The sequence below is a fragment of the Thalassospira profundimaris genome, assembly GCF_003326795.1.
Lineage (GTDB): Bacteria > Pseudomonadota > Alphaproteobacteria > Rhodospirillales > Thalassospiraceae > Thalassospira > Thalassospira profundimaris_C.
Map to the genome: position 1 here is coordinate 115,344 of NZ_JPWI01000010.1, position 56,813 is coordinate 172,156.

The window sequence follows — 56,813 nt, forward strand, 5'->3', positions numbered from 1 at the left end:
CCCGTACCCAGCTTGGTGCCCCCGAAATAGCGTGTCACAATTACGGCCACATTGATCAGATCCCGCCCCTGAAGAACCTTAAGACACGGGATGCCAGATGTGCCGGATGGTTCGCCGTCATCCTTGCCATGTTCGATCAGTTGACCTTCGTCATTGAGATAGCGATAGGCATTGACGTGATGATTAGCCTTGGGGTGAAGGGCGCGCAATTCATTAATCCGCTTTGCCAGATCATCATAAAAGACGAGTTCTGCAAGAAAACGGGATTTCTTTTCTTCGGTTTCGGCAAAGGCGGGACGGGCGATGGTTTTCATGGACGGGTTGATATCAAACTCCGCCCCTGATCACCAGTCTTCAGCATGAAGGGATCAGGGCGAAGATTAGTTGTCGGCACTTAACGGGTGGCCGGGATCAGCAGGACACCCTCGGCAAACTGGGTTTTGATCATTGCGCGCCATACCGTATTCAGGTCAATGCCGAGTTCCTTGCTGGCTATGCTGAAATCCGGCTCCTGTGGTGATGGCGTGTTCCAGTCCATTGCCTGTGTATCAACGAAATCGAAAACCACATTCATCCGTGATCCGGATTCTTGCAGTATTGAGGCAACTGGCACGTAAAAGGCGTGTTCGTTCGGTTGCCCGATGAACTGTTTGATCTTGCGATGTCCAACCACCATGAAGAACAGCTTACCATCAAGGTTGAAACCCTTCATCATCGCCAGCATGTTTGAGGTCGATTCTGTCCGCTCTTGCGCGCGATGGACGAATTTCCAGTTGCTGTTGCCGATATAACGACCGTCAAGGGCGCTCGCACATGCCATCTCGAAAACGTCGTTTTCCCTTGTTGCACCGGCCAATGCCTTGGCCGACATGATGTTGCGATTTTCATCGCAGAACGTCAGCGTACTAAGGTGCATGATCCGCAAATTGGACGTGAAATTCTCAAAGGATTGCTTGTTCTGAGCATCTGCCGGATGCGGGGCAACAAGGAACAGGCAAAAACAAAGGGCGGCAAATGCCTTGGTCAGCGGGCGGATCATCGTTCCGGTTTCCATAAGGTCGTGATTTATAATAACTATCTCACGCATTTATAGGCGACGGAGTTTCGTCTGAATACAACTTTTCGGTGTTTTTCCTTGGGCCGCTTAGGTCGTGACAAACTTCCCGATCAGGATAACCCCGAAGATAATCAGCATGATCAGGACAACCTTGCGGAAGGTTTCTGCATCCAGGCGGTTGCGCACCGCTGCGCCAAGCTTGGTGCCGATATAGACCGGGACCAGTCCGGCAAGGGAAATCCAGACCGTTTCAAGTGTCATCATCCCCATGCGCCACAGACCAAACGCCATGACGATGCTTGAAAGACTGAACGAGATATTGATGGCCTGGATAAAGCGTTTGGGATCAAGCCGCATCGAAAGCAGAAAGGGCAGAACCGGCATCACCTGTGATCCGGTAATGCCATTGACCAGTCCGGTCGAAAAACCCGAAATCGGTGCCAGACGACGGGCAACCTTGTCCGAGATCGGTTTGCCATGGCGAAACAGCGTGATTGCCCCGTAATTCATCAAAACCAGCCCCAGAACCGCACCTGCAAGAATGCTGTCGACCATTTCAAGAACGGCAAGTCCAATCAGAAGGCCCGGAATGGTGGCCAGAAACATCGGCCAGAACCGGTTGACGGTTTCGCGAAAATGCCCCGCTTGCGCCATGACGATCGAGTTACTGACAAGGGACGGAATGATCACAAGCGGCATGCCGGCCTTAAGCCCCAAACCAAGGGCAAGGATCGGCAGGGCCGATGTTGAAAACCCGAGACCCGTAGCGCCCTTTACAAAGGCCGCAACAAAATAGGCGCAGGCAATAACGACAATTGTTTCAATGGTCATGGGGATCCGCAGACAGGTGGTGACGCGCGCGCAGTTTGCCCGCATTTGGCGAATTGCGCAAATGGTCTGACAATTGCGAAGAACCGGATTCGCCCCCACTTGTCTGGTATGATGATTTGGTAATCACCTGACTGCCTTTCATAATTAAGTGGTTATGAGTGGAATTTTGCGTGATTTTTGGGTGGCTTGGCAAAAAATTGCGGGTTTTTATCGTCCTTAAGTCTAGAAGGGGTGGAAATGCGTGTGCAAAACCCGTATCAAGTTTGACCCGGTTCAAGGACCGGGGCACAGGGCGGAAATCTGCCGGAAAACTGGATTTGTGTTATAATGGCGGCATGATGATGAACATGCCGGATTGAGAGGAAGCAAATGAGCAAGAGCTGGAGCATTGATAGCTGGCGCAACCTGCCGATCAAGCAGGTGCCGACTTATCCTGATGCACAGGCCCTCGAGGCCGTAGAGCAAGAGCTCGGCAGCTATCCTCCTTTGGTATTTGCTGGCGAGGCGCGCGCGCTTAAAGAGAAGCTTGGTGAAGTCGCAGAAGGCAATGCCTTCCTGCTGCAGGGCGGTGACTGTGCCGAAAGCTTCAAGGAATTTCACCCGAACAACATTCGCGACACCTTCAAGGTGATGCTGCAGATGGCAGTTGTCCTGACCTTTGGGGCATCCTGCCCGGTGGTCAAGGTCGGTCGCATGGCGGGCCAGTTTGCCAAGCCGCGTTCGGCTGATACCGAAACCATCAATGGTGTTGAACTGCCAAGCTATCGCGGTGACGTGGTCAATGGCATCGAATTCACCGAAGAAGCCCGTATTCCGGACCCGCAGCGTCAGATCCGCGCCTATAACCAGTCGGCGGCGACGCTCAACCTGCTGCGTGCCTTTGCCCAGGGCGGTTTTGCCGATCTGACCAAAATCCATCGCTGGAACCTGTCATTTGTTGATGGCAGCCCGGCAGGCGAGCGCTACAGCAAGCTGACCACGCAGATCGACGAGGCTGTTGCCTTCATGCAGGCCTGCGGCATCACGGCTGACAGTGCTCCGCAGCTGCGTGAAACCGATTTCTACACCTCGCACGAAGCCCTTCTTCTGGGCTATGAACAGGCCCTGACCCGTCAGGACAGCCTGACGGGCGAATATTATGATTGCTCGGCGCATATGCTGTGGATCGGGGATCGTACCCGTAACCTTGACGGTGCCCATGTTGAATTCATGCGCGGGGTCAAAAACCCGATCGGCATGAAATGTGGCCCGACCATGGATGAAGATGATCTGATCCGTCTGATCGACCGTCTGAACCCGCAGAACGAAGCCGGTCGTCTGACCCTGATTGCGCGTATGGGCGCTGACAAGGTCTTTGATAACCTGCCGCGTCTGGTCAAACGCGTTAAGGCCGAAGGCCGCAAGGTCGTCTGGTCCTGCGATCCGATGCATGGCAACACGGTCAAGGCAACCAACGGCTATAAAACCCGTCCGTTTGACTCGATCCTGTCCGAGGTTAAAAACTTCTTTGACGTTCACAAGGCCGAAGGCACCCATGCCGGTGGCGTTCATTTCGAAATGACCGGAACCGACGTAACCGAATGCATCGGTGGTGCACGCGAAGTGACCGAAGATGCGCTTTCGGATCGTTACCACACCCATTGTGACCCGCGCCTGAATGGCGGACAGGCTCTTGAGCTTGCCTTCCTGATCGCCGAGATGATCAAGAAAGAACGTGACACTGTTCGCGCAGAACAGCTGGCGGCTTCTGCCTGATTATCCTCTCGGGATTGGAAGGCTGCATTCTTGCAAACAAGGCGTCCGGGAAACCGGGCGCCTTGTTTTATTTCGGCGGAAAGCAGATCGACTGTTGAGAGGTAAAAACGTTACGGAGTGCGCGGAATATCAGAATTTCCTTACCTTGAAGGCTGCTTTGGGATGTTTTGTCTCGCAATCAAGGCGCACTGATGTAAAAAAAACCTCTACCAAAGGGGATGAAATATTCTTAAGTATAAACAATTACAGGGCATTCCTGCACAGGAATAGAATTCAAGAGGTCGCAACGCGTATGGTGGATGAAGCTGATTTCACCGAATGGCAGAAGAAAGTAGAGGGAACCAACATTTCCTCGACCACGCTATTGGCGACTGACTATCTCAACCATTTCAACGAGATCGTGATGCTTCTCGAAATGGTGCCCGACATGCCCGACATGATCGAGGACTGTAAGGAATGGGCCCCGAAAAGCTATCAGGACCATTTTCGTGACAGCGCATTTTCCGATCGTGAACTGGCGATTGAGGCCTATGACCATGTGCCGGCCCGATTCCGTCAACCGTTTGAAGAAACGATCAATCACCTTAATACGATTGTCCGCCACGCCATCACCCAGCTTGAAATGATCATTGCCGAGGGTAATGAGGAGCTCTTGCGTGAAACAGCCCATGCGATCACGGTATCGCTGCAAAAGTTCATGGATGTGGCCAGCGGGATCATCCATGGATCGGCCAAAACCATGAGTCAGGATGAAATCGACGCGGCACTTGCTCTGTAACGGGCGAAGCGGTCGGATTTTTACGTGAAAAATACTTGTGGAATGCAGCATTGCCCATTCCGCAATTGACAGCGCGTAAGGCGGCTCCTATTCCAACATCATGACAAAGAATCTTGCCATTGCGATTGCCCAACTGAACCCGATTGTCGGTGACGTCGCCGGAAACCGGGACAAGGTTGTGGCTGCCTGGGAAACTGCGGCCGACAGGGGCGCGGACATTGTCCTTTATTCCGAACTGGTCCTGTCGGGCTATCCGCCAGAAGATCTGGTGATGAAGCCCGCCTTCATGCGCCATCTGCATGAAGCAGTGACCAGCATTTGCGAAGAGACGGCCAAACGTGCTGATGGTCCGGCATTATTGCTGACCACGCCGTGGGAAATTGATGGCCTGCGCCATAACGCGGTGCTTCTGATTGATCAGGGCAAGATCGTTGATGTGCGCGCCAAGCAGGATTTGCCCAACTATGGCGTGTTTGATGAAAAGCGCGTCTTTAGTGCCGGACCGATGCCGGAACCGATTTCATTCCGCGGAGTGAAACTTGGTGTGCCGATCTGTGAAGATGTCTGGACGCCAAATGTTGTTACCCATCTTTCCCGCGCTGGCGCCGAGATTTTCCTTGTTCCCAACGGTTCACCGTTTGAGGCCGACAAGGGCGGGCTGCGTCGCAATCTGATCGAAGATCGCGTGTCTGAATCCAGGACCCCGATGATTTATTGCAACGAGGTTGGCGGTCAGGACGAGTTGGTCTTTGATGGCGGGTCGTTTGGGCTCAATGGTGACGGATCGCTTGCGGTGGCACTTCCGGCCTTTGCTGAAGATGTGGTTGTCACGAACTGGACCAAGGGTGACAACGGCAAGTGGCGCTGTGCCGATGACGCGCCCAAGGCCGAATACCCGACGGGTCTTGATGCGATTTATCAGGCCCTTGTTCTGGGCCTGCGCGACTATGTGAACAAGAACCATTTCCCCGGTGTCGTGATCGGCATGTCTGGCGGGATTGATAGTGCGCTTTCGGCTGCTGTGGCGGTGGATGCATTGGGGGCGGATCGTGTGCGTCTGGTGATGATGCCATCGCCCTATACGTCACGCGAAAGTCTTGAAGATGCCGAGATTTGCGCAGGCATGCTCAAAACCGGGATCGAAAGCATCAATATCGGTCCGGCAATGGCCGCGTTTGAACAGATGCTGGCGCCTACCTTTGAAGGTCGTGATGCCGATATTACCGAAGAAAACATTCAGGCCCGTTCACGCGGGATCATCCTGATGGGGATTTCAAACAAGTTTGGCCACATGGTGCTGACCACCGGCAACAAGTCGGAAATGTCGGTCGGCTATGCAACGCTTTATGGCGACATGTGTGGTGGCTATTCGGTTCTGAAAGACCTTTACAAGACGACCGTGTTTGCATTGTGCCACTGGCGCAATGAACACAAACCTTCTGGCGCGATGGGCCCCAATGGCATGGTGATCCCGGAACGGATCATTACCAAACCGCCATCGGCCGAGCTCCGCCCGGATCAAAAAGACGAAGATAGTCTGCCGCCTTATGACGTCCTTGATGATATTCTTCATCAGATGATTGAAGGTGAGCGGTCTGTTCGCGATATCGTGGATAGTGGTCACGACGAGGCAACAGTGCGCCGGGTTTGGCGTTTGCTGGATCGGGCCGAATACAAACGCCGTCAGGCGCCCCCGGGGGTCAAGATCACCCCGCGTGCCTTTGGCCGTGACCGTCGCTATCCGATTACCAATGGTTTCACGAACCTTGTTACGTGATTGAAAAGTTTGAAATGACAAAACCTGTACTGCGATTTGCCCCCAGCCCGACCGGGCTTCTTCACGTCGGTAACGCCCGTGTGGCACTGATGAACTGGCTCTATGCCCGGAAATCAGGTGGGAAATTCATCCTGCGCTTTGACGATACCGACCCGGAACGCTCGAAAGACGAATATGTCGATGCCATCCGCGAAGATCTTGAATGGCTTGGCCTTGACTGGGACCGTGAAGAGCGCCAGTCGCTCCGTCAGGACAAATATGACGCCGCCATTGCGGACCTTAAAAAGCGTGAATTGCTGTATCCGTGCTACGAGACCGAAGGTGAACTGAACTGGAAACGCAAGGCGGCCCGCCAGCGTCACCAGCCCTTCATCTATGACCGCAAGGCATTGACCCTTTCAGATGACGAAATCGCCGCACTTGAGGCCGAAGGCCGCAAACCGCACTGGCGCTTCCTTTTGACCGATGGTCTGGTCGAGTGGGATGATCTGACACGCGGCCTATGCTCGTTTGATACGGAACATGTATCGGACCCGGTTCTGATCCGTGAAGACGGCTCGCTGCTTTATATGTTGGGCTCGGTGGTTGATGACCTTGAAATGGGGGTGACCCATATCATCCGCGGCGAGGACCATGTGACCAACACCGTGTCACAGATTTTGCTGTATCTGGCGATGGGCGGTAAGCCCGGTGCGCTTGAATTTGCCCATATGCCGCTTTTGGCGGGACCGGGTGGCTCGCAGCTTTCCAAACGTCTGGGCAGCCTTTCGCTGCGCGAGTTGCGCAATGACGGGTTCGAGGTCGAAGCACTGGTTGGTCTGCTGACCGGTCTTGGTGCGTCGGATAAAATCGAACCGGCAAGCCTGGCCCAGGTTCTTGAGAAATTCGACCTGGATCATTATGGCCGTTCAACGCCGAAATTCGATCCGGCCGAGCTGGCAAGCCTGAATGAAAAAGTCATTCATGACATGTCATTTGAAACCGCCCGACCGAAACTGGTTGCTGCGGGTATGGCTGATGCCAATGAAATGTTCTGGAATGCGGTGCGTGGTAATTGCTGGCGCGTCGCCGAGGCGCTGGAATGGTGGGATGTCATCCATCAGACCGTGATCCCGGAAATCGATGCCGAGGATGTCGATTTCGTCAAACAGGCTGCAGAAATGCTGCCCGAAGGTGAACTTGATGCCACCAGCTGGAAATCCTGGACCACCGCATTGAAAGATGCGACCGGTCGCAAGGGCAAACAGCTTTTCATGCCGCTTCGCAAGGCGCTGACAGCCCGCGAACATGGCCCGGAAATGTCGGCAATGCTGGTTCTGATCGGGTCTGAAAAGGCGCGTGCGCGGTTGTGTGGGAAGGCGGTCTAAGCATCTGCTTTGATCGCCGGAAACTTGCCTGCACTTAACCGCAAACACAGCCAAACGGACAAAATGATAATGAACAAGACCCTTCGCATTTATGACACGCTCACCCGCGAAAAGCAGGTGTTTGAGCCGATCGATCCGGAACATGTCCGCCTTTATGTCTGCGGACCGACCGTTTATGACTATGCCCATGTCGGCAATGCGCGGCCTGTTGTGGTGTTTGATACGCTGGTGCGTGTTCTTCGCCACATCTATCCCAAAGTCACCTATGTCCGGAACGTCACCGACGTTGACGACAAGATCAATGCGCGAGCCAAGGAAAGCGGCGAGCCGATTTCCGAAATCACCAAGCGCACGCACAAGGCATATCTGGATGACATGGGTGCGCTCAATGCCGCCAAACCCGATATCGAGCCGCGCGCGACCGAACATATCGCCGAGATGATTGCGATGTGCGAAAGCCTGATCGCGCAGGGCTTTGCCTATGCCGCCGAAGGCCACGTTCTGTTTTCGGTCAGCAAGTTCGACGAATATGGCAAGCTGTCGCGTCGTGACCGCAAGGAAATGATCGCCGGTGCGCGCGTTGAAGTCGCCCCTTATAAACAGGACCCGGCGGACTTTGTTCTTTGGAAACCGTCAGATGACGATATCCCCGGCTGGGACAGCCCGTGGGGCCGTGGTCGTCCGGGCTGGCATATTGAATGCTCGGCCATGTCGACCCGTTATCTTGGCGAGAATTTCGACATTCATGGCGGTGGTTCGGATCTGGTGTTCCCGCATCATGAAAACGAACTGGCGCAAAGCTGCTGCGCGAACAAGGGGTCGAGCTACGCCAAATACTGGATGCATAACGGCCATCTGATGGTCGAAGGTGAAAAGATGTCCAAGTCGCTTGGCAACTTTGTCACCGTGCATGAGCTTTTGGAAAAATGGCCGGGCGAAGCGATCCGTTTGGCGATGATGGGAACGCATTACCATCAGCCGATCAACTGGACGGAAGAAAACCTGCGTCAGGCCAAAGAGGCGCTTGACCGGTTCTATACAGCCCTTCGTCAGAGTTCCGACGTGACCCCGGAAAATATGCCGGTGCCGCGCGCGGTACTTGAAGCACTGTGTGATGACCTGAACACGCCGCTTGCGATTTCTGAGTTCCATAACCTTGTGACCAAATTCAACAAGGCGGAAAAGAAATTCGAGCGTGCCGAGGCCAAAGGTGAAATCCTTGCTGCGGCCAAGCTTCTGGGCATTCTTGAAGCTGACCCCGAAGCCTGGTTTACCGGATCAGCCGATGAAGATGAGGCTGCCGAGATTGATGGCCTGATTGCCCAGCGCGCAGAAGCCAAGAAGAACAAGGATTTCGCAACCGCCGATAAGATCCGTGACGATCTTCTGGCGCGCGGCATCATCCTTGAAGACTTCAAGGAAGGTACTAGCTGGAAACGCGTTTAAGGCTTAATCCGCCTGTGAAATGATAAAAGGCCGCAGTTTTACTGCGGCCTTTTGCGTTGGCGGGGGGGGCAAAGTCAGGCGGCCGCGTCAAGTTCGGTAAACAGTTCCTTTGCCGCGTTCAGGCCATTGATCGCGGCGGGAAGCCCGCCATAAACCGCCATCTGCCAGATCGCCTCGATGATTTCGGTGCGCGATGCGCCTGCGGAAAGTGTATGGCGAATATTGACCTTAAGCTGTGGGGCGGTTTGCCCGCCCAATACGGTCAGGGCGGCAATCGTGCAGAGCTGCCGGGTTTTCAGATCAAGTCCCGGGCGAGCGTAATGACGGCCATAGGCCCATTCCACCAGTGTTTCGGCAAAATCAGGCACAAGTTCGTCATAGGCCTCGGCCAGTTGTCCTTCGAGCGGCGGGTTGAGCTTGGCCACTATGTCGCGACCGGCATCAAGGGCGGAGGTTTTGTCTGTCATTTCGGGGCTCCGTGAAGGGGGCGAACCATCGTGTCATAACCGGCGATTTTGGCATCGAGAACTTCAAGCGTTTCGGTCAGGCTGGCAACGCGAATGGCCAGTTCATCGCGATAGGTCTGAAGCAGGTTGCGGCGGGCCTCGATTGTGCTGTCTCCCTCGGCCCGGAGGCGGGCATATAAAACCCGGTCACGGATCGGCATGCCGAGATCCTTGAGCCGACCCAGAAATTCAAGCCAGCGCAAGACATCATCATCATAGGAACGTCGCCCACCCGGATCACGATGTGAGAGGGGTAGCAGGCCGATCTTTTCGTAATACCGCAGGGTGTGGACAGAAAAACCGCTTTTCTCTGCCACTTCGCCAATCATCATGACGGTCACCTTTGTGTTGAGGTCATTCAATCCTGAACAAGGCTAGGTGCTGGAGTGCATTCTAGGTCAAGCATTATTCTTTGACCGATTTTCATGAGGGGTGGGAAAACTGTGATCGGGTGCATATACCAAAGGTTGCGCATGGGCAGATTTCTGCCCAATTCATGTTGGATCATCAGTTCAAACGGGTTGGATGCAACAGCAAGGCAGTGTCTTCCATGTCTGAAATCGACCGTCGGAATTTTATCAAGGGTGCGGGTGCGCTTGGACTTGCAGGCATGTCTGCATCAATCGGGCAGACTGTCCCGAGGCTGGCGCGTGCGGCGTCGTCGGCAACGGTGCCCGACGTCATCCGTAAAACCGTTGCATCGACGGGTGAAAAAATACCTGCCGTCGGTCTGGGAAGCTGGATCACGTTCAATGTCGGCAATGACATGGTGTTGCGGGATCAGTGTGCGAGCGTGGTTTCGGCGTTTTTCAATGCAGGTGGCCGGATGATTGACAGTTCGCCGATGTATGGATCGGCTCAGGAAGTCATAGGGTATTGCCTTGATAAACTTGGGGCGCATGACCGGGTTTTTTCGACCGACAAGGTTTGGACGTCGGGGGATGGTGCCGGGCAGATCGCCGAGACGGCAGAACGCTGGCATACAAGGAATTTTGATCTTTTGCAGGTGCATAATCTGGTCGGGATCAATGAAAATCTGCCGCTTTTGTTCCGGATGAAGGATGAAGGCCGGTTGCGATATGTCGGTATTACGACCTCGCACGGGCGTCGTACCGATGACATGATTGCTTTGATGAAAAACGAGCGGCTTGATTTTGTTCAGGTGACCTATAATCCGGTAGACCGCAAGGTCGAGGAATATTTGCTGCCACTGGCCTATGATCGCGGGATTGCCGTGATTGTAAACCGGCCGTTCCGTGGTGGCAGCCTGACCCAGCAGCTGGAAGGCGAACCCTTGCCGGAATTTGCCGCCGACCTCAAAGCGGAAAGCTGGGCGCAGCTGATCTTGAAATATCTGATTGCTCATCCGTCGGTGACCTGTCCGATCCCGGCGACAACCAATCCGGCCCATGCTGCCGAAAACATGCGTGCAGCGACCGGCGTACTTCCCGATGACAAGATGCGCGAACAGATTGCCGCTGTCATTGGCGTTCTGGTTTAGGAAACGGATGTGGGGGTGGTGTCATGAGTGAATGGTGGGATTACGGACTGGCGGATTTTCTGCTGTTTTCTCCGCGGGTCTATTACCGGCTGTTTGAAACCATGAATAGTGTGTGGTGGATTGCCGTTCTTGCGGCCTTTGTTGCGGGCCTTGTTGCCGCCGGATTGGCCATGCGTCACGGGCATCGCGGCAACCGGGTGATCCTTGTGTTGCTGTCGCTGATCTGGGGTTGGGCCGGTTATGGCTTTCTTTGGCAATATTACCAGCCGATCAATTGGGCGGTGGCCTATATCCTGCCAGGCTTTGTGATCGAGGCGGTGCTACTTGCGGTTTTTGCCGCCCGTCCCCTGCCTTTGCGGTTTGGCTGGCGCGGTGATCTGACGTCCTGTGTCGGGGCCGGGTTGCTGGTGGTGGCCTTTGTGATCTATCCCTTCGTCGGTCTGATCGAGGGACGTGATTTGATACAGGCAGAGCTGTTTGGCAGTGCAGCCGATCCGACCGCACTTGGCACTTTGGGATTTGTGTTGATGGCGCGGGGCACATGGCGCTGGTTATTGTTGCCCGTGCCACTGATCTGGTGTGTGTTTGCCAGTGCGACCCTTTGGGTGATGGATCAGCAGGTGGCCTATGTGATGTTTGTTGCGGTTTGGCTGACCATCTTTTCAGGATGGCTTGATCTTAAGAACGGGGTGACAACCCGCCGCCTGACCGAGGCGGAGCGTGCCACCCCCGCATCGCTTAGCGATTAACCAGAAGCCGCAATCCGACGACCGCAAAGAACACACCAAGCACCCCGTTGATCCAGTTCGCAGCGCGCCGATAAATCGAGATCGCAGGTGCCGTCGAAAAGGCGGTGGCATAAAGCAGATGTACGCTGGTCGACAGGATGCCGCATCCGATCACGATGGCGGGACCGACCCAAAGCGGCGCCCCTTGATGAAAGCCGATCGAAATGATCGCAATCCAGGTCAGGATCGCTTTGGGATTGGTCAGATGCAGGGCAAGGCCACGAAAATAATAACCGCGTCCTGAAATCTGGCGCGACGGTGCGGTTTCCGCCTGATCTGTGGGGGCAGGTGCCTTGCGAAAGGCCGTCCGAAAGGCCCGATAGGACATCCACAACAGATATAATCCGCCAAAGATACGAATGGCCGTCATGGCATCGGCATAGGCGGCAAGGACGGCGGACAACCCGGTCAGGGTCAGAAGCCCGATGGAAAAGGATCCGGTTCCGATGCCAAGGGCAAAGCGTTGACCGGCATGGCGTCCCTGATCAAGCGACACGCCCATCAATCCCAAAAGAGCAGGGCCGGGGCTGATCAGACCGACAAGAAGTGCGGTATAGGACAATAAGATTCCCGGCAGATATTGCCCGAATTCAGCAAAGGATGGCATGGGGCGATTTCCTTTTTTGGTGGCGCGTAACTGTAAGTCGACAGGTGTCCGATGTCGAGCAACCAAAAAAGAACCCCTGCCAAAGACAGGGGTCGAGGTGGTTTGCAGTCGTTCCAGCCCCAAGTGGGGGAGTTAGAGGCATTGGAACAACAGGGAGTTATTTTTTCTGCAGCTTGGCCTGTTCGAGAGACCAGTATTCCATGTCAAACAGATCGGCCTCATTGATCGGCTGGAATGTGCCGACTTCTTCCGCTGCATTGATGATGCGGGCCGTCTGTTCGCCAAGGTCACCGGCAATGCGTGCGGCCTTGTCATTGGCACCAAGGCCGATCAGACCGGCACCCTTGATGAGAACCATGCGCGGCCAGGCATCCAGCATGACTTTCGGTTCGCTGGCATTCGGGGCATTACGTTCAAAATAGGCCGTATACCGGGTTTTGAAATCCGCCAGTGCTGCTGCGATGTCATCGGTATTTGCGTTGGCCGCAATGATCAGCGGAAACGGCTTGATACGGATGACGTGATCCGGGGTTGCCGTGCCACGCAATGCTATGGTTTCAAGTGCATCGTTTTCGAGATACCGACGGATCGACGGTGTGCTGCGGAAATCAAGGGCAAGTCCGCCAGCAAACGGTGAATTATCCGCGCGAAGGACGGTTTCAAGATTGGCTGCAAGTGCCGGGTCAATTTCCCGGTCCGAGCTTTCCGGGCCGGGAAGTGCAATGCCCTTGGCAGTCAGATAGTTTTCGGCATCGGTGACGAAATCAATCATGCGGTCATAGGACTGTTTGGCCGTATCACCAAAGGTGAAAAGCCCGTGGTTTTTAAGCCACAATCCTTCGCAATCGGGGAACTGGTCAAACAGATCGGCACCGGCAATCGACAGATCATAGCCCGGCATGACATAGGGAAGGAATGCCAGACGATCCCCGTAAATTTCCCGCATGATTTCTTCGGAATGGTCCTGGTTGGCGAGCGCGAGGACGGCCGTGGAATGGGTATGGTCGACGAAATCAAACGGAAGATAGGCATGCAGCAATGCTTCGACCGACGGGTTCGGGGCGGACGAGTCAAGCAGGTTGCTGCGCAACAGCGCAACCATTTCCGGGTCAGACAGCTTTTTGCCTTTGCGTGCGGCATGAAGCGGGGCGAGCTTCACCGCAGGCAGGCCTGGGGCCTCAATGGTTTCAAGATCCCAGCCACTGCCTTTGACATGCATGATGGCTTCGCCGTCCGCACCGGTGACTTTGACCGAGGTATTGCCACCGCCATGCAGGACCAGATCGGCGACCTGACCGATGATGCGCGAGGTGTAAACACGCAGACCAAGTGCTTCGGGCTGACCGGCTGCGCGTGCCTCGTTGGCATAACGGGCCGCGTCATTATCGTTCCAGAGATTCTCCATCGGGCAATATCCGTAATTCTATCAAAAAATTTCTAAACAAATCCGGGTACGGCAAACCCCCAGGATTGCCGTACCCGTGGTACCAAAGATCAGAAATCGAAGTTGTCGATATTGTCTTTGGTGAAGACGGTGCGGTTCGGCAGCAGGATGATGCCGTTACCGTCGGCTTCGTAGTCATAGCCCTGAACACTGTTCGGGGAGACTTCGACGGTACCAACACCCGGAATGTCGAGCTTGTCGCCAACATTCATCGGGCCGTTATCAAGAACATGGTTGGCAACAAAGACCGAAATCTTGCCCTGTTCGGTAACGTCCCAAAGACCGAAACGCTCAACAGTGCCGCGTTTGACATAGGGGCGCATGACATTCGGGGTCGAGAAACCGACAATGGTAACCTTGCCAGCGCGATCAAGGTTTTCAGCAGCCTGTGCAGAAGCCGGAAGAGCATTGGCATCCGGTGCGATGATGGCATCAAGATCCGGATAGGCTTTCAGGATGCTTTCGGCAGTCTGAAGGGATTTCTGGGCATCGTTATAACCGTACTGGGTGGTAACGATTTCCCATTCCGGATGTTCGGCTGCGATCTTTGCCTTGGCGGCGTTGGCCCATGCATTCTGATCGGTCACGGTCGGGCTTGAATAGAAGAAAGCGACTTTTGCCTTTTCCTTTTTGATGCCGTCATTTGCCATATCGACAAGAAGACCGCCAAGCTGTTCCGGGGTACCCTGGTTGATGTAGTAGCTGCGGCATTCCGGTTTCACGTCGCTGTCCCAGGTCATGACCAGAACGTCGCGCTTCATGGCGCGCTGCAAGGCCGGGCACAGGCCATCGGGGGAAACCGACGACAGAATGATCGAATTGTAACCCTGGTTCACGAAGTTGTTCACGAACTGGACCTGACCGGAAACGCTTGGTTCGGTCGGGCCGTCATAGGTGACATCGATGCCCAGTTCCTTACCGGCTGTGGTCGCGCCATTGCCGCCACTGGTAAAGAAGCCAACGCCGACAAGTTTCGGAATGAAGGCGATCTGGTTTTCGGCAAAAGCCGGTGCTGCTGCCAGAAGCGAGCCGGCAAAGGCTGCTGCGGTCATCAGTTTAAGCGTTCTTCCTGACATTTCTTTCCTCCTTATGATGCTGCGCGTTTTCGGTTCGTCGCCGTTATTCGCGCAGCGACAAAATCGGCCAGCACGGCGCTTCCATGGCGCAATGCGACCGCAACCACCAGCAACGCACCGGAGAGCGCGCTGGAAATCTGACTGGGGACACCGCTCATTTGCAGGCCTTGCTGCAAATAACCGATGACAAGGGTGGCAAGCAGGGTGCCGATGATCGACCCCTGGCCACCATAGATTGACGCACCACCAAGGACTGCTGCGGTAATTGCGGGCAACAGCGTTGCGGTGCCAAGGTCCACACGTGCCGATCCGAAATAGGATGACAGAACAAGGCCCGCGACCCCGGCAAAGACGCCGGTCATGACATAGGTGATGGTCTGAATGGTTTTGATCGGAAGGCCGCTATAGCGGGCGGCATGTTCGCTTAGTCCGCACATAAAGACCGAGCGGCCAAAGCGCGAATAATGCAGAACTACAAACAGGATGGCGGCTTCGATCAGCAGAACAAGGAACGGTGCCGGAAGCCCGCCCAGTTCAAAATAGGCAAAGGATGTAAAGGCATCGGGGAAATTGCCAATCCCCTCATAACCGCTGGCACCGACCACGCCCGAAAGCACGGTCGCAGCCCCGCCAAACAGATACAAACTGCCAAGGGTGACGACAAGCGGCTGAATGCGTGAGACATGAATGACCGTGGCATTGAAAAGGCCTGCCATGGCACCGGCGGCCAGGGATGCCAGCATCGATACCGGCAGAGGCATGCCAAAAAAGTTTGCGATGCCAAAGACAATGGCGCAAAGGCCAACCGCAGACGCAAAGGATACATCGATCCCGCCAGCGATAATGACAATGGTCAGTGGCAGGGCGACGATCCCGATCTGGGCAAAGTCACTGGTGCTGTAAAGCAGGTTCGAAAGATTAAGGAAGCGCGGATTGATCATGCCAAAGATCGCAAATTCGGCGACCAGCATGGCCAGAAGGGCCGTTTCCCAACGCAGAAGATAACGTTTCATTATTTGCCAGCCTCCTGAATGCGGGTTTTAGGCAGGACATCCGAACCCGGTGCAGCAGATTGATCGGAGTGATTGTGATGATGGACCGCATAGCGTTTGGCGCGGATGGCGCGATCAACAGCCATGCGAACACGGCCATCAAGCAGCAGCACCAGAAGCAACACGGCACCGGCAATGAAATCGTTCCAGAAGGCCGGGATTTTAAGGAACACCAGCGCACTGTCGATCGAGGTCAGGAAAATGACGCCAACGAAGATGCCCGGAACTGTTCCGCTTCCGCCCAAAAGGCTGACGCCACCCAGAACGTTTGCTGCAATCGCCTTGAGCTCAAGCCCGTTGCCAGCCTGATTGGGGATGAAGCCGATCTGCGCGGCAAAGATCATGCCCGCAACGGATGCCAACACACCGGCGGCAACAAAGGCTGCGATCTGAACAAGCTTGACCGGAATGCCAAGGTGACGGGCCGCTTCGCGGTTATCGCCCACGGCATAGAAATAGCGTCCAAAACGGGTTTGGCGAACAAACAGCCCGACCACGATCAGGGAAGCAATGACAATGACGGTCAGAACCGAGAATCCGACGGAGCCATTATCGGCCAAGGCCTTAAGCGACAGGGGAAGTTCCTCGATCCAGTTGCCGCCGGTCATGATCAGCATGACGCCGCGGAACAGGCCAAGTGTGCCAAGGGTCGCGATGATTGATGGCACATTGAGCATGGTGACAAGCAGGCCATTGATCAGCCCGGCAATGGCACCGGTCAAAAGGCAGGCGGCAATGGCAAGCCCAAGACTGTGCCCGTCATTAAGCATCATGCCAAGGACGACGGCGCTCAGCCCGAGAACAGAACCGCTTGAAACATCGATGTTGCGGGTCAGGATCACCAGCATGGTGCCCAGTGCAACCGACATCAGAACAAGGCTGTTGGACATGACAACCGATGCGGTCGACAGCGACAGATAACCCGGTGCCGCAGCCCCGATCAGAAGAAAGGCAAGAATGGTGACCGCGCACAGGGTCGCCACGCGATTGCGTGCGAAGAAATCAAGCATCGGTGTGGCTCCCGGACTCGAAGGCAAGATGGGCGATGGCATCAACCGTTACGGCGTCGTGTTCAAGTGCGCCGCATTGAAGGCCATGCGCCATGACGACAACCCGGTCGGCAAGTTGTTCGATCTCGTCAAAGTCAGACGAAATCAGAACAACGCCTAATCCCTTGGCAGCCAGTTCACGAATAAGACGGTAAATGTCGTTGCGGGCGGCAACGTCAACACCACGGGTAGGTTCATCAAGGATCAAAACCCGTGGGTCAGCGGCCAGACATTTCGCCAGCAGGACCTTTTGCTGGTTCCCGCCGGAAAGACGACCGGCCTGTTGTCCTTCGCCCTCGCATTTGATGCCAAGGCTTTGACGGAATGCGTCAAAGGCAGATGTCTCGTCCTTGCGTTTCGGGAAGAAACCCAGACGATGCATGGTGTAGCCAGACATGTTCCATGCAAGGGATGCCTCAAGGAACAGTCCGTTTTGCTGACGGTCCTCGGGCAGATAGACCAGACCGGCATCGACACAGTCACGCGGCGAACGTTTGGTCAGCGGGGTGCCCAGAAGATTGAGGTTGCCGCCGCGTGCCGGACGCAAACCAAACAGGGTTTCTGCAAGCTCAGACCGACCGGCACCGACAACACCGGCAAGGCCGACAATCTCGCCCGCCCGAACATTAAACGAAATGTCGCGGAAACCTTCGCCACTGAAGCGGTCAATTTCCAGAACCACATCGCGTGTGCCGAAATCAATATCGTTGGCCGCACGTGCAACCGGTTGGGCCGATTGCACGGTTTTGGTCATGGCTTCGACGATCTGATTGTCGTCATATTCGCTAAGCGGGCCGGATAGAACAATTGCACCATCGCGCAAAACGCTGATCACGCTGCAAATTTCGCGAATCTCGCGGAGCTTGTGCGAGATAAAGAAGATGCCAACACCCTGTGCTCTGAGCTGACGGACGCGGTCAAACAGGGCGTTTGCCTCGTGCGGGGTCAGGGCCGATGTCGGTTCATCAAGAATAAGGACACTGGCCTTGCGAATCAGGCCGCGCATGATTTCGACAATCTGGCGGTCGGCAATTTCAAGTGTTGCGGCCTGCGCATCAAGATCAAGCGAAACCGCAAGATCGCGCAGCAGGGCTTCTGCCTCGGCGCGCAGGGCGCGCGGTTTGGCCTTGAGACCAAGACAGATATTTTCCAGCACGGACTGGTTAGGAAGGATGTGAGCTTCCTGCGGGACAAGATAGAGACCAAGCGCCTGTGCGGCAGATGGAGATGCCTTGCCCAGAAGCTGTTCATTGATTTCGACCGTTCCCTGGTCAGCATCAACCAGACCGGCGATGGTTTTCATCAAGGTGGATTTACCCGCGCCGTTCCCGCCCAGAAGAGCGTGAACCTGCCCGGCTAGCAGTTCGATATTGATCCCCTTGAGAACCGGTGTTCCGCCATAGGATTTCCATATGTCGGCAACACGGACTGCGATCCGGGATGTTGTATTCTGTTCCATCCCTAGGAGCCTGTTCATTTGTTTTTATGAAAAACATTTGATCGCATGATTCCAAATTCGTCAACAAGCATGATTTTTTGATGATTTCGCTGATATCCAAGGATATTGAGCGAAAATGTGCTGCGATGCGGAAAGTTTTTATGCAATTCCATGTCGTGCGCACAGCTGTTGACGTGATCATTTGTTTCATGAATAATCAAATGAACATCAAAACAGAATTTCAGGGACTGGAAATATGGCGTCGGACGGAAGCGACTGGAGTTATGCGGATGCGGAGGAGGAAACTCTAACCCGTATTGCGTGGTACTACTATAACGATGGCATGACCCAGGGCGAAATCGGCGACAAGCTTGGTCTTTCGCGTATCAAGGTTTCCCGTCTGCTCGAAAGCGGTCGACGAACCGGCATCATTCAGGTGCGGATCAATTCCCGGTATCAGGGCTGTCTTGAACATGAACAGCGTCTTTTGGATGCCTGGGGCCTTCGCGAAGTACGTGTTGTGCCGAATCTGGAAAACGGTGATCTGAACGAGCGTCTTGGTCAGGCGGCTGCGCAGTTTCTGATGCAGCGTCTGGGGAACGACGATCTTCTTGCTGTGGGTTGGGGGGCGACGGTCAGTCACACCATTCAGCGCATCGGGCATATGGCCAATGAACGCAATGTATCGCTGGTCAGTTTGACCGGCGGGGTTGCGACCTATGTTGACGGGATGCGCACCGCGAACTGGGGCAGCAGTGTCCATCTGTTACCGGCACCGCTTGTGGTTTCCGAGGATTCGGTCGCCCGGGCCCTGATGGGTGAGCCGGGCATTTCCAACGTTCTCGAGATGGCGATGAATGCTGCCTATCAGCTTGTCGGTATCGGCGAATTGAATAACGAGTCGACCGTGGTCCGCAGTGGCTATGTCACCCCGGCCGAGGTCGAGCCGCTGCGCCGCAAGGGTGCGGTGGGCGACATCCTGTGTCAGTTCTTTGATGATAATGGCGATGTGCTTGATCTGTCGCTGCATCAGCGTGTGATCGGGGCACGTCTTGAATCCCTGAATAAATCAAAGAACGTCATCGCTGCGGCGGGTGGCGATGGCAAGGTGCGCGCGATCCGTGCCGCCCTTAAAGGAAAATATGTCGACATCCTGATAACGGATGAAAAAACGGCAGAAAAATTGTTGGAGGAAGTCTAGGCAATGTCAGCAGGAGATTACCTGCTTGCGGTCGATGCCGGAACAGGCAGCGGTCGGGCAGTTGTGTTTAATCGCGATGGTCATCAGCTTGGCGCATGCCAGCGTGAGTGGTGGCATAAGGAAGACCCGCGTTTCCCCGGTTCAATGGATTTTGATGTTGAGGGCAACTGGAAACTGATTTGCGACTGCATTGCCGGTGCGCTGTCCGAAGCCGGTGTTTCAGGTGACGAAATTGCCGCCGTCAGTGCGACTTCCATGCGCGAGGCGATTGTTGCCTTTGATGCGGATGGCAAGGAAATCTGGGCGTGTGCCAATGTTGACGGTCGTGCCGTTGATCAGGTGCGCGAGCTTAAGGAAAGCTTCCCGGGTGTCGAGGAAGACCTTTACGGCAAGACCGGGCAGACCTTTGCGCTGGGCGCCTTGCCACGGCTTCTCTGGATCCGTCAGCAGATGCCAGACATCTATGAAAAGATTGATCGCATTGCGATGCTCTCGGACTGGGTGGTTGCCCGTCTTTCGGGGGTAATCGCATCTGATCCGTCCAATGCCGGGACTACCGGTATTTTCGGATTGAAGGAACGCAACTGGTTGCCCGAGGCCATGCGTGCGGTTGGTCTGCGTGATGATATCTTCCCGCAAGCATGTGAAACCGGAACGGCTGTTGGTCATGTCACTGCAAAGGCCGCCGCAGAAACCGGCTTGTCGACCAAAACCGCCGTTGTTGTCGGGGGTGGTGATTGCCAGTTGGGTACGGCTGGTCTTGGTGTCACCGGGATCGGGGATTGCGCGGTTCTGGGCGGAACGTTCTGGCAGCAGATCGTCAATGTCGATCAGAACCTGACCGACCCGTCGATGAATTTGCGCATCAATCCGCACGTGATCACCGGCCTTAATCAGGCCGAGGCGATCAGCTTCTTTGTCGGGGCTGTGATGCGCTGGTTCCGTGATGCCTTCGGGCAAGCAGAACTTGCGCAGGTCGATGATCCCGGCAAGGCCTATACCCTGCTGGAAAACCAGTCAAAGAATGTGCCGCTTGGCGCGCACGGGGTTATTCCGATTTTCTCCGATGTGATGCGCTATGGCAGCTGGTATCACGCCGCCCCGTCTTTCCTTAATCTCAGCATTGATCCGGAAAAATCCGGTAAGGCCGTCTTGTTCCGTGCCTTGCAGGAAAATGCCTGCATCGTGGCCGCGCGGAACCTGGAAGCGATCTTTGCGCTTAGTGGTAAACGTCCGGAGCAGATCGTGTTCGCTGCAGGTGCGGCAAAAAGCCCGCACTGGTCGCAAATGCTGGCCGATGTGACCGGTATTCCGGTTGCAACACCGGTGATCAAGGAAGCAACCGCACTTGGTTGTGCCGCAGCCGCGGCTGTTGGTGGCGGTTTGCATCATGATCTTGCCGCTCTTGGGCGTGAATGGGTGCGGTGGGAGAATACGTTCGAGCCCAACGACAAGGTCAAAGCCGATTACGACGCATTGGGTGAACGCTGGGCGCAGGCCTATGCCGCGCAGCGCCAATTGGTCGATCAGGGGGTTACGACCTCCATGTGGAAAGCGCCGGGCATCTGACCTGGCAAGAAAATTGATCGAAGTGAATTAATCAAAAAGGATAAATCATGCTCGTACAAATGGTGCATATTGAAGTCAAACCGGGACATGTCGATGAATTCATCGAGGCATTCCGGATCAACTATGAAGGAACGCGCAAAAACGAAGAGGGCAACCTGCGTTTTGATGTGCTGCGCGACCCGGAAAATGAACATAAGTTCATGATTTACGAAGTTTTCAGTTCCGAAGATGCTTTTCAGGCGCATCGCCAGACCGAACATTACAAGGAATGTGTGCGTCGCATCGACCCGATCATCACCGGCCCGCGCACGAAAACCTATTTCAACGCGGAAATGGCCGATTACCTTTCCTGAGGTAATCAGTCCGTCTTTCGGGCGGTCTGTCAGCGTCCGAAGATATAACAAAGCCCCGGTATAATGCCGGGGCTTTGCTTTATATTATATCTATAGATCCGGTTTGACCGGGTTGATCAGGCTTCGCTTTCGGCCTCGGCCAGAATTTCGTCACCCTGTCGGGCGATCTCGGAGAGGGCCTGTTCAAAGACCTCTGGTGGATGGCCGCCGGAAATGGCGAATTTGCCGTTAATGACATAGGTCGGAACCGAGCTGATGCCTGCTTCGCCGAATTCGTCTTCCTCGGCGCGGACTTCCCTGGCGAATTCATCGCTGGCAAGAATTTCCGCCGCACGTTCCGGCGACAGTCCGACGTCCTCGACCGCACGTGTGAGAACACCGTGATCAGACATATTGTCCCCACCCTGGAAATAGGCCGCAAACAGATTAAGCTTAAGCGCGGTTTGCTGGCCGTATGCGCCTTCCTTGCCAGCCCAATAGAGCAGGCGGTGGGCATCAAAGGTGTTGTAGATGCGGCTGTCCGAGCTGAAATGGATCGGGAAACCGACATTTTCGGCCATCATGGTAATGCGTGCGCGATTGTCCGCACTCTGGTCAGCAGTAAGACCGTATTTTTCCTTGAGGTGCTCGGCGAGGTCCTGACCTTCTGGCGGCATGTCACGGTTCAGTTCGAACGGATGCCAGCGCAGTTTAACATCGATCTCGCCATCAAGACGGCTGATGGCATCTTCAAGGTTCTTATACCCGATAATGCACCAGGGGCAGACAACGTCCGAAACGATGTCGATCTGCATGGGAATGGCGTTCGTCATTGGTAAGCCTTGCGTTATGTAATTCGATACTGCCCATCACATAATAGGTATGGGGCCAAACGCAAGAACAGATCGCAAAGCTTTATGCGAAAGAGGCTGGTGCACATCTTTACGAATGCCGGGCACAAGGCATCGGAAGGTCATATCGGAAATCGGAATGCGGAAAACGGGAGCCGGGTTTCAGCTTGGTCCATCTGTCGGACTGCGCCGGGCATTGTCGACCATATATTCTGCGAATGTTTCAAGGATCGGGCAAGACCAGTCAGCACGCATACGTTCGCCGTCACGTTCCCATTCGCCGTACCAGCGTTCGTCGATGTCGCGGAAAATGGTGTAATGGGCGAACCTGTCTGATGCCGTCCAGCAATTCTTGCCTGTGCGTTGCCAGGTCAGACCGGCAAGCATCATTATATCAACGCTGGAGGTGGCTTCATATGCCATCGTCGATGTCCCTAGACCGCGGAGGGTGTGCTTCAAACTGCGGCGCAGTATCCGCAGGCTTTACAATGTATGGTAGAGTTAAGCATTGAAAGGTGGGGGTTACAACCATTCAAGGGGACAGGTGAGCTATTCTTAAGGTGGGTGCAGGGTGGGATAGGGTGGAAAACGTCCCGAGCAGCCTGATTTGCGTAATGCTGTTGCGCTGAGGGGTGTTTTGCGGCAATTTGCCAGACCCGTTTACCGGAAAGAGCCGATCCGTAAGGGAAAGCAAGGCCACCCGGAAAGAGAATTCGATCAGTTGGAATGAATATGTCAGACAAGCGCGTCTATCTCTATGACAGTACCTTGCGCGACGGGCAGCAGACCCAGGGCGTGGATTTTTCGGCCGCGGACAAGACCGCGATTGCCAAGGCACTGGACGAATTGTCGATTGACTATATTGAAGGTGGTTGGCCGGGGGCAAATCCGACCGATGATGCATTCTTTGCCAATCCGCCCAAGCTTAAGAATTCCAAACTGACCGCTTTTGGCATGACGCGTCGTGCCGGCCGTTCGGCATCAAATGATCCGGGGCTGGCAAGCCTCGCGCAGAATGCGCCGATCGTTTGTATGGTGGGCAAAAGCTGGGACTTTCAGGTCACCGAGGCACTGGGGATCGAGCTTGATGAAAATCTGGCGATGATTTCGGAATCCATTGCCCATCTGAAATCACAAGTTTCCGAAGTCATGTTCGATGCCGAGCATTTCTTTGATGGCTATAAAGCCAACCGGGACTACGCGCTTTCGGCGATCAAGTCGGCCTATGAAGCCGGTGCGCGCTGGGTGGTTTTGTGTGACACCAATGGTGGCACGCTGCCGGACGAGATTTTTGACATCGTGACCGATGTTTGCTCAGTCATTCCGGGCGGCAACGTTGGCATTCATTGCCATAATGATACGGAAAACGCGGTCGCGAACTCGCTTGCGGCGGTGCGTGCGGGGGCGCGACAGGTGCAGGGCACGCTGAATGGTCTGGGCGAGCGTTGCGGCAATGCCAACCTGATTTCGATCATTCCGACCCTGATGCTCAAGATGGGATATGATGTTGGTATCTCGCATGAACAACTGACCCATTTGCGCCGGATTTCGCATGTTCTTGACGAGCGCCTGAACCGCGAACCGTTGCGTCAGGCAGCCTATGTCGGTGACAGTGCCTTTGCGCATAAGGGCGGGCTTCATGTATCTGCTGTGGAAAAGAACCCGGCTTGTTACGAGCATGTCGAACCGGAACTGGTCGGGAACCAGCGCCATATCCTTGTGTCCGATCAGGCGGGGCGTTCGAATATTCTGGCCCGTTTCCGTGAAATCGGTGTCGAGGTCGATCCAAAATCCGAAGCGATTGGCAAGCTGGTTGAAACCGTCAAGCAGCGCGAGTTTGACGGTTATGCCTATGACGGGGCCGAAGCCAGCTTTGAACTTCTGGCCCGCAAGGCGATGGGCGAGCTTGATCGTTATTTCCGTGTGACATCGTTCCGCGTGATTGACGAACGTCGCTGGGTTGATGAGCAGGACGAGCAGGTCATCACCATGTCCGAAGCCACCGTCAAGGTCGTGGTCGGCGAAGACCAGTTCATGTCGGTCGCCGAAGGTAACGGTCCGGTCAACGCCCTTGATGCCGCCTTGCGCAAGGTTCTGGTAACGGTGCCGGAATATCGCGAAGCGGTCGAGCAGATCGAACTGATCGATTATAAGGTCCGCATCATAACCCGTGGCGATGGCACGCGCGCGGTGACCCGCGTCATGATCGAAAGCCGCGACAAGGATGGCAATAGCTGGTCGACGGTTGGTGTTTCGACCAACATTATCGAGGCGTCCTATAACGCGCTTCGCGATTCCATTACCTATAAGCTGTTCAAATCCAGCGTACGCAGCCAGCACGGCTAAACCCGACGCCTTTGAACGCTGCATCATGCGACCGGGCAGTCTCTGCCCGGTCGTTTGTATTTGGGGCGGGGGATGGATGCCGTGGAGCAATGTGATCGCAACTTGCCGTCATCGAGACTGGCGCGAATGGTTGGCTTTTGCTAAGTAAGCGCCAATATTGACGGAAATATCCGTCACCAACCCGCATTTGACGACCGGAGATCTGACCCGATGAGCGACGCCGTAGGGAGTGCCAAACCCGAAACTGGGGGCATTGCCAATCCGCCCGTAATCATTCTGATTGAACCGCAGCTTGGCGACAATATCGGCAAGGCTGCGCGGGCGATGTTGAACTGTGGTCTGGTCGATCTGCGTCTGGTGCGACCGCGCGATGGCTGGCCCAATGAACGGGCGACGGCCAATGCATCGGGTGCCGATATCGTGATTGATAACACCCGGGTGTTCGAGCGCGAGGAAGATGCCCTTGCCGATCTCAACCGCGTTTATGTGACCACGGCCCGCACCCGTGATGCGATCAAACCGGTCTTTACCCCCAAGGGTCTGGCACCGGAAATGCGCACCGTGATCGGGCGTGGTGAAAAGGTTGGTGTGATGTTCGGTCCGGAACGGACCGGTGTGCGCAATGAACATATTGCGATGGGCGATGCGGTTGTGACCGTGCCGCTTAATCCCGGTTTCACGTCGCTTAATCTGGCGCAGGCGGTTCTGCTGATCGGGTATGAATGGTGGCAGGCTGGCGTCGATGTGCCCGATTATCAGATGATGATGAACGATACCTTCCCGGCGACCAAGGATGATATGGAACGCCTGTTTGTTCATCTTGAGACCGAGCTTGATGCATCGGGTTTCTTCCGGGTCGAGGAAAAGCGTCCGAACATGGAACGGAATATCCGCAACATCTTTAACCGTGCGAACCTGACCCATCAGGAAGTCCAGACATTGCGCGGCATGATCGTTGCGATGCGCGGCGGCAAGTTCAAAGCCAAGGATTGATCCTGCAAACCCGATATTGTCCAGTAGGTTGTCGGGGGATCGCCGCCGGGTTTGGCAAAGGGGCGGTTTGCTTTGACCGCTATCGCATCCGATGCGGCAGAAATGCAGGGCTTGCATGCATTGTCAGGCGGGCGATTAATGTTTGACTCTTGGTCAATCATCTCTATATTGCGCCTCACTTCCGAGAAAGCGGGTCGAAACAGGTGTTTTCGTCCCCGTTCCGTATGTCCGAATACCGGCACATGGAAACTATCGGGACAATAAAGTGATCTTTAAAAAAAGAGAGTTACAAAATGTCGAAACGTATTGCTGCAAAGCATAAGATTGACCGCCGCCTTGGTGTTAACCTTTGGGGTCGTGCAAAGTCGCCGCTGAACAAGCGCGAATACGCACCGGGTATGCATGGCGCAACCCGTCGTAAGAAGCCGACCGACTATGGTACCCAGCTGTTCGCTAAACAGCAGCTTAAAGGCTACTACGGTTCCATCTCCGAAAAACAGTTCCTGCGTTACTTCAAAGAAGCATCGCGTCGTCCGGGTGACACCTCGGAAACCCTCGTTGGTATCCTTGAGCAGCGCCTCGACGCGGTTATCTACCGCATGAAATTCGTTCCGACCGTGTTTGCTGCACGTCAGTTCGTTAACCACGGCCACATTCTTGTTAACGGCAAGAAAGTAACCATTCCGTCTTACCTTGTTAAAGAAGGTGACGTTGTCGAAGTGAAATCCGCTTCGCGCGAAATCCCGATGGTTATGGAAGCAGCCAACCTGGCAGAACGTGACGTTCCGGAATATCTCGACGTTGATGCGAAAGCCTTCAAAGGTACCTTCGTTCGCGTTCCGAAATTCGCAGAAATTCCGTACCCGGTTCAGATGCAGCCGAACCTGGTCGTCGAATTCTACTCGCGTTAATCCTTACGGATTTCGCGACGAAACGATACGAAGACGCCCGCTGGAAACAGCGGGCGTTTTTGTTTGGCTGTATCACGGGCGACCATCGGCCAGCTTTGCAATAATCCTGTCAGAAATTGCTCTGGCGGGATTGTTTTTTGCCTAAACGGCTTTGTTGACAGACAGAGATTTCAAACTTTGTCGCCCCCAAAGAGTTTCCTTGATTTTCCATGCTGCGGGCCGCATCTTGATGGTGGGAAAAATATAAAAAATGTCATACGAGCCCTTTGGGTGCGTTATGAAGCCAAGGAAACGTCGATGCATCTTGAAACCTGGCTTGCCTATGTTGCGGCCTATACCATGATCTGCCTGATCCCGGGGCCAAGCGTCCTGATGGTGCTGGGGCAATCTGTGTCCCGTGGGCGAGGTGCGGCGCTTTATTGCGTGATTGGGGATCTTGCCGGGGGTGTGTCGGTGATGACGGCATCCTATCTTGGTCTTGGTGCGGTTCTGGCCGCATCAAGCGAGATGTTCATGGTCGTGAAATGGGCGGGCGTGGCCTATATGGCGATCCTTGGTGTCCTGCAAATTCGTCAGGCCCGCCGTGAAGGCCGATTTGGCGGGCAGGCTGTTTCAGATGGCGGGGAAAATATGGTTTCCCATCCCGCCGAACAGGGGCTTTGGACCGGTTTGCGGGCGGGGTTCCTGACCGGCGTTCTGAACCCCAAGATCATTCTGTTTTACATGGCGTTTCTGTCGCAATTCATTGATCCGACCGGCAATCAGACGGCCCAGTTCCTGATCCTGATGGTGACGTCGCTTGTGATTGTTGCAGCTGTTCTGTGCAGTTATGTCTTTGCCGCGTCACGGGTGCAGACCCTGCTTAAGGGCAAAAAGGCCCGTCAGTATCTTGGTTATGGCGGTGGTGGATTGATGCTTGGTGGCAGTGCAATCATGGCAGCGTCACGCTAGAAACCCGATCACAGCCAAACGATCAAAGAAAACCCCCGATGCGATGTCGCATCGGGGGTTTTGTCTTTCAGGCCTGTCAGGATGCCAGCAACAGCTATGGCTTGTTAAGTTGCTCGGATGCCTGTTGGGCCGCGGCGGCAACGGCTTCCTGTTTTTGTTCCGGTGTGGCGTCGGCAGGGACATCGACCTTGACGTTGCGCGATGCCATCTGGATACCGTTTTCCTTGAACATCGCCAGAACGCTTTGATAGACGGTTTTGCGAATGGTGAATTGTTCACCGGGTTTGGAGGTATATTTCAACCCGATCACCATGTTGAATTCCTCCATCCGGCGCACACCCTGGGATTTCAGCGGTTCGATGAAGCTGTCGCCGATCAGCGGATCATTAAGAAGATCGGCAGAAAGCTTTTTGACCAGCTTTTTGATCTTGTTGACGTCGGTTTCAAACGGCACACGGAATTCCAGTTTGACGATGACCCAGTCGCGGCTGTGGTTGACGATGGATTTGATTTCGCCAAACGGCACGGTCTGAAGCGGACCGCGATGGTGACGCAACTGCATCGACCGGATCGAGATGTTTTCAACCCGCCCCCTGAGGTTGTCGACCTCGATATATTCGCCAAGGCGGAATGCATCATCAAGCAGGAAGAACACACCCGCGACAACGTCACGCACAAGTGCCTGACTGCCAAAGCCAAGCGCCAGACCAACCACGCCTGCACCGGCAATCAGCGGCCCGATATCAACGCCAAGCGATGACAGCGTGACCATGGCCACCATGATCACGATTACCGTCAGGGCAAAGTTCTTGAGCAGCGGCAGCAGGGTTTCAATGCGTGACAGCCCGGCACCACCACCTTCGTCACCGCCATGACCACTGTTTGACGCGCTCATGCGTTCATCAAGGAATGTCTTGATCAGCGACCAGATCAGATCGGCAATCAGAAGGATCATGATGATTTCGGTTGATGCATCAATGATCCGGGCAAAGATCCCGGCATCCTCTGCCATCGCCAGACGATCCAGACCCCAGATGCGCCACATGCCAGCCAGCACAAAGACCAGAGCCAGCAGGCGCACGCCGCGTTTCAAAACGGTGGTGAAGACCGGAAGCATGGGTTTGACCGGCTGGTATTCTTCGTCATGTTCAAGGGCATTTGCCTGTGCCGCAGCATTTCGCTCGGTTGCTTCCTGTTCGGCGGCTTTGACCTTGATGCGATGCTGGCCTTCGATGATGTTGCGGAAGATCACATCAAACAGACAGGCCAGACCGATCACCAGCAAGGCCTTGAGTGCGCGCTCCGCCCCGACAATTGCCGCCCCGCCGACAAGGATCAGCCAGGCCGAAACAATCGCAGGCCATAGACGGGCAATCGAGGTTGGCAGGGCGATCTTTTCGACTTCATTGGTTGCTGTGTGGCTGGCAAAGAACCGGCCAAGCCACCATGTCGCGACACAGAATGAAATGACTGCGATCAATACGGCAAGGTCAAACAGGATCACATCGCCCAGGACCATGGTTGGTGCGGCGCTGAATACACCGGCCAGCCCGAATGCAAACAGGGAAATCCCCGCCGCCCAGGTCAGGCTTTTGGTCAGGGCAGTGGCTGCAAGCGGATCAACATTGATCATGCGAAGACCATCGGCCTTGGGCGCAAACAGGAACTGCAAAATGATCATCAGGATGCGCAGCAGGAAGAACGATGTCAGCAACGACATCACCGCTGCTTTCATGATTGGCGGCCAGTCAAAGATCAGGAATGTGCCCACCGACCCGATGGCAAATACACCAAGTGACAGCAGTGAAAGCACACAAAGGGCGATGATCTGTTTGAGGCGGTCGGAGAATTTTTCGGGTGTCTGGGCCTCAAGATAGGCACACATGGATGCAGAAAACCGGCGATAGATGATCTCGGCAATGATTCCGACACCAACAAAAACAGCCGTGAAAATGGCAACCCACATCAGACCGGTCTTGCCGAAATCCGAAGACATCAGGGCCAGGGTGGCGTCAACTTCGTCGGGGAAGGCGGCAAAACCGCGAAGGGTTTCGTCAATATGGGCCTTGGTGCGGTTGATGCCATCATCAAGGAACGCGTAATAGCTGAAGGCCTCGGCTGCAACATCATCGGGCGCGCTGGCCGGGTTGGATGTGGCAGGGGCAGCATCATTTGATCCGGCCATGGCGGCAACGGCAGCCATTTGTGCAGATGCAGGTGTGTGCTGGGCGACAAAGCATGCAGAAACCAGCCAGATTGCCAGCCATGCCATTGTTTTGATTGCTCGTTTCATCCCTGGTCTTTTCCCCTGTTACGCGATGTTTCGCATCTCACAAAGATGGGGAACTTGGTCCCAAGCATCAAGAAATAGTTTTGCGACGTAGGGGTAATAAACGCCAAGGATGTATTTTGAACAGTCAAAGGCACAAAAAAACGCGCCGGGCATGGCCACAGCGCGTTTTAGCGTCGGGTGTGTTGCGCGCCTTAGGCCGCGACAGCAACGCCCTTGTCTTTAAGATGCTGGGCCAGTTCGCCCGAAGCAAACATTTCGCGTACAATGTCGCAACCACCAAGGAACTCGCCCTTGACGTAAAGCTGCGGAATGGTCGGCCAGTTCGAGAAGTCCTTGATACCCTGACGGATTGCCGGGTCTACCAGAACGTTGATGTCCTTGAACTGAACGCCAAGCTCGGCCATGACCTGAACCACGGCAGCAGAGAAGCCGCACTGCGGGAACATTGCGGTGCCCTTCATGAACAGAACGATGTCGTTATCGTTGATGTCCTTCTGGATGCGATCGAAAACCGGATTGTCGGTCATAATGATTGTCCTTGGCTTGAGCGGCGATCTTGTGTCCGCGGAAACGAGTTAAACTTTTATGGCCGAAGATATGGCTGGAACCTGAGGTTCTGTCAACTGTTGCGGCGGTTTTTACGGGCTGTGCGAAAGTTATCCCATGTAAAAATACCAAGTCCGAACCACACAAGACCATAGGTGACCATATGCGCGCTGGTAAAGGTTTCTCCAAATACCAGAACCGCGACAAAGAACTGCAGGGTCGGATTGAGATATTGCATCAAGCCCAGAACCGAGAATTTCATGTTCCGCGCGGCATAGGCAAACAGGACAAGCGGGACTGTGGTGCAAACACCCAGTCCGACCAAAAGCAGATCATTGGTCGTGCCGGTATGGCCAAATGCCATGCCGCCCTGTCCGCTTAGCCAGATCATATAGCCAAGGGCAATTGGCGTGATCAGCGCACATTCCACAAACAGTCCGGCAATCGGATCGGCTGGTACAAATTTGCGGATCACCCCGTAAAAGCCAAAAAGGGATGACAGGCTAAGCGCAATCCAGGGCAATTGTCCGTAAAAGACCAGAAGGTTTATGACCCCGATGGCACAGATGCCAACCGACAGGATCTGAATCCGGTTAAGTTTTTCGGCAAAGAAAATCCGCGCAAGGATCAGCATGATCAGCGGCATGATGTAGTAGCCAAGGCTTGCTTCAAGCGCGTTGCCGCTATTGACCGCCCAGATATAGATCACCCAGTTTCCCGCCACCAGCAAACTGCTCAGGAACAAAAGCCCCAGCGTCTTGGCCGAGGAAATCAGAACCCAAAGCTGTTTGCGACGGCCAAGTGCAAAGATCATCGCGAATGTCAAAACCGCTGACCAGATGATCCGGTGTGACAGGATTTCAAGCGGCACCGCAAAGGATACCATTTTGAAATACAGGCCAAAAATGCCCCAGATGGTAAAGGCACCAAGTCCGGCAAGTGGTCCGGCACCGATCAGAGCAGGCTTTTCCTGTGATGACATTTGATGAGCCGTGGTCAGTTAATGGGGCTGGTCAAACCGGATCGTGGGTGTGGCGGCGGGCGGTTCCGGTTTTAACGAAATCGGGCGCCGATAGGTGGTCGGCGCCCGAAAAAAAATCTTGCCTTTTGCCAAAATACCGACTGGCGTATGGCGCATGCAACTGGCGGGTTATTCCGGTGCTGACGTCTGAAGGGCAAGGGCATGCAGATCGCCGCCCATTTTGCCCTTGAGCGCGGAATAAACCATCTGGTGCTGAACCACGCGGGTTTTGCCGCGGAAGGATTCAGACACAACAATTGCAGCATAATGATCGCCATCACCGCGCAGATCCTCGATCCGGACATCGGCGTCAGGAAGGGCTTCCTTGATCATGTTTTCGATTTCATAGGCTTCCATGGCCATGGCGTTTATTCCTTATAATTGATCGGCGGCATGTGGCGGGCCCCGATTAAACCTCTTTTATCTGGTATATGTTGTTGTCACGGGGGCTGTCAATTTCTGCGCGCGGGGCAGGAACAAACATTGGTGAAAGATGCTGTGAAGCTTGTCTTGGAAGCGATATTACGCTAATTACCCAGCCTTGGGTTGCGCACACCCGCCGTCCGCAAGGTTATCCTTTGGTAAAGTGGCGCTTATGAATTAAACGGACCCGTTTCCCGATCAGGGTACGGCCCGGCAATGCGGACCCCCGGCCTCCTGTGTGGAGACGAAAATGACTTCAAACAGTCTGAATATCAGCCGTGCCGATATCGACACGGATGCGACTGAACAATTCAAGGCACAGGCAAAACGCCTGCGCAAAGCCTTGGCCGCGCGCGATGTATCAATCTCGCATGCCGGATCGCTGGAACTTTTGGCGCAAAGCCACGGTTTCCGGGACTGGAATACCGCGGTCGCCATGGCGCGACGGAACATCCCGACCAATGTTTCCGATCTTGGCATCGGCAAACGCTTTGCCGGATCGTACCTTGGCCATGCGGTCACCGGATTGATCCGCAGTGTGACGGCCACCCCGACACCGGGCGTTTTCCGGGTTGAGGTGCATCTTGATGAACCGGTGGATGTAGTGGAATCAAAGCGCTTTAGCGGCTATCGCCAGCGCATAGCGTCACGGATCAACGAACATTGCGAACCGGTGCTGGTCAATGGCATGGCCGGGCCGGGGCTTTCGATTGATCTGCTGTTGCGCGATCAAGACGGCCAGTGACACAGTTTATTGAAACGATAAATGACCAAACGCTCCGGCAGCTTCCCAAAGTTGCCGGGGCCTATGTGCTGGTGATCGAACTGGCAAATGATCTTGTCCTTCAGAACAAACGCTTCGCCGGAACCATTTTGCCCAAAGGCACCTACCTTTATTGTGGCTCGGCCAACGGCCCCGGCGGCATTGCTGCGCGCGTCAAACGCCACTGCAAACAGGATAAGAAACCCCATTGGCATGTCGATGAACTGACCTCAAACGGGGCAGGGCGGATTGTGTCTGTGCTGGTGGTGCCGGGCGGGAATGAGTGCGAACTCAGGGCCCGCTTGCAACGATATGCGCCCGATGTCCCGGTAACCGGTTTTGGCAGCAGCGATTGCACAGACTGTTCAGCACACTTGATGTCCGTGCCGGTAAATCAATCACGAAAATTTGGGAAAATCATAGCGGGGGCTGCTTAGCCCCCGGTCATGCTCATATGACGACCGACAGCCGGTTTCTGGCCTTTGCGGTCAATCACGAAGTCATGGCCTTTGGGTTTGAGGTCCATGGCGGCATCAAGCATCTGATCAAGGGCGCGTGGGTCGCCAGTACGCAGGGCGGCGCGCAAATCAACGTGGTCTTCCTGACCAAGGCACATGTAAAGCGTACCGGTGCAGGTCACACGCACGCGGTTGCAACCTTCGCAGAAATTATGGGTCAACGGGGTGATGAAGCCCAGACGCCCACCGGTTTCGGCCACGGTGGTATAGCGGGCCGGGCCGGGGGTGACGTGATCGGACGGGATCAGGGTGAATTCCTGTTCCAGACGTTCGCGGACCACCGTCAGTGGCAAGTACTGATCGGTGCGATCACCATCGATATCGCCAAGCGGCATGGTTTCGATTAGGCAAAGATCGAAACCTTCTTTCCCGCACCATGACACCAGACGCGACATTTCATCTTCGTTGAAGTTCCGAAGGGCAACCGTATTGATCTTGATGCTGATCCCGGCAGCCTTGGCGGCTTCAAGCCCTGCGAGAACCTGTTCAAGGCGGCCACGGCGGGTGATTTCGGTGAATTTCTGGGAATCAAGGCTATCAAGCGAGATGTTCAGGCGCTTGACGCCAAGGCGGGCCAGATCATCGGCATAGGTGGCAAGCTGGCTGCCATTGGTGGTCATGGTCAGTTCATCAAGCGCACCGGTTTTGAGATGACGCGACAGATCGGAAATCAGATCCATGATGCCACGGCGCACCAGCGGTTCGCCACCGGTCAGGCGCAATTTGCGCACACCGCGATTGATAAAGGCAGAGCAAAGCTGATCGAGTTCCTCGAGCGTCAGGACTTCGGATTTTGGCAGGAAGGTCATGTTTTCCGCCATGCAATAGGTGCAGCGGAAATCGCAGCGATCCGTTACAGAAACGCGCAGGTAGGAGACATGCCGGCCGTATTTGTCGATCAGTGGTTTGGTCATGGCGTTGGTTTGCAACATTAGCTCTGGTTTCGCGGGGCCTTGATATCAGACTGTGGCACAGCAGCCCCGGTGTTGACCAGCCCGTTTAGAATGTCTGTGATCACCTTTCCGTCAGGTGCAAACGAAAAAAGCCGCACAGGGTGCAGAATGATATCACCTGTGCGGCCTCTGTTATAGGTCACCGGCGGGTAACCGACGGGTAACTGTGCGTCGCTTTGGACGCGTCTGGCTTACGATGCCGAATGGCGGGCAATGTCGGCGTCAATCGACTTCATGACTTCGCGCAGGGTTGCGACATCTTCGCTGCCCATTTTGGCAACCAGTTCTGCGGAATGTTCGGGGACCCGAAGGATTTCACGAACATCGCCAAACAGGGCATCAAGCAGGCGAACGCAATGGGCCTCGGTGAAGTGCCAGTGGACTTCGCCAGACGGCAGGTTGTCATTGACCAGTTGCAGCAGCCATTTTTTGCGATGATCGTAATCGCGGAAATGAAGCGCCATGCGGGCAAAGACCAGATTGATGCGCAGCTTGACCGCCGGTTCCTTGGCCAGATGGTCCCAATATTCCGACGGATTGCGCAATTCGTCTTCGTCTTCGGCGTGGGCTTCGATGATTTCGTGAATTTCGCGGTCGATTTCCTGAAGCATGTCCATGCCGACCATCATGCGGATGACCTTGAAGAACGGCTGCAGGATGTCGCGTGACAATGCGCCTTCTTCAAGCGTGCCCGCAGCATCGCCTTCAAGCAGATGTTCAAAGCGTGACACCAGCAACCGCCCGAACGGGTCGTGCCGGACAGCAGCATGTTCACGGGCCTTGATCGATTCAAGGTCGCTTTCAAGAACCGCCCATGCCCCGTCAAACAGGTCTTCCTTTTCGCGAAGACCGTCAATTGCCTTGATGATTTGTTCTTCGGTAATCGCGCCGCCATGGTTGCGCGCGTGATGGATCAGCCCCTGGGCGAATTGTTCCAGTACCGTAAAGGCGGCAACATGGTGGCGCTGCTTAAAACTGTCGCGTGGTGGTTTATTGGCTGCAATCATGAAGTGTCCAGACCTTGATTATCACGGTGATACATGATCAGGCAGATCTATCTGTAAGGATAGAATCCAAGAGGCCCTGATCCTGCATACGCCGAATTTATTAATAAATTGGTGTCAGCAATTCGTGTGCCAAGGACAGCGCTTCGGGCCTTTGATCACGGGCCCGTAATTCGAAACCGGCGCGATCGCGCATGAAGGGCACTTTATTCGTAGCCGACAGCGGCCTCGACAATTTCGAGCACGACATGGCGGGGCCGGATGATCTGGCGGCCGGCCTCTTCGAAATTGACGGCGATTCTGTCGCCATCAACGGCCTGAATACGGCCGAGCCCCCAATCGGGCTGGTTCGGGTGGCGAACGATGGTGCCAGGAGTCAGCAAGAAATCCATTGGGTTCCCAGTCTGCAATGTGTCTGGGTTATATATAGTTGGGCCTTTGACATCCCGCAATTATTCAGTGCGGCGGGGACGTCGCGCTGTCATCCTGGCAACAGGCAGGCGGCAATATTTGCCGGGTTGGGCGGCTTAAATTTCGCCTCCGCTAAATAAGCTCTTAACATATCAGGGGGCAATCTGTGCCACCAGAGAGACCGGGCGTCATGTTTGGGGACGTGATGCTTTGAAGAACAAATAGAAATACCTTGGAGAACCCGAAAAATGGTTCAGGACCTCGCCCTTGAAATGACGCTGATCGAACTGATCAGTTCGCGCATTTGCCACGACCTTGTCGGCCCGGTTGGTGCTGTCAATGCCGGGGCGGAACTGATGGGCGAAGATGGCGTTGCCGATGACGAGGCACTTGCCCTGATGCGCAAAAGCGGCCTTGAAGCTGCACGGCGTCTGCAATTGTTCCGGCTGGCCTTTGGTCGGGCGGGCAACAGTGTCGATACCAAATCCATGCGCGATGCGGTGCGTCAGACCTATGATGCCGAGGGCAAGGTCAATCTTGATTGGCCTGATTTGCCGATTGATCCAGCTCATGGACGAGTCGTTCTCAATATGGTGATGCTCGCCCGTGAAGCTCTGCCTTTTGGCGGAAAGATTGCGGTTTCACACGAATCCGGTCGCACAACCGTCCTTGCAGAAGGCAAACGTGCGGCATTTCGTCCGGAAGTCATGGCAGTATTGGAGAAAGACGTCGCCGCAGACGGGCTTGATCCACGTACTGTACATGGATTTTTTGTGTTAAATCTGGCCAATCGGACGGGTGGGGAGCTTTCAGTCTTGCAACAGGAAGCAAATATTGCATTGATCTATGGATAAAAAATTGATCTGCGGGTCTGGTAATAACGTGTGGTAGCTTCTACGTAAGTAACCGATGTAACATACGTTTCTCGCCATGCGCGTTTAGAATGGGAGTTCCGGTTCCGGCAAACGTCCCTTTGCCGGAGATTTGGAGGGGGTATATGGACGATCTATTAAGTGAATTTCTGACCGAGACTTCGGAAAGTCTCTCGACGCTTGACGTTGAGTTGGTGAAGCTTGAGCAGAACCCGAATGATCCGGACATTTTGTCGAACATCTTCCGTTTGGTGCATACCATCAAGGGGACCTGTGGTTTCCTTGGTCTGCCGCGACTTGAAGCCGTCGCACATGCAGGCGAGAACGTTCTGGGCAAGATCCGCGACGGCGAGCTGGTTGTAACCGCCGAAGCCGTAACGCTGGTTCTTGAGTCCATCGATACAATTAAATACCTGCTTGGCGAGCTTGAGCAGAATGAAGCCGAACCGGATGGCGATGATGCCGATCTGATTGCCCGCCTGAACCATTTTGCCGACACCGGAACGATCCTGGGTGGTGCTGCACCGGCAGCCGCACCTGAGCCCGAACCGGTTGAGGACGAACCTCTGATCGTTGGCGAAAGTGCTGTCGCGGTTGATAGTGATGCGCTTCAGGCTGCTTTTGATGCCACCGAAGTTGATCCGGAATTCGCAACCTCGTCGGAACCGGAGGAACAGCCGGCTGCTCCTGCGGCACCGCCTGCGGCAGCGAAGTCACAGCAAGTTGCCCCGGCCAAGAAACCGGCCGCCGAGCAAAAAGCCGAACCGCCGCGCGGCGAGGCCAAGGAAAGCTCGGTCGCGGCTCAGACCATTCGTGTGAATGTCGAGCTGCTTGAAAACCTGATGACGCTGGTTTCCGAGCTTGTCCTGACCCGTAACCAGCTGTTGCAGATGGTTCGCGGCAAGGATGACAGTGAATTTACCGTTCCGTTGCAGCGCCTGTCACATATCACGACCGACCTTCAGGAAGGCGTGATGAAGACCCGTATGCAGCCGATTGGCAACGCTTGGGCAAAACTGCCGCGTATTGTTCGCGACCTTGCCCTTGAGATGAACAAGAAGATCGATCTGCAGATGATCGGTGCCGATACCGAGCTGGATCGTCAGGTTCTTGAACTGATCAAGGACCCGCTGACCCACATGGTGCGTAACTCTGCCGACCATGGTCTGGAAGATATTCCGGGACGTCGTGAAGCAGGCAAGCCTGAAACCGGCACCGTGACGCTGAATGCGTATCACGAAGGTGGACACATCATCATCGAGATTTCCGATGATGGTCGTGGTCTTAACCTTGATCGGATCAAGGCCAAAGCCATTGCCAACGGTCTGGCCACCGAAGGTGAACTTGAAGGCATGGGTGAACAGCAGATTCAGCAGTTCATCTTCAAGCCGGGCTTCTCGACTGCGGAAAAGGTTACTTCGGTTTCCGGTCGTGGTGTGGGTATGGACGTTGTGCGTACCAACATCGAAAAGATCGGTGGTACGGTTGAACTGAAATCGGTTGAAGGCCGTGGTTCGACCTTCATCATCAAAATCCCGCTGACTCTTGCGATTGTTTCGGCACTGATCGTCGAAAGTGGCGGCGAACGCTTTGCCATTCCGCAGATCAGCGTTCTGGAACTTGTTCGTGCATCGAACAATTCCGAACATTCGATCGAGCGTATTCACGACACCCCGGTCCTGCGGTTGCGTAACCGCCTGTTGCCGCTGGTGACGCTGAAGAAAATTCTGGGTCTCGATACCCAGGACCAGACCGACGAAAGTGTTGATGAAGAAGCATTCATCGTTGTCGCACAGGTCGGGACCTATTCGTTCGGTATCATCGTTGACCGCGTGTTTGACACCGAGGAAATCGTGGTCAAACCGGTTGCACCGATCCTGCGCGATCTGTCGCTGTTCTCGGGGAATACGATCCTTGGTGATGGCAGCGTGATCATGATCCTTGACCCGAACGGTATTGCGACCCGTACCGGCGAAATCACCGTTGGTGGTTCGCAAGGTGTTGAAGGCAAAGCCAAAACCGATTCGTCGGATCGCGAAACAACCTCGATGCTGGTCTTCCGGGCTGGTGGTAGCGAAGTGCGTGCGGTTCCGCTGGCACTTGTTGCCCGCCTTGAGGAAATCGATGTCGAGAATATCGAACATTCCAACGGACGTCCGCTGGTTCAGTATCGTGGCAAGCTGATGCCGCTGGTCTTTATTGACGGCAGCTATCAGATGAAGGCCGAAGGTCGCCAGCCGACCCTTGTCTTCCAGGATCGCGAACGGACCATGGGTCTTGTCGTCGACGAGATCGTCGATATCGTTGACGATGTTCTCAATGTTGAACTGACCGCAGATCAGGACGGACTTGTCGGTTCGGCTGTGATCGATGGCAAGGCAACCGATCTGATCGATGCCGGTTACTATCTTGAACTGGCCTTCAGCGACTGGTTCGGGACCGAGGACAATGGCGGCGAGAAGAAGCGTGTTCTTCTGATCGATGACAGCCCGTTCTTCCGGAACCTGTTGACGCCGATGCTGTCGGTTGCCGGTTTCCGGGTTACAGCGGTTGAAACTGCTGAGCAGGCCATGGAACTCAAGAACCGTGGTATCCTGTTTGATGCGATTATCAGCGATATCGAAATGCCGGGCATGAACGGCTTTGAATTCGCCGAAGCGCTTCAGGATGACGAGCTGTGGGGTGAAGTTCCGATCATTGCCCTGTCCTCGCATACCAGCGAAGAAGATTTCGAACGCGGTCGTCAGGTCGGTTTCAGCGACTATGTCGCGAAGTTTGATCGTGATGCCCTTGTCTCGACCCTGGTCCAGACATTGAGCAACGTGTAATCGGGAGAAAGTACAATGAGCGATAGCAACGCACTCGTCCCGAGCCATGAAAGAGGCGGCGCACTTGATCTTGGTGGTGACAGTCAGGATTTCGTCACGGCTTATATCGGCAAGCAGCTTTTTGGCATTCCGGTTCTGACGGTTCAGGATGTTCTTGGACCGCAGCGCATCACCCGCATTCCGCTGGCACCGCCAGAAGTCGCAGGGTCATTGAACCTGCGTGGTCGTATCGTTACGGCCATCGATGTTCGCAAGCGTCTTGGCTTGCGTGACAAGGACGATGATGATCCGGGCATGAGCATCGTTGTCGATCAGGGCGGCGAGCTTTACAGCCTGATGGTTGATCAGGTCGGAGAAGTTCTGAGCGTTCCCAAAAAGGCGTTTGAACAGAATCCGGCGACCCTTGATCCGCGCTGGCGGGAGTTTTCCGACGGTATTTTCCGTCTGGATAAAAAGCTTCTGGTTATTCTTGATGTTACGCGTCTGCTTGATTTTACCTCATCGATCAAGCAGGCTGGGTAACCTATTTTGATGTGTCGGACGCGCAATGCGTCCGATATTTTGCCGTTAGTGGCTTAACGACCTAAATAAACGAGAAGGAAGTCGATGAAGAGTTGTCTCGTCGTCGATGATTCGAAAGTCATCCGAATGGTGGCGCGCCGCATCCTCGAAGAATTGGGCTTTGCGGTCGTAGAGGCAGTGGACGGACAGGAGGCATTGGAAAAATGCCTCGAATCCATGCCTGAAGCAGTTCTGCTTGATTGGAACATGCCGGTCAAAAGCGGGATTGATTTCCTGCGTGACTTGCGCGCAACTCCGGGCGGGGATGAGCCAGTCGTCGTATTCTGCACCACGGAAAACGATCTGGAACATATCCAGGAAGCAATTACAGCCGGTGCGAACGAATACATCATGAAACCGTTCGACAGTGAGATCATTCAGGCGAAGTTTGAGCAGGTCGGCCTGATCTAGTCCGGTCGCCCCTGTTTCTGTCCTTTCCGGACTTCCGAGATTGATCTCCTGACTCACGCGGGGACGCTGCTACGTGGAAGACACGCCTATCCATTCGCCATACAAAGTTCTGATTGTGGACGATTCCGCCATTGTGCGCGGACTTGTGACACGCATGATGACCGAGGACGCCGAGATTGAAGTCGTCGGATCGGTCAATAATGGCGAAGAAGCATTGTCGGTAATGGAACAGGGTGGCGTCGAAGTCATTGTTCTTGATATCGAAATGCCGGTTATGGATGGGCTGACGGCCTTGCCCAAACTGTTGGAAATCGATCCGACAGTCCGGGTGATCATGGCATCGACCCTGACCAAGCGGAATGCCGATATCAGTTTCCAGGCGATGACCCTTGGTGCGGTGGATTATATCCCCAAACCAAGTTCATCAAAGGATCTGAATGTCGGGGCAGGTTTCCGGGCCGAGCTTCTGGACAAGGTAAAGGCATGGGCCGAACAGCGTCGCAAGATGCTCGAGGTCGAACATGCCCATATCGAACAGCAGGCCGAAGTTCGGCAGGAATTAGCCGATACTCCAGCACCCGAGGCAGGTCAGGCGTCCGAGCCGCTGGCGGCGCATCCGCCCGAACAAGATCATGAACATGATGACACAACAGGCCATCAGGACGGAAAGGCGACAGCCTTCCGGGCTGAAATGTCGGTTGAGTATCAGCAGCTTCATAAACAGGGCCGCATTCAGCGCAAAAGATTTACCGCCGAACTGCGCCCGCGCCCGATGCAACAGCATCCGCGTCCGCAAGCCATGCAAACGCGTCCGGCACCGGTACAGCCAAACCCGGCATCGCAGACCCCGACATCGGCACAACCGTTGTCCGGGGCCGACAAGGCTGCTTCTTCTGACGGTGTTTCAGCGACCCGCAGCGCTGCAGTTTCAAATGCGATCCCAACCCGTCCCCAGACACCTTCGCGGGATCCGGGGCGTCTGATCCGGGATGCCGCCGTCGCGGCTGGCGGAAGCGGACACAAGTCCGCGTCCACGCCGTCACGAACATCACCCACGGCATCAGCAGCGCGCACTGTCGCGGCACCCAAGCGCGCATCTGCGAATGTTGCTGATGGCGCAAAGGTCAGTCGTGCTGCGCGCGGTGGTGTTGCACCGGCACCTGTCCGTCGTCCGGCATCGCGTGGCGAAGTGAGGCTGTTGCCAGAAAAGCGCCTGACTGTCGAAGCGATTGCAATTGGCAGCTCAACCGGTGGTCCGCAGGCGCTGTTTGAAGTTTTGCGGGGGCTGAACGGTGTGCGTCAGCCGATTTTCATTACCCAGCACATGCCGGCAACCTTTACCACCATTCTGGCCGAACATATCACCCGTCTGACCGGTTTGAAGTGTCAGGAAGGCAAGAACAATATGCCGATTGCCGGTGGACAGGTTTACCTTGCGCCCGGCGATTACCACATGACAGTAGAGGGGCGCGGTGGTTCGCGCCATCTGATGTTGAACCAGAACCCGCCAGAAAACTTCTGCCGCCCGTCGGTGGATCCGATGTTGCGCAGTCTGGTCGCGAGTTATGGTGGAAATATTCTAACCGCGATACTGACCGGCATGGGGCAGGATGGTATGTTGGGGGGGCGCGACGTCGTCAACGCAGGGGGCATGGTTGTTGCGCAGGACGAACAAAGCAGTGTTGTATGGGGAATGCCAGGGGCAGCAGCACATGCGGGTATCTGTTCTGCTATCCTGCCGGTTGGCGGAATTGCGGCCTATATCAAAAAATTTGCGGGGGGGCGTTAACCCATAATGATGAAGCCGGAAGACTTCGATTTCGTAAGCAGACTGATAAAGTCCAAGTCCGGGCTCGTTCTGAGCGAGGACAAGACTTATCTGCTCGAAAGCCGGCTGATGCCTATTGCGCGCAAGCGCGGTCTTAAGGATCTGGGTGAACTGATCGGTACGCTGCGTGGCGGCGACCGCAATCTGGTTGAAGAAGTCGTCGATGCGATGACGACCAATGAAAGCTTCTTCTTCCGCGATACAAAACCCTTTGATCAGTTCCGCCACGTTGTCTTGCCGCACATGATCAAGGAACGTGCCGCCAAACGGCATTTGCGTATCTGGTGTGCGGCGGCGTCTTCGGGGCAGGAGCCTTATTCACTGGCGATGATCCTTGATGACTTCAAAGCCCAGCTTGCTGGTTGGCGGGTTGAGATCATCGGAACCGATATTTCGCGCGAAATTCTGGCCAAGGCCCGCGCCGGTCTGTATTCCCAGTTCGAGGTCCAAAGGGGCCTTCCGATTACGCTTCTGGTCAAGTATTTCCAAAAGAAGGAAGATCAGTGGCAGATTTCCGCCGATATCCGCTCGAAGGTGCAATACAAGGAATTCAACCTGCTTGAGGATTTCCGTCCGCTGGGGCAGTTTGACGTCGTTTATTGCCGTAACGTCCTGATCTATTTCGATCAACCGACCAAAAGTGATGTCCTTGCCCGTGTTTCGGCCCTGATGCCTGATGACGGTTTCCTGTTCCTTGGCGGTGCGGAGACGGTTCTGGGGATTTCCGACAAATTCAAACCGCTGGCCCGCCAGCGCGGGATTTATCAGTTGAACCGTCCGGGGGCACCAGAAGTCGATTTGACAGCCCTTGAAAAGGTGCAGGCGAGCGGTGCTGCGGCTGCCGCAGGCGGTGCTGCTGCGGGGGGCTTTGCATTCCCCAAACCCAAGCATATGCAAACCGGTGCCGGGACTGCAGGTACCGCGGGCAGTGCAACTGCGCCACGTCCTGCGAGCACCAGTACGACCGGTACAGCCGGTATTCGTCCTTCAACGACGGGCACAACCGGAACAACCGGCACCGCAACCCAGCGTCCGCTCGGTACGACGGGATCCACGATCCGTCCGGCTGGAACAACGGGAAGCACGTTCAGCAAACCGTCAGGTTCGACTGGTACTGGTTCAACGACCCGTCCGGGAACCACAGGAACGACCGGGACAACCGGTTCGACCTATCGCCGCCCGCTTGGTACTGGCACAAGTACCAGTGGAACGACGCCAAGGCCGACGACAGGCACAGGAAGCACAGGGAGTTCTTCGGGAACGACCCGCCCGTCAACGACTTTTGACCGATCACGTTTCGGCAAACCGGACGACAAGAAGTAGTCGGCAGGCGGTGTGTCCCGACTGTTTCCGTTAAACTGAAACGTCGGGATTTGATATGCTCCACCACTCAACCGGGACTGTATCGGCGCCGCGTCAGGCACTTTCACTATTGCAGCGACGTCGCAAGCTGGTGATTGCCGGACTTGCCATTCTTTTGCTTGGCACCCTGCCACTGGTCCAGTCGCTTGCCAAAGTTCAGATGTCGACCCATGAGCTGGTCGAAGTGATCGGGATTTGCCTGATTGTCCTTGCCATTTTGGGACGTGGCTGGTGCACGCTTTATATCGGTGGCCGAAAAGCCCGGCAACTGACCGACACCGGCCCATATTCCATCAGTCGTAACCCGCTCTATATTTTCAGCTTTATCGGTGCTGCCGGTATCGGCGCGCAGACAGGCAGCCTTGTGATTTCACTCGTTTTTGTTCTTGGTGCGATTGCCGTGTTTCTGCCGGTGATCTTGCGGGAAGAGCGCGCGCTTGCGCAATTGTTTGGCCCGAAGAAATTCGATGCCTACCGGGCGCGTGTTCCCCGGTTTGGCCCGCGCTTTTCCACTTGGAAAGATATGGACGCGCTTGAAGTTCGGCCCAAATTACTGTGGCGAACATTGCGTGACGGATTGGTGTTCTTTCTGGCTGTGCCGCTATTCGAGCTGTTTGACTGGCTACAGGTCAATGGCATCATTCACCCGTTTATTCATCTGCCTTAGGCATTCTGAATGCAAAAACGCCCCGGTGCAGACCGGGGCGTTTTTTGTAACGAGCACTGCTGTGACGTTTCCGGACTCTTTGGACAGGAACAGTCAGATGTCAGGCGGCAGCACTGTTGGTATCGGGATCGCGCAGCACATAGCCCCGGCCCCAAACCGTATGGATGTAATTGTCGCCTTTGGTTGCAGACTGGATTTTCTTGCGCAGTTTGCAGACAAAAACGTCAATGATCTTGAGTTCCGGCTCGTCCATACCGCCATAAAGGTGGTTCAGGAACATTTCCTTGGTCAATGTCGTGCCTTTGCGCAGCGACAACAATTCAAGGATACCATATTCCTTGCCGGTCAGATGCAGCGGTGATCCATCGACATCGACAGTCCGGGCATCAAGGTTCACATTCAGTTTTCCGGTCGAGATCATCGACTGGGCATGGCCACGCGAACGACGAACGATCGCCTGGATACGTGCCAGCAGCTCGACCTTGTCAAAAGGCTTGGTAAGATAGTCATCTGCGCCAAAGCCAAGGCCTTTGACCTTGTCTTCGGTTTCAGTCAGACCCGACAGGATCAGGACCGGCGTATCGACGCGTGCGTCGCGCAAACGTCTGAGAACCTCATAGCCGTCAATATCTGGCAGCATCAGGTCCAGAAGAATAATGTCATAATCGTAAAGCTTGCCGATCTCGAGACCATCTTCCCCAAGGTCGGTTGTGTCAATCACCATGCCTTCCGACTTCAGCATCAATTCGATGCTGTCAGCATAGGTGTTGTCATCCTCTACAAGCAGCACCCGCATGTCTCTGCTCCGTTACCGTGTTCCGCAATAAGTCCGTGTTGATCCGGTTATTTGACAAGCGCCCCAACGTTTGTCGGTGGGAAATTTTTTCCCATTCCGTTAACGATACGTTGCTTTGCGACTCGTGGCAAGCAGGCGAGTCGCATCTTGTTAACTTTTTTTGATCTCAAGAAGCGACTCGGGGGCGGAATACGAGATTTCCCAACGGTTTGCGGCGTTAACCTCGAAGGGGTGTGTAAACAAAAAAATTGTCTTTTTTTCGTCTACACAGCTTTTTAACGTCAATTATGTCAATATATCTGGTACGACGCGGCGCGATTTGCCAGTCCCCTTTGAATTTGGCGGGGAAATTTCCCGCGCCATGGAAATTGACATCAACCGCTGGCTGAAAAGGTCTGATGCGTGTTTCAGATTGGTCGCAACATCATCGCCGAACTCCGACGCATTCCCGACTATCGTGTGGTCGGACGCGTGACGGCTGTCTTGGGCCTTCTGGTCGAGATTGGCGGGGTTGAGGGGGCGCTTTCGGTCGGCGATCGCTGCAAGGTCAAACGTCGCGATGGCAAGGAAGTCATTTGCGAGGTCGTCGGTTTCCGTAATGAACGGGCCCTTTTGATGCCATTCGGTATTCTTGACGGTATCGGGATCGGTTGCGAGGTCGAACTGGGGGATGCCCAGCCACAAGTCTATCCGGATGAAAGCTGGCTTGGGCGTGTGGTCAATGCCTTTGGCGAACCGGTGGATGGCAAGGGACCATTGTCCGAGGGCAACAGGGCCTATCCGATCCGCAACATGCCGCCATCGGCCCATTCGCGTCAGCGCGTCGCAGGCAAGATCGATCTGGGCATCCGGGCGATGAATACGTTTCTGACCTGCTGTCGCGGGCAGCGTATGGGCATCTTTGCCGGGTCGGGTGTGGGTAAATCAAGTTTGCTGTCCATGATGACCCGCCATACAACATCGGATGTATCCGTCGTCGGCCTGATCGGCGAACGTGGTCGTGAAGCGCGCGAGTTCATCGAGGATGATCTGGGGGAAGAAGGCCTGCGCCGTTCTGTGGTCGTGGTGGCGACCTCGGATGAGCCGCCATTGATGCGCCGTCAGGCGGCCTACATGACCATGGCATTGTCGGAATATTTCCGTGATGTCGGGCGAGACGTTCTGTGCATGATGGACTCCGTTACCCGTTTTGCCATGGCACAGCGTGAAATCAGTCTGTCAGTCGGCGAGCCCCCCGCGTCAAAGGGGTATACGCCAACCGTGTTTGCCGAACTGCCACGTCTTCTTGAACGTGCGGGGCCGGGCGGGCCGGGGCAGGGATCCATTACCGGCCTGTTCACGGTGCTGGTTGACGGCGATGATCATAATGAGCCGATTTCCGATGCCGTGCGCGGCATTCTTGATGGTCATGTGGTTCTGGACCGCAGTATCGCCGAACAGGGACGCTATCCGGCGATCAATATCCTGCGTAGCGTGTCGCGTACGATGCCAGGCTGTAACAGCGAGGAAGAAAACCAGATCGTTGCCCGTGCCCGTCAGTTGCTTGCAACCTACGAAGATATGGCCGAGCTGATCCGGCTGGGCGCCTATCGTCAGGGAACAGATCACAAGGTCGATGAAGCCATCCACTATTTCCCGCTGATCGAGGAATTCCTCAAGCAGCGTAAAACCGAATGTACCCGGTTAAACGAAGGGTATCTTGAACTGGCGCGTCGACTTGACATGTTGCCACAGGAACCCGAAGACCCGCGCATTGCCAAAGGCAGACAGTCACAGCAAGCCCAGCAGGCGGCCCAAAATGCTCAAGCTGCACAAGGCATCCCTGACGAGATGCCGCCGCCACGGCCGGCACCACCGCCCTCGACTGGTCCAAAGATCAATCGCGGCCCCAAGGTCAATAGCCGATCAAAAGGCGACAATGAGCGCGACCTTAACGAAGCCAAGCGCGCACTTGGCCGGGACAGACAATAAAGGATAACCGTTCGTGATGATGGTTTTACCAATCGGTCCGGTACCGCTGCTGAGCGCGACGCGTGTCAGGACATAGGCCATGGCCAAGGATTTCAAAACACTGGTTCGAATGCGTAAATGGGCGCTTGATGACAAGCAACGCCAACTGGGCGAGATGCTTGGCGTTCTTGGTAATCTTGAGGCCGAAAAAGCTGCACTTGAACAGGCCGTGATCGCCGAGCAGAAAGTCGCTGCCGAAAATCCCGAACTTGCCGGTTTTGCCTATGGCGGCTTTGCCAATGCCGTGATCGCCGAACGTGAAGCGATCAGCAAAATGATTACCGCACAGGAAGAAAAGATCGACGCCTTTCGTGATGAGGTTGCCGATGCCTTCAAGGAACTGAAAACCGCCGAGATTGCCGAACGCAATCGCGCCGAAGCAGAACAGGCTGAAGCCGACAAGAAAGAACAGGACGAACTTGACGAGATCGGCACCCGTTCTGCCACCCGCGATGATGGCCTGATCTGACAGCCTTGTAATCAGGCCGAAATATTCACCCCGGTTTCAATGCCGGTGACATCACGCAATTCATCAGGTGTAAGCGAGAAAACCGTTTTGGGTGTGCCTGCGGCAAGCCAGATGGTGTCCTTGGCCAGCAACTTGGCATCAATCAGGGTTTCAACCGGTTTTGCATGGCCAAAGGGTGGCACACCACCAATTGCGTAGCCGGTATGTTCGCGGACTTCATTGGCATCGGCCTTGCGGATTGAAAGACCGATCAGGCTGGCGACCCGGTTAAGGTCTACCTGATCGGCACCATTCATGATGATCAGAACGGGTTTTGATTTTTCCGTCATGAAAACCAGTGACTTGCCAATGTCGCTGATGTCACATCCAATGGCGTTGGCAGCGTCTGCTGCCGAACGTGTCCCATCGGGGAACTCAAAGACCTCGACATGGTCAAGCTTGTTGGTTTCGAACGCATTTTGCAGGCATTGGGGCGGAGAAACTTTTTTCATTATCCGTTCTCTTGTGCGCGACGTTTGAGTTTGCGTTTACGGTTCAGAAGATTAAGCGTCTCGACCGAGAGGCTGAATGCCATGGCGAAATAGATATAGCCCTTGGGAACATGAATCTCGACGCCATCAAGCAACAACACAAACCCGACGAGTATCAGGAAAGACAGGGCAAGCATTTTGACAGAAGGATGCTTTTCGACAAATTCGCCAATGGTCTTGGCTGCGGCAAGCATCACCAGAACTGAAAGGATCACCGCAATCACCATGATGGAAATGTGATCGACAAGGCCGACGGCCGTAATGACGCTATCAAGGGAAAAGATCATATCAAGCAGCATGATCTGGACAATTGTCATGGCAAAGCCTGACATCAGTTTGCCCGGCCCGTGTTCCTCGGGTTCGTCGATCGTGTGATGGATTTCCTTGGATGCCTTTGCAATCAGGAACAAGCCGCCCACAATCAGGATCAGATCCCGTCCGCTGATTTCCTGGGAAAAGGCTGTGAATAGCGGGGCTGTGAGTTCCATCACCCAGGCAATCCCGGCCAGCAGGAAAAGTCGCATGCCCATCGCACCGATCAGGCCAATGCGTCTGGCTGCAGCCTGTTGCTTCTGGGGAAGTTTGGAAACAATGACCGACAGGAAAACGATATTGTCGATCCCCAGAACGATTTCCAGTGCGGTCAGGGTTGCCAGACCCATCCACATATGCGGATCGCTCATCCATTCAAACATGATCTTAATTCCAGTACAGGCTGTGCCGACAATCCTTTATCAACTGATAAAGTGTAAGGCACGACGTTCTAACGCAAGCGTGAATTGATTTTACTCATCGGGCGCTTAAAACAATGCCATCAATAAAATCAGACAGCTGCCTTCATCATCCCTTAGTGAAGTGGGCAATGTAAACAGGTCGTCAGGTAAAAAGGATTGTCCGACATGCGCTTAAGAATGCGTGCTTTTGTCTCTGCGCTGGCCCTTGCAACGGGCATTGCAACCGCATCGCTATCCATGTCGGCATATGCCGATCCCGCACCCGATGTCGGCAACTGGCAGTCGGTTCTTGATCAGGCACGTGGTCAGACCGTTTACTGGCACGCTTGGGGCGGAGAGCCGCGCATCAATGATTATATTGCCTGGGCAGGCAATCAGGTTCTTGAACGGTACGGGGTCAAGGTCATTCAGGTCAAGCTGACCGATACCGCTGATGCCGTGACCAAGGTTCTGTCGGAAAAAACCGCCGGTGTGAATGATGGCGGGGCAGTTGATATGATCTGGATTAACGGTGAAAACTTTGCTGCGATGAAACGCAATGATTTGCTGTTTGGTCCGTGGGTCGAGGACACGCCGAATTTCGACTATGTCGATGTCGAAGGCAAACCGACGGTGGTGAATGATTTTACGGTCCCGACCGACGGTCTGGAAGCCCCGTGGGGGATGGCACAGGTCAGTTTCTATTACGATACCGCCAAGCTCGATAGCGTGCCGAAATCGGCACAGACGCTACTGGAATGGCTTGTGAAACATCCGGGGCGCTTTACCTATCCGCAACCACCAAACTATATGGGGTCGACCTTCCTCAAACAAATTCTGACCGAATTGGTCAAGGACCCGAAAGTCTTGCAGCAGCCCGCAGACGAGGTGGATGCACAGGCGGTTCTTGCGCCGCTTTGGGGCTATCTTGAAGATTTGCAGCCGCTTTTGTGGCGCAACGGGCAGGCCTATCCGCAAAATGGTGCGGCGATGCGGACCTTGCTTGGCGATAACGAGGTCGATATCGCGTTTTCATTCAGTTCGGGCGAGGTATCATCGGCTATCGAAGCCATGGAGCTTCCCGATACCGTGCGGTCCTATGTGTTTGATAGCGGGACCTTGGGGAACACCAATTTTGTTGCCATTCCGTATAATGCCTCGGCCAAGGCCGGTGCGGTTGTTCTGGCCGATTTCCTGATGTCGCCCGAAGCACAGCTGCGCAAACAGGATCCGCAATATTGGGGGGCGGATACCGTTCTTGCGATGGATAAACTGCCCAAGGATATGCAAGACGCCTTTGCCAATCTTGATCTTGGCATCGCATCCCTGTCACCGGCCGAACGCGGCACGGTTTTACCCGAGCCCCATCCGAGCTGGATGGAACTGGTCGAAACCGAATGGCAGAAACATTACGGCGTGGTGCAATAATCGCGCATGTTGCGATTTGTCCCCATTATAACGATCGCCTTTATGATCGGCCCGGTTTCCGCCGGGCTGATTGGCACTTTGTTACCTGCCTTCGGGATATTGCCAGCTCTTGGCGGAACCGGGCCCGGGCTTGACCCGTGGGTGACGTTGTTTGAACAACCCGGTCTTTGGCATTCGGTGCGTCTGTCGCTGGTCAATGGCCTGATCGCAAGCTTTGTCTCGGTTGCGATTGTCGTGCTGTTCTGTGCAGCATGGCAGGGCACGCGTATCTTTCGGGTCATGCAGCGCATATTGTCACCGATTCTTTCGGTACCCCATGCTGCGGCGGCATTTGGTCTGGCATTCCTGATTGCACCTTCGGGCTGGATTGCCCGACTTGTGGCCCAGTTTTCCGGATGGGACCGGCCCCCTGATCTGGCGATCATTCATGACCCATTGGGGCTTGCCATGATTGCCGGACTGGTTGCCAAGGAAATCCCGTTTCTGTTCCTCATGACGCTGGCCGCCTTGCCGCAGGCCGATACGGAACGCACCGCCCGGATAACCGCCACATTGGGTTATGGCAGGATTGCCGGATGGTTCAAGGCGACATTGCCGCGCATTTATCCCCAGATACGCTTGCCGGTTCTGGCCGTGCTTGCCTATTCGACATCGGTTGTCGATGTTGCGATCATTCTGGGTCCGACAACGCCAGCGCCGCTTGCGGTGCGTATATTGGGATGGTTGTCCGATCCTGATCTCGCCTTGCGGTTCATGGCGTCAAGTGCTGCAATCCTGCAATTGATCATTGTCCTGATGGCCATGGTCATCTGGATGACCGGGGAAAAAATCATCGGGGTGATAGGGCGTCATTGGGCCGAGAACGGGCAACGCTTCAAACGGGACCAAGGCGCGCGGCATGGTTCGGCAGTGCTGGCGATCCTTGCCACAGGAGCAATCATTCTGGGTCTTGTTATTCTGTTGATCTGGAGTGTCGCAGGGTTCTGGGGTTTTCCCGAAATTTTACCGCGCAGTTTCAGCTTGCGTCTGTGGCAACGCGAATATGACGCGATTGGCAGCAGCCTTGGCACCACCTTGCTGATTGCCGTCCCGACAGTCATTATAGCGGTCGCACTGGTTCTGGGGTGTCTTGAAAACGAAGTGCGTCAGGCACACAAACCCGGTCGTGGTGTGATGTGGCTGATTTATTTGCCCCTACTGGTCCCCCAGATCAGCTTCATGTTCGGTTTGCAGGTATTCTTTACCCTGATCGGGCTGGAGCGCACCTTGATATCGGTGGTGCTTGCTCATCTGGTGTTTGTTCTGCCCTATGTGTTTCTGTCATTATCCGATCCATTCCGGGCGCTTGATCCCAGATATGGCCAGACGGCACTGTGTCTTGGCGCATCGCCAAGCGGGGTGTTCTGGAAGGTTCGGTTGCCCCTTTTGACCCGTGCTATCCTGACTGCCATGGCGGTTGGACTGGCGGTAACCGTCGGACAATATTTGCCAACCCTTCTGATCGGTGCGGGACGTTTTGCAACAGTTACGACCGAGGCGGTGGCACTTGCATCTGGCGGGGATCGGCGGATGATCGGGATTTACGGCTTGTTGCAGATGGTCTTGCCATTTGCCGGATTTGCCTGTGCATTACTGATACCGGCCATTTTGTTCCGCCATCGGCGGGGCATGAGTGCGCATAACAGGGGATAAGGGATGCCATCAGGTATCAAAACAGGTCTGGAACTTCGTGATGTGCGGATCGGCCTTGACGGACGGGAACTGGTTGCGGTCGACCTTGTGATCGAACCGGGCGAAATCGTGACCCTTATGGGGCCAAGCGGGTCGGGGAAATCAAGCTTGCTTGGCCATATTTGCGGCACCTTGCCCGATCAGTTCAAGGTTGCCGGGCAAGTGATCCTTGATGGACAAAGCCTTGATGGGAAAGCGCCGCAGGATCGACATGTCGGTATCCTGTTTCAGGATGATTTGCTGTTTCCCCATCTTTCGGTTGGCGGCAACCTTGCCTTTGCCTTGTCAACCAATGTACGGGGGAAGGCAAACCGGCGGGCGCGTGTTGAGGAAGCATTGAGGAGTGCCGACCTTGACGGGTTTGCCGATCGCGATCCGGCGACACTTTCGGGTGGACAACGCGCCCGGATCGCGTTGATGCGGGTCTTGTTGTCAGAGCCCTGTGCGCTGTTGCTAGATGAACCGTTCTCAAAACTTGATAGTGACCTGCGTGGCCAGATCAGGTCATTTGTGTTTAACCTGTGTCGCAAGAACGGCTTGCCGACCCTGATGGTGACCCACGATCCCGAGGACGGGATTGCAGCAGGCGGACGGGTGATCAATCTTGCATAGTTGGTTATGAACTATGTCATGTCCGGCGGGTTCAAATTTGCTGGCATTGCGGATTATTTGGCCCTATAGCAGATTACCGCAAAGAATGGTCTTGGGTCTGAGACATTAAATCAAAAGGCCCGTGCGGCATGGAGAGTGTCGTCAATGTTCCCGGAAGAAATGTATGCTGTCGTCCCCAATGCGCTTGATGCGGCAACCTGTGATCGCCTGATCAATGGTTTTGCCCATGAAATGGATGAAGGCGGTCTGGTTCAGGGGCAAACGGCAACCCATATTCGCCGCTCAAAAATCACATGGTTTAACGAGGAACAGGAACCGGTCGTTTCACGACGGATCGTTGATCTTGTCGCCGATGTTAACCGCAACGTGTTTGATTTTGGCCTGACCGACTTTGCCGAGGATGCCCAGATTGCGTGTTATGCCGGGGACTTGCGCGGTCATTATGACTGGCACAGTGACGTCGGTGCATCCGAAGTCGCACGCCGTCGCAAACTGACCATGGTGATCCAGCTTTCCGAACCCGATCAGTATGAAGGCGGGCAGTTGCAGCTTAATCCGGCGGGACATTTCATTGACGCACCGATGGAACGCGGAACGGCGATATTCTTTCCAAGCTTTGTTCTGCACCGTGTGGCCCCGACCACAGCGGGCCTTCGCTATTCCCTGACCCAATGGGTGCACGGAAATCCGTTCCGCTAACCGGAATGAAGGGGTTCTTTGAGATCGGGCCTAATATCTTTCCAGACGATCAAGAAGACGGGGGTTGCCCCATTTCGGCTGACGGTCTTCAAGCGCGGTTTCGTGATGGAACACCTGATCATTGTCAGCCGTTTGCTTGTCCAGACGCAGGCTGATCCAGCGCGGGACAAGCTCGTTGTTGAAATCATCCATCAGAAGCACGGCAGCCGCTTCAAAGCTTTCGAACGGGATGCTTTTGATTTCGGCATAATAATCGGCCAGTGAGTCCGTTTTCAGGATCAGCCGGTCGGGCACATAGCGCAAGGTCATGCGGGCCGGAAAGACATTTTCAACACCGGTCAGGTTGCTTTGCAACGTCACGACGTAATCAACCTGCGGGCCGGGATTTACCTCGGTCAGGATCAGGTTTCGACGTTGATAGATTTCAAGCATGACGTTTAACCGGTTTGATGTTTCTGGATCATTCACGATACGCCTCTGTCACAGGCAGGAAAAGCATTCATTTCATAAGCTTGTTCTGAATTATGCTTCAATTCCATGATGGGAATTGGGGCCGCTACGGTGGCCCGGCGGGGCAATCTGGACAAAGCGTGATCCATCCTGAAACTGGATATGCCCCTTGTAGCCGGAAATCTGCAATGCTTCGCGGAAAATCCCGCGAATATCATCGCGATTATGGGATTGCAGCGGATTTTCCGTGCGAATGATCAGGTCAAACTTGCTGTCTTCTCCTTTGACCAGTCCGTCAAGCTGGGTATGACCCACACCGCTAAAGGACAAATCAAGCAGAAAGCGTGTGCCCTGATCATCCTTTTTGTCGGGATCATTGTCCCGATCTCCGTGGCGCCAGCCCAGTTGCAGCTGCTCGACCTTGCCGCCCATATTGAATGGCATGGCCATCACACGCCAGCCATCCGGGCGTTCGTCTGCGGCCATTGCACGTAACTGGCCAAAGTCGCCCTCCAGCCGTTTCAGGCCGCCGCCATCCGCATCAGAAAGTGACGACAGGCTGTTGGCAGCCCGATCACCGATCCAGCCACGCAGACTTCCGCGTTGTCCAGTCATGGCAGCAAAGAAGAACATCATCGCCGTGGTCAGTTTGGGACCGGGTTGAGGCAGATTGTTCAAAAGCGTCATCGCCGCACCCGGATCATGTTGCTGCAAGGCAGAGACGGCCTTTTGCAAACTGTCCCAGTCATGGGTAAGTGCTGCATTGTGGCCGCGCGCAATCAGCTCGGCCTCGGTCATTGGCATGCCGGTTGGCGCAACCCGGCCACTGGCAGTGGCATTGACGCTAAAGGACAGGGTGGCGCCCGTCGGCGCGGGAACCGGCAATTTGATCCCGACAATACCGGCTGAGGTCCGAAGGGCCGTATAGCCCTGTGGCAACATACGGGCTTCTGCACTGTCAGGCGGCAGAACCGTGCCGGTCAGAAGCAATGTTGGCGCAGGTTGTCCGGCCGTTGTCTGGGCGGCGATTGTCGGTGTGATACCGGCAGTCGGACCAGCACCCCCCGGAACGCTGCCAGGCGCCCCTGTTGCTGCGTTCAGGACGTTGCTGGCCTGCTGTGCGGTGACGGTGCCCTGACCGAGAAAAATGACCTGTGTCTGGCTGCCTGCTGGTAACTGTGTGCCATTTGGCATGGTGAGGATGGTGGTGGTAACCGCATTGAAGGTCTGACCGGGGGTAAGGGTGGTTGCCCCGATATTGCCGGCAGCAAGACTACCACCTGCGCCGGATGCACCCGACGTCAGCGTTTGTGGCAAAAGTTGCAAACGCAGGGCATCGGCAGGGCTGCCCGCCCCGGAAGATTGTGTCGCGGCATTGGATGTCGGCAAGCGCGCCCAGATCAGATCACCCAGACTGGTTGGCAACTGTGTTGGCAGCTTGACCGTAACCTGCCCGAGAGCAGTGGCAAGGGTAAGCTGATTTCCCGACTGGGACTGGATGGATGCCTGTAACAGGGTTTCCACCGGAAGCTTTGCCAGTGCCGCTGCGACCTGTGGCGAAGTGGCGTTGGTAACGGTTGCGGTTACCTGCGCCGGGACCGATCCCTGTGAAGGTTGTCCTGTTGTGCCGCCCGCCGAGGAGGCCTCTCCACCGACCGCGTTTCCGGGCGATATAGGCTGTGGCGGGATCGTCATGACAGGATTACTCCTCGAGAATGATCTGGGCGATGGCCTCTATGTCGTGGGCGGCATCGCAATTGGGATGACGGGTCAAAAGAGGAGTCTGGTTACGGATGCATTCAGATACACGTGCATCCGCCCGGATAACGCCAAGCAAAGGAGGCGAAATCTTGAGGAAACCCTCGCACGCCTTAAGAAGCTTGTTATAGATCGCCTGACCTTCTTTTTTATCCTTGGCCATGTTGATCACCACCCGGATATCGGTTTTCGGGCGGGCCATATGGGTAACCTTGATAAAGGCATAGGCATCGGTCAGTGACGTCGGGTCGCCATTGGTAATGACAATCACCGTATTGGCAAGACTGGTCATCTGACGCACGCCCTGATCAACACCGGCACCAAGATCAATCAGCACCTTGTCATAGGATTTCCCGGTCTGAATAAGATCGTCAGAAAGTGCCTGCAAACGGGTTGCCGGAAGATTGGCAAGGCTGCCCGATCCACTACGCCCGGCAATGATATCGAACCCGCCATCGGGGAACGGAGTGATGGCGTTCTTCAGGCTGATGCGCCCGGCAATGACGCCCCCCAGATCGTGCTTGGGCATCAGGCCAAGCTGAATGTCGATATTGGCAAGGCCCAGATCACCATCAAAGAGAAGTGCCTTGTGACCTTCGAGAACCATCGCATGGGTCAGGGTAATGGAAAACCAGGTCTTGCCCACGCCACCTTTACCAGACGCGACCGCAATAATATTGCGGCCTCTGGTACGCGGGGCAGATTTGGATGCAGCATCAGACTTGGTAGTCATTTCATGACCTCGGAGAAGCTCGGTTTCGCGGTATCAGCGCGATGGGACGGTATCAGAAGCTTTGCCAGGGCAAGGGGACTTAATGCGGTCAGTCCGTCCGCAACCTGGGCTGTCATACTGACATTACAAAGGGAAAGATTTCCTGAATCCGCCCCGTATAACGCACCGCCAAGGCGGGCGGCAACATCAAGACGTGAAATCATGACACGTGTTGCACCACCATCGGCAAACGCATTGGCAATATCGGCCGATTCATAAGCATCAATTCCCGCCGGGTTTACCAGAATGGGTTCACTCGGTATTGCCTTCATGAATTCACAAAGCGTGCCAATCTCGGTTTCAAGATAGGGATTGCAGCTTGCAGTATCGATCAGGATGACATCCGCGGTCCGAACATCGGTAAAGCGCGATTTCAACTCTTCGGGTGATTTCGCCTGAAGCAGGTTGACCTTGAGAATACGGGTAAAGGCTTCAAGCTGGGCGATCCCGCCCGCACGTTTGTAATCGGTTGAAAGAACGGCAACTTTACGCTTTTTCATCACCGCACGTGCGGCTGTCTTGGCAACGGCAAGCGTCTTGCCCGAACCGGGCGGGCCGACAAAGGCCAATGCACGTGGCGTGTTTTTTTCGGGCAAGGGCGAGAAATCAAAAATCTCGTCCAGAGCCCCGGCCAGTAATTGCTGTGCAGATGAAGCAGCCGTTTCGCGTGCCATGATGTCGCACAGACGGATACGCAACCGTTCAGGCAAATTGTGCCGGGTCAATGCCGCCTCTGCAGTATCAAGCTGTTCCTGCAA

56 protein-coding genes (2 of these 56 cut by a window edge) are annotated in these 56,813 nt (G+C 55.0%); 29 read left to right on the plus strand and 27 right to left on the minus strand.

The window, feature by feature from the left end; translation table 11 throughout:
* From TH30_RS15405 to TH30_RS15415, 3 genes are all read right to left on the minus strand, one after another.
* On the minus strand, positions 1 to 314 hold the 5' portion of the coding sequence (locus TH30_RS15405) for an IMPACT family protein (RefSeq protein WP_114098974.1). The gene continues 259 nt to the left of window position 1, outside the view; the window shows 314 of its 573 coding nt (coding positions 1-314); the start codon lies at positions 312 to 314; its stop codon lies off the left edge, out of view.
* Positions 315 to 394: 80 nt separating this feature from the next.
* Positions 395 to 1,039 (minus strand): hypothetical protein, encoded by a 645-nt coding sequence (locus tag TH30_RS15410; protein ID WP_147252018.1) that lies wholly within the window; start codon positions 1,037 to 1,039, stop codon positions 395 to 397.
* Positions 1,040 to 1,144: 105 nt separating this feature from the next.
* Positions 1,145 to 1,888 (minus strand): sulfite exporter TauE/SafE family protein, encoded by a 744-nt coding sequence (locus TH30_RS15415; protein WP_114099054.1) that lies wholly within the window; start codon positions 1,886 to 1,888, stop codon positions 1,145 to 1,147.
* 369 nt (positions 1,889 to 2,257) lie between these two features.
* Here TH30_RS15415 and TH30_RS15420 point away from each other — a divergent pair, with 369 nt between their 5' ends.
* The 5 genes from TH30_RS15420 (at position 2,258) to cysS (ending at position 9,011) form a co-directional block, all read left to right on the plus strand.
* Positions 2,258 to 3,643, plus strand: a complete 1,386-nt coding sequence (locus tag TH30_RS15420; protein ID WP_114098976.1) for a class II 3-deoxy-7-phosphoheptulonate synthase — start codon at positions 2,258 to 2,260, stop codon at positions 3,641 to 3,643.
* A gap of 292 nt (positions 3,644 to 3,935) precedes the next feature.
* The gene (locus TH30_RS15425) at positions 3,936 to 4,421 is read left to right on the plus strand and encodes a hypothetical protein (RefSeq protein ID WP_114098977.1); all 486 of its coding nucleotides are present in this window, start codon (positions 3,936 to 3,938) and stop codon (positions 4,419 to 4,421) included.
* Between the two features lie 100 nt (positions 4,422 to 4,521).
* The gene (locus TH30_RS15430) at positions 4,522 to 6,198 is read left to right on the plus strand and encodes an NAD+ synthase (protein ID WP_114098978.1); all 1,677 of its coding nucleotides are present in this window, start codon (positions 4,522 to 4,524) and stop codon (positions 6,196 to 6,198) included.
* A gap of 14 nt (positions 6,199 to 6,212) precedes the next feature.
* A complete protein-coding gene (gene gltX / locus TH30_RS15435) occupies positions 6,213 to 7,565 on the plus strand; it encodes a glutamate--tRNA ligase (protein ID WP_114099055.1) in 1,353 nt (450 codons plus the stop codon).
* A 69-nt stretch (positions 7,566 to 7,634) separates the two neighbouring features.
* On the plus strand, positions 7,635 to 9,011 hold the full coding sequence (gene cysS, locus TH30_RS15440) for a cysteine--tRNA ligase (protein ID WP_114098979.1): 1,377 nt from the start codon (positions 7,635 to 7,637) through the stop codon (positions 9,009 to 9,011).
* A 74-nt stretch (positions 9,012 to 9,085) separates the two neighbouring features.
* On the opposite strand, the gene TH30_RS15445 is transcribed toward cysS, so the two are convergent.
* Both TH30_RS15445 and TH30_RS15450 read right to left on the minus strand, forming a co-directional pair.
* Positions 9,086 to 9,478: a carboxymuconolactone decarboxylase family protein gene (locus tag TH30_RS15445; RefSeq protein ID WP_114098980.1), complete on the minus strand. Its 393-nt coding sequence runs from the start codon at positions 9,476 to 9,478 to the stop codon at positions 9,086 to 9,088.
* Positions 9,475 to 9,849, minus strand: coding sequence for a MerR family transcriptional regulator (locus tag TH30_RS15450; RefSeq protein ID WP_114098981.1), 375 nt, complete (start codon positions 9,847 to 9,849; stop codon positions 9,475 to 9,477). The genes TH30_RS15445 and TH30_RS15450 overlap by 4 nt, the downstream gene beginning before the upstream one ends.
* A gap of 218 nt (positions 9,850 to 10,067) precedes the next feature.
* On the opposite strand from TH30_RS15450, the gene TH30_RS15455 reads away from it, so the two are divergent.
* Together TH30_RS15455 and TH30_RS15460 are read left to right on the plus strand one after the other, a co-directional pair.
* Positions 10,068 to 11,018: an aldo/keto reductase gene (locus tag TH30_RS15455; RefSeq protein ID WP_114099056.1), complete on the plus strand. Its 951-nt coding sequence runs from the start codon at positions 10,068 to 10,070 to the stop codon at positions 11,016 to 11,018.
* Positions 11,019 to 11,041: 23 nt separating this feature from the next.
* The gene (locus TH30_RS15460) at positions 11,042 to 11,767 is read left to right on the plus strand and encodes a DUF6064 family protein (RefSeq protein WP_114098982.1); all 726 of its coding nucleotides are present in this window, start codon (positions 11,042 to 11,044) and stop codon (positions 11,765 to 11,767) included.
* Here the strand turns inward: TH30_RS15460 and TH30_RS15465 are convergent.
* The 6 genes from TH30_RS15465 to lsrA all read right to left on the minus strand — a co-directional run bounded on the left by TH30_RS15465 (position 11,757) and on the right by lsrA (position 18,493).
* Positions 11,757 to 12,413 carry a LysE family translocator gene (locus tag TH30_RS15465; protein ID WP_114098983.1) on the minus strand — a complete coding sequence of 219 codons (657 nt, stop codon included), beginning with the start codon at positions 12,411 to 12,413 and terminating at the stop codon, positions 11,757 to 11,759. The genes TH30_RS15460 and TH30_RS15465 overlap by 11 nt on opposite strands.
* A 157-nt stretch (positions 12,414 to 12,570) precedes the next feature.
* Positions 12,571 to 13,818, minus strand: a complete 1,248-nt coding sequence (locus TH30_RS15470; protein WP_114098984.1) for a class II aldolase/adducin family protein — start codon at positions 13,816 to 13,818, stop codon at positions 12,571 to 12,573.
* Between the two features lie 89 nt (positions 13,819 to 13,907).
* Positions 13,908 to 14,933, minus strand: coding sequence for an autoinducer 2 ABC transporter substrate-binding protein LsrB (gene lsrB, locus TH30_RS15475; protein ID WP_114098985.1), 1,026 nt, complete (start codon positions 14,931 to 14,933; stop codon positions 13,908 to 13,910).
* Positions 14,934 to 14,944: 11 nt separating this feature from the next.
* A complete protein-coding gene (locus TH30_RS15480; protein ID WP_114098986.1) occupies positions 14,945 to 15,946 on the minus strand; it encodes an ABC transporter permease subunit in 1,002 nt (333 codons plus the stop codon).
* Positions 15,946 to 16,995 (minus strand): autoinducer 2 ABC transporter permease LsrC, encoded by a 1,050-nt coding sequence (gene lsrC, locus TH30_RS15485; RefSeq protein ID WP_114098987.1) that lies wholly within the window; start codon positions 16,993 to 16,995, stop codon positions 15,946 to 15,948. The genes TH30_RS15480 and lsrC overlap by 1 nt, the downstream gene beginning before the upstream one ends.
* Positions 16,988 to 18,493 (minus strand): autoinducer 2 ABC transporter ATP-binding protein LsrA, encoded by a 1,506-nt coding sequence (gene lsrA, locus TH30_RS15490; RefSeq protein ID WP_114098988.1) that lies wholly within the window; start codon positions 18,491 to 18,493, stop codon positions 16,988 to 16,990. The genes lsrC and lsrA overlap by 8 nt, the downstream gene beginning before the upstream one ends.
* A gap of 235 nt (positions 18,494 to 18,728) precedes the next feature.
* Between lsrA and TH30_RS15500 the strand changes: the two genes are divergently transcribed.
* The 3 genes from TH30_RS15500 to TH30_RS15510 are packed head-to-tail and all read left to right on the plus strand — an operon-like array spanning position 18,729 to position 21,595.
* Positions 18,729 to 19,673 (plus strand): sugar-binding transcriptional regulator, encoded by a 945-nt coding sequence (locus tag TH30_RS15500; protein WP_114098990.1) that lies wholly within the window; start codon positions 18,729 to 18,731, stop codon positions 19,671 to 19,673.
* Positions 19,674 to 19,676: 3 nt separating this feature from the next.
* The gene (lsrK, locus tag TH30_RS15505; RefSeq protein ID WP_114098991.1) at positions 19,677 to 21,242 is read left to right on the plus strand and encodes an autoinducer-2 kinase; all 1,566 of its coding nucleotides are present in this window, start codon (positions 19,677 to 19,679) and stop codon (positions 21,240 to 21,242) included.
* Between the two features lie 47 nt (positions 21,243 to 21,289).
* Positions 21,290 to 21,595, plus strand: coding sequence for an antibiotic biosynthesis monooxygenase (locus TH30_RS15510; protein WP_114098992.1), 306 nt, complete (start codon positions 21,290 to 21,292; stop codon positions 21,593 to 21,595).
* A 116-nt stretch (positions 21,596 to 21,711) separates the two neighbouring features.
* Here TH30_RS15510 and TH30_RS15515 read toward each other — a convergent pair whose 3' ends face one another.
* A complete protein-coding gene (locus TH30_RS15515; protein ID WP_114098993.1) occupies positions 21,712 to 22,407 on the minus strand; it encodes a DsbA family oxidoreductase in 696 nt (231 codons plus the stop codon).
* 180 nt (positions 22,408 to 22,587) lie between these two features.
* Positions 22,588 to 22,848, minus strand: a complete 261-nt coding sequence (locus TH30_RS15520) for a hypothetical protein (RefSeq protein WP_114098994.1) — start codon at positions 22,846 to 22,848, stop codon at positions 22,588 to 22,590.
* Positions 22,849 to 23,157: 309 nt separating this feature from the next.
* Here TH30_RS15520 and cimA point away from each other — a divergent pair, with 309 nt between their 5' ends.
* The 4 genes from cimA to TH30_RS15540 all read left to right on the plus strand — a co-directional run bounded on the left by cimA (position 23,158) and on the right by TH30_RS15540 (position 27,626).
* Positions 23,158 to 24,771, plus strand: a complete 1,614-nt coding sequence (cimA, locus tag TH30_RS15525) for a citramalate synthase (protein ID WP_462096091.1) — start codon at positions 23,158 to 23,160, stop codon at positions 24,769 to 24,771.
* 210 nt (positions 24,772 to 24,981) lie between these two features.
* Positions 24,982 to 25,764, plus strand: coding sequence for an RNA methyltransferase (locus tag TH30_RS15530; RefSeq protein ID WP_114098996.1), 783 nt, complete (start codon positions 24,982 to 24,984; stop codon positions 25,762 to 25,764).
* 293 nt (positions 25,765 to 26,057) lie between these two features.
* On the plus strand, positions 26,058 to 26,675 hold the full coding sequence (gene rpsD, locus TH30_RS15535) for a 30S ribosomal protein S4 (protein ID WP_114098997.1): 618 nt from the start codon (positions 26,058 to 26,060) through the stop codon (positions 26,673 to 26,675).
* Between the two features lie 297 nt (positions 26,676 to 26,972).
* On the plus strand, positions 26,973 to 27,626 hold the full coding sequence (locus tag TH30_RS15540; RefSeq protein ID WP_147252020.1) for a LysE family translocator: 654 nt from the start codon (positions 26,973 to 26,975) through the stop codon (positions 27,624 to 27,626).
* Positions 27,627 to 27,720: 94 nt separating this feature from the next.
* Here the strand turns inward: TH30_RS15540 and TH30_RS15545 are convergent, their stop codons facing one another.
* The 4 genes from TH30_RS15545 to TH30_RS15560 all read right to left on the minus strand — a co-directional run bounded on the left by TH30_RS15545 (position 27,721) and on the right by TH30_RS15560 (position 31,849).
* Positions 27,721 to 29,919, minus strand: coding sequence for a mechanosensitive ion channel family protein (locus TH30_RS15545; RefSeq protein ID WP_114098999.1), 2,199 nt, complete (start codon positions 29,917 to 29,919; stop codon positions 27,721 to 27,723).
* 191 nt (positions 29,920 to 30,110) lie between these two features.
* Positions 30,111 to 30,446, minus strand: a complete 336-nt coding sequence (gene grxD / locus TH30_RS15550) for a Grx4 family monothiol glutaredoxin (RefSeq protein ID WP_114099000.1) — start codon at positions 30,444 to 30,446, stop codon at positions 30,111 to 30,113.
* A gap of 92 nt (positions 30,447 to 30,538) precedes the next feature.
* Positions 30,539 to 31,447 (minus strand): EamA family transporter RarD, encoded by a 909-nt coding sequence (gene rarD / locus TH30_RS15555; RefSeq protein ID WP_114099001.1) that lies wholly within the window; start codon positions 31,445 to 31,447, stop codon positions 30,539 to 30,541.
* A 168-nt stretch (positions 31,448 to 31,615) separates the two neighbouring features.
* A complete protein-coding gene (locus TH30_RS15560; protein WP_114099002.1) occupies positions 31,616 to 31,849 on the minus strand; it encodes a BolA family protein in 234 nt (77 codons plus the stop codon).
* Positions 31,850 to 32,159: 310 nt separating this feature from the next.
* Between TH30_RS15560 and TH30_RS15565 the strand changes: the two genes are divergently transcribed.
* A complete protein-coding gene (locus tag TH30_RS15565; RefSeq protein WP_114099003.1) occupies positions 32,160 to 32,654 on the plus strand; it encodes a glyoxalase superfamily protein in 495 nt (164 codons plus the stop codon).
* Positions 32,651 to 33,109 (plus strand): GIY-YIG nuclease family protein, encoded by a 459-nt coding sequence (locus TH30_RS15570; protein WP_258548748.1) that lies wholly within the window; start codon positions 32,651 to 32,653, stop codon positions 33,107 to 33,109. Before TH30_RS15565 ends, TH30_RS15570 begins: the two co-directional genes overlap by 4 nt.
* Here the strand turns inward: TH30_RS15570 and moaA are convergent.
* The 3 genes from moaA to TH30_RS15585 form a co-directional block, all read right to left on the minus strand.
* Complete coding sequence (moaA, locus tag TH30_RS15575) at positions 33,106 to 34,104, minus strand: GTP 3',8-cyclase MoaA (RefSeq protein ID WP_114099058.1); 999 nt, start codon at positions 34,102 to 34,104, stop codon at positions 33,106 to 33,108. The genes TH30_RS15570 and moaA overlap by 4 nt on opposite strands.
* Positions 34,105 to 34,334: 230 nt before the next feature.
* Positions 34,335 to 35,150, minus strand: coding sequence for a hypothetical protein (locus tag TH30_RS15580; protein WP_114099004.1), 816 nt, complete (start codon positions 35,148 to 35,150; stop codon positions 34,335 to 34,337).
* Positions 35,151 to 35,353: 203 nt separating this feature from the next.
* Entirely contained in the window at positions 35,354 to 35,539 is a 186-nt protein-coding gene (locus TH30_RS15585; RefSeq protein ID WP_068517193.1) for a DUF3553 domain-containing protein, read from the minus strand.
* A gap of 267 nt (positions 35,540 to 35,806) precedes the next feature.
* On the opposite strand from TH30_RS15585, the gene TH30_RS15590 reads away from it, so the two are divergent.
* From TH30_RS15590 to TH30_RS15620, 7 genes are all read left to right on the plus strand, one after another.
* Entirely contained in the window at positions 35,807 to 36,412 is a 606-nt protein-coding gene (locus TH30_RS15590) for a histidine phosphotransferase family protein (RefSeq protein WP_114099005.1), read from the plus strand.
* Positions 36,413 to 36,555: 143 nt separating this feature from the next.
* Positions 36,556 to 39,258 carry a hybrid sensor histidine kinase/response regulator gene (locus TH30_RS15595; RefSeq protein WP_114099006.1) on the plus strand — a complete coding sequence of 901 codons (2,703 nt, stop codon included), beginning with the start codon at positions 36,556 to 36,558 and terminating at the stop codon, positions 39,256 to 39,258.
* A gap of 15 nt (positions 39,259 to 39,273) precedes the next feature.
* Positions 39,274 to 39,780 carry a chemotaxis protein CheW gene (locus tag TH30_RS15600; protein ID WP_114099007.1) on the plus strand — a complete coding sequence of 169 codons (507 nt, stop codon included), beginning with the start codon at positions 39,274 to 39,276 and terminating at the stop codon, positions 39,778 to 39,780.
* Positions 39,781 to 39,864: 84 nt separating this feature from the next.
* On the plus strand, positions 39,865 to 40,230 hold the full coding sequence (locus TH30_RS15605; RefSeq protein ID WP_114099008.1) for a response regulator: 366 nt from the start codon (positions 39,865 to 39,867) through the stop codon (positions 40,228 to 40,230).
* A 73-nt stretch (positions 40,231 to 40,303) separates the two neighbouring features.
* Entirely contained in the window at positions 40,304 to 42,019 is a 1,716-nt protein-coding gene (locus TH30_RS15610; RefSeq protein WP_114099009.1) for a chemotaxis protein CheB, read from the plus strand.
* A 6-nt stretch (positions 42,020 to 42,025) separates the two neighbouring features.
* Complete coding sequence (locus TH30_RS22630) at positions 42,026 to 43,381, plus strand: CheR family methyltransferase (RefSeq protein WP_114099010.1); 1,356 nt, start codon at positions 42,026 to 42,028, stop codon at positions 43,379 to 43,381.
* 55 nt (positions 43,382 to 43,436) lie between these two features.
* Positions 43,437 to 44,087, plus strand: coding sequence for a methyltransferase family protein (locus tag TH30_RS15620; protein ID WP_114099011.1), 651 nt, complete (start codon positions 43,437 to 43,439; stop codon positions 44,085 to 44,087).
* Between the two features lie 100 nt (positions 44,088 to 44,187).
* On the opposite strand, the gene ctrA is transcribed toward TH30_RS15620, so the two are convergent.
* Positions 44,188 to 44,883 (minus strand): response regulator transcription factor CtrA, encoded by a 696-nt coding sequence (gene ctrA / locus TH30_RS15625; RefSeq protein ID WP_068518026.1) that lies wholly within the window; start codon positions 44,881 to 44,883, stop codon positions 44,188 to 44,190.
* A 402-nt stretch (positions 44,884 to 45,285) separates the two neighbouring features.
* On the opposite strand from ctrA, the gene fliI reads away from it, so the two are divergent.
* Together fliI and TH30_RS15635 are read left to right on the plus strand one after the other, a co-directional pair.
* A complete protein-coding gene (gene fliI, locus TH30_RS15630; protein ID WP_114099012.1) occupies positions 45,286 to 46,854 on the plus strand; it encodes a flagellar protein export ATPase FliI in 1,569 nt (522 codons plus the stop codon).
* A 79-nt stretch (positions 46,855 to 46,933) separates the two neighbouring features.
* On the plus strand, positions 46,934 to 47,362 hold the full coding sequence (locus TH30_RS15635; RefSeq protein WP_114099013.1) for a flagellar export protein FliJ: 429 nt from the start codon (positions 46,934 to 46,936) through the stop codon (positions 47,360 to 47,362).
* A gap of 11 nt (positions 47,363 to 47,373) precedes the next feature.
* On the opposite strand, the gene TH30_RS15640 is transcribed toward TH30_RS15635, so the two are convergent.
* Positions 47,374 to 47,853, minus strand: coding sequence for a YbaK/EbsC family protein (locus tag TH30_RS15640; protein WP_114099014.1), 480 nt, complete (start codon positions 47,851 to 47,853; stop codon positions 47,374 to 47,376).
* The gene (locus tag TH30_RS15645) at positions 47,853 to 48,587 is read right to left on the minus strand and encodes a TerC family protein (protein WP_114099015.1); all 735 of its coding nucleotides are present in this window, start codon (positions 48,585 to 48,587) and stop codon (positions 47,853 to 47,855) included. The genes TH30_RS15640 and TH30_RS15645 overlap by 1 nt, the downstream gene beginning before the upstream one ends.
* Positions 48,588 to 48,791: 204 nt before the next feature.
* Between TH30_RS15645 and TH30_RS15650 the strand changes: the two genes are divergently transcribed.
* The 4 genes from TH30_RS15650 to TH30_RS15665 all read left to right on the plus strand — a co-directional run bounded on the left by TH30_RS15650 (position 48,792) and on the right by TH30_RS15665 (position 53,075).
* A complete protein-coding gene (locus TH30_RS15650; RefSeq protein ID WP_114099016.1) occupies positions 48,792 to 50,033 on the plus strand; it encodes an ABC transporter substrate-binding protein in 1,242 nt (413 codons plus the stop codon).
* Positions 50,034 to 50,075: 42 nt separating this feature from the next.
* Positions 50,076 to 51,725, plus strand: a complete 1,650-nt coding sequence (locus TH30_RS15655) for an ABC transporter permease (RefSeq protein ID WP_258548749.1) — start codon at positions 50,076 to 50,078, stop codon at positions 51,723 to 51,725.
* Between the two features lie 3 nt (positions 51,726 to 51,728).
* Entirely contained in the window at positions 51,729 to 52,376 is a 648-nt protein-coding gene (locus TH30_RS15660) for an ATP-binding cassette domain-containing protein (protein ID WP_114099018.1), read from the plus strand.
* A 144-nt stretch (positions 52,377 to 52,520) separates the two neighbouring features.
* Positions 52,521 to 53,075 (plus strand): prolyl hydroxylase family protein, encoded by a 555-nt coding sequence (locus TH30_RS15665; RefSeq protein WP_114099019.1) that lies wholly within the window; start codon positions 52,521 to 52,523, stop codon positions 53,073 to 53,075.
* A gap of 30 nt (positions 53,076 to 53,105) precedes the next feature.
* Here the strand turns inward: TH30_RS15665 and TH30_RS15670 are convergent, their stop codons facing one another.
* The 4 genes in view from TH30_RS15670 to TH30_RS15685 are tightly spaced (at most 54 nt apart) and all read right to left on the minus strand, a layout consistent with a single transcriptional unit that may run on beyond the window.
* Entirely contained in the window at positions 53,106 to 53,543 is a 438-nt protein-coding gene (locus tag TH30_RS15670) for a hypothetical protein (protein ID WP_258548750.1), read from the minus strand.
* Positions 53,544 to 53,597: 54 nt separating this feature from the next.
* Complete coding sequence (locus TH30_RS15675) at positions 53,598 to 55,220, minus strand: hypothetical protein (protein WP_114099021.1); 1,623 nt, start codon at positions 55,218 to 55,220, stop codon at positions 53,598 to 53,600.
* A 7-nt stretch (positions 55,221 to 55,227) separates the two neighbouring features.
* Positions 55,228 to 56,016, minus strand: a complete 789-nt coding sequence (locus TH30_RS15680) for a MinD/ParA family protein (RefSeq protein WP_114099022.1) — start codon at positions 56,014 to 56,016, stop codon at positions 55,228 to 55,230.
* On the minus strand, positions 56,013 to 56,813 hold the 3' portion of the coding sequence (locus TH30_RS15685; RefSeq protein WP_114099023.1) for a flagellar biosynthesis protein FlhF. Its footprint extends 180 nt past the window's final position; 801 of the gene's 981 nt are visible here — the last part of the coding sequence; the start codon falls outside the window, past its right edge; it ends in the stop codon at positions 56,013 to 56,015. The genes TH30_RS15680 and TH30_RS15685 overlap by 4 nt, the downstream gene beginning before the upstream one ends.

Coding starts and splice junctions, on each gene's coding strand:
- TH30_RS15510 (WP_114098992.1), top strand. CDS start 21,290: ATGCTCGTACAAATGGTGCATATTGAAGTCAAACCGGGACATGTCGAT.
- TH30_RS15480 (WP_114098986.1), bottom strand. CDS start 15,946: ATGAAACGTTATCTTCTGCGTTGGGAAACGGCCCTTCTGGCCATGCTG.
- cysS (WP_114098979.1), top strand. CDS start 7,635: ATGAACAAGACCCTTCGCATTTATGACACGCTCACCCGCGAAAAGCAG.
- TH30_RS15500 (WP_114098990.1), top strand. CDS start 18,729: ATGGCGTCGGACGGAAGCGACTGGAGTTATGCGGATGCGGAGGAGGAA.
- rarD (WP_114099001.1), bottom strand. CDS start 31,447: ATGTCATCACAGGAAAAGCCTGCTCTGATCGGTGCCGGACCACTTGCC.
- lsrB (WP_114098985.1), bottom strand. CDS start 14,933: ATGTCAGGAAGAACGCTTAAACTGATGACCGCAGCAGCCTTTGCCGGC.
- TH30_RS15460 (WP_114098982.1), top strand. CDS start 11,042: ATGAGTGAATGGTGGGATTACGGACTGGCGGATTTTCTGCTGTTTTCT.
- moaA (WP_114099058.1), bottom strand. CDS start 34,104: ATGACCAAACCACTGATCGACAAATACGGCCGGCATGTCTCCTACCTG.
- TH30_RS15660 (WP_114099018.1), top strand. CDS start 51,729: ATGCCATCAGGTATCAAAACAGGTCTGGAACTTCGTGATGTGCGGATC.
- TH30_RS15515 (WP_114098993.1), bottom strand. CDS start 22,407: ATGACGAACGCCATTCCCATGCAGATCGACATCGTTTCGGACGTTGTC.
- TH30_RS15655 (WP_258548749.1), top strand. CDS start 50,076: ATGATCGGCCCGGTTTCCGCCGGGCTGATTGGCACTTTGTTACCTGCC.
- TH30_RS15585 (WP_068517193.1), bottom strand. CDS start 35,539: ATGGATTTCTTGCTGACTCCTGGCACCATCGTTCGCCACCCGAACCAG.
- TH30_RS15680 (WP_114099022.1), bottom strand. CDS start 56,016: ATGACTACCAAGTCTGATGCTGCATCCAAATCTGCCCCGCGTACCAGA.
- TH30_RS15675 (WP_114099021.1), bottom strand. CDS start 55,220: ATGACGATCCCGCCACAGCCTATATCGCCCGGAAACGCGGTCGGTGGA.
- ctrA (WP_068518026.1), bottom strand. CDS start 44,883: ATGCGGGTGCTGCTTGTAGAGGATGACAACACCTATGCTGACAGCATC.
- TH30_RS15415 (WP_114099054.1), bottom strand. CDS start 1,888: ATGACCATTGAAACAATTGTCGTTATTGCCTGCGCCTATTTTGTTGCG.
- rpsD (WP_114098997.1), top strand. CDS start 26,058: ATGTCGAAACGTATTGCTGCAAAGCATAAGATTGACCGCCGCCTTGGT.
- TH30_RS15650 (WP_114099016.1), top strand. CDS start 48,792: ATGCGCTTAAGAATGCGTGCTTTTGTCTCTGCGCTGGCCCTTGCAACG.
- TH30_RS15465 (WP_114098983.1), bottom strand. CDS start 12,413: ATGCCATCCTTTGCTGAATTCGGGCAATATCTGCCGGGAATCTTATTG.
- TH30_RS15420 (WP_114098976.1), top strand. CDS start 2,258: ATGAGCAAGAGCTGGAGCATTGATAGCTGGCGCAACCTGCCGATCAAG.
- TH30_RS15565 (WP_114099003.1), top strand. CDS start 32,160: ATGACTTCAAACAGTCTGAATATCAGCCGTGCCGATATCGACACGGAT.
- TH30_RS15410 (WP_147252018.1), bottom strand. CDS start 1,039: ATGATCCGCCCGCTGACCAAGGCATTTGCCGCCCTTTGTTTTTGCCTG.
- TH30_RS15425 (WP_114098977.1), top strand. CDS start 3,936: ATGGTGGATGAAGCTGATTTCACCGAATGGCAGAAGAAAGTAGAGGGA.
- TH30_RS15430 (WP_114098978.1), top strand. CDS start 4,522: ATGACAAAGAATCTTGCCATTGCGATTGCCCAACTGAACCCGATTGTC.
- TH30_RS15595 (WP_114099006.1), top strand. CDS start 36,556: ATGGACGATCTATTAAGTGAATTTCTGACCGAGACTTCGGAAAGTCTC.
- TH30_RS15640 (WP_114099014.1), bottom strand. CDS start 47,853: ATGAAAAAAGTTTCTCCGCCCCAATGCCTGCAAAATGCGTTCGAAACC.
- TH30_RS15470 (WP_114098984.1), bottom strand. CDS start 13,818: ATGGAGAATCTCTGGAACGATAATGACGCGGCCCGTTATGCCAACGAG.
- TH30_RS15455 (WP_114099056.1), top strand. CDS start 10,068: ATGTCTGAAATCGACCGTCGGAATTTTATCAAGGGTGCGGGTGCGCTT.
- lsrK (WP_114098991.1), top strand. CDS start 19,677: ATGTCAGCAGGAGATTACCTGCTTGCGGTCGATGCCGGAACAGGCAGC.
- TH30_RS15590 (WP_114099005.1), top strand. CDS start 35,807: ATGGTTCAGGACCTCGCCCTTGAAATGACGCTGATCGAACTGATCAGT.
- TH30_RS15665 (WP_114099019.1), top strand. CDS start 52,521: ATGTTCCCGGAAGAAATGTATGCTGTCGTCCCCAATGCGCTTGATGCG.
- TH30_RS15605 (WP_114099008.1), top strand. CDS start 39,865: ATGAAGAGTTGTCTCGTCGTCGATGATTCGAAAGTCATCCGAATGGTG.
- TH30_RS15560 (WP_114099002.1), bottom strand. CDS start 31,849: ATGGCCATGGAAGCCTATGAAATCGAAAACATGATCAAGGAAGCCCTT.
- TH30_RS15580 (WP_114099004.1), bottom strand. CDS start 35,150: ATGATTGCAGCCAATAAACCACCACGCGACAGTTTTAAGCAGCGCCAC.
- TH30_RS15645 (WP_114099015.1), bottom strand. CDS start 48,587: ATGTTTGAATGGATGAGCGATCCGCATATGTGGATGGGTCTGGCAACC.
- TH30_RS15520 (WP_114098994.1), bottom strand. CDS start 22,848: ATGGCATATGAAGCCACCTCCAGCGTTGATATAATGATGCTTGCCGGT.
- TH30_RS15445 (WP_114098980.1), bottom strand. CDS start 9,478: ATGACAGACAAAACCTCCGCCCTTGATGCCGGTCGCGACATAGTGGCC.
- TH30_RS15540 (WP_147252020.1), top strand. CDS start 26,973: ATGCATCTTGAAACCTGGCTTGCCTATGTTGCGGCCTATACCATGATC.
- gltX (WP_114099055.1), top strand. CDS start 6,213: ATGACAAAACCTGTACTGCGATTTGCCCCCAGCCCGACCGGGCTTCTT.
- TH30_RS15635 (WP_114099013.1), top strand. CDS start 46,934: ATGGCCAAGGATTTCAAAACACTGGTTCGAATGCGTAAATGGGCGCTT.
- TH30_RS22630 (WP_114099010.1), top strand. CDS start 42,026: ATGATGAAGCCGGAAGACTTCGATTTCGTAAGCAGACTGATAAAGTCC.
- TH30_RS15620 (WP_114099011.1), top strand. CDS start 43,437: ATGCTCCACCACTCAACCGGGACTGTATCGGCGCCGCGTCAGGCACTT.
- TH30_RS15545 (WP_114098999.1), bottom strand. CDS start 29,919: ATGAAACGAGCAATCAAAACAATGGCATGGCTGGCAATCTGGCTGGTT.
- TH30_RS15530 (WP_114098996.1), top strand. CDS start 24,982: ATGAGCGACGCCGTAGGGAGTGCCAAACCCGAAACTGGGGGCATTGCC.
- cimA (WP_462096091.1), top strand. CDS start 23,158: ATGTCAGACAAGCGCGTCTATCTCTATGACAGTACCTTGCGCGACGGG.
- TH30_RS15600 (WP_114099007.1), top strand. CDS start 39,274: ATGAGCGATAGCAACGCACTCGTCCCGAGCCATGAAAGAGGCGGCGCA.
- TH30_RS15450 (WP_114098981.1), bottom strand. CDS start 9,849: ATGATGATTGGCGAAGTGGCAGAGAAAAGCGGTTTTTCTGTCCACACC.
- grxD (WP_114099000.1), bottom strand. CDS start 30,446: ATGACCGACAATCCGGTTTTCGATCGCATCCAGAAGGACATCAACGAT.
- lsrC (WP_114098987.1), bottom strand. CDS start 16,995: ATGCTTGATTTCTTCGCACGCAATCGCGTGGCGACCCTGTGCGCGGTC.
- lsrA (WP_114098988.1), bottom strand. CDS start 18,493: ATGGAACAGAATACAACATCCCGGATCGCAGTCCGTGTTGCCGACATA.